Annotated in this window: 34 protein-coding genes and 1 pseudogene; 24 read left to right on the top strand and 11 right to left on the bottom strand. The window is 67.6% G+C overall.

Annotation, left to right across the window (positions count from 1 at the left end; all coding sequences use genetic code 11):
* From FQU96_RS40400 to FQU96_RS40345, 12 genes and pseudogenes are all read left to right on the top strand, one after another.
* Nucleotides 1-5014 (top strand): autotransporter domain-containing protein (locus FQU96_RS40400; RefSeq protein ID WP_146547111.1); only part of this gene is annotated, 5014 nt, incomplete at its 5' end.
* 93 nt (nt 5015-5107) lie between these two features.
* On the top strand, nt 5108-5416 hold the full coding sequence (locus tag FQU96_RS40395) for a hypothetical protein (protein WP_146547110.1): 309 nt from the start codon (nt 5108-5110) through the stop codon (nt 5414-5416).
* Nucleotides 5417-5672: 256 nt separating this feature from the next.
* Entirely contained in the window at nt 5673-6809 is a 1137-nt protein-coding gene (locus FQU96_RS40390; protein ID WP_178131131.1) for an efflux RND transporter periplasmic adaptor subunit, read from the top strand.
* 15 nt (nt 6810-6824) lie between these two features.
* Nucleotides 6825-9974, top strand: a complete 3150-nt coding sequence (locus FQU96_RS40385) for an efflux RND transporter permease subunit (RefSeq protein ID WP_146547108.1) — start codon at nt 6825-6827, stop codon at nt 9972-9974.
* A gap of 98 nt (nt 9975-10072) precedes the next feature.
* Nucleotides 10073-11476, top strand: a complete 1404-nt coding sequence (phoR, locus tag FQU96_RS40380) for a phosphate regulon sensor histidine kinase PhoR (protein WP_146547107.1) — start codon at nt 10073-10075, stop codon at nt 11474-11476.
* 187 nt (nt 11477-11663) lie between these two features.
* Nucleotides 11664-12698, top strand: coding sequence for a substrate-binding domain-containing protein (locus tag FQU96_RS40375; protein WP_146547106.1), 1035 nt, complete (start codon nt 11664-11666; stop codon nt 12696-12698).
* A 124-nt stretch (nt 12699-12822) separates the two neighbouring features.
* Entirely contained in the window at nt 12823-14202 is a 1380-nt protein-coding gene (gene pstC, locus FQU96_RS40370; protein WP_146547105.1) for a phosphate ABC transporter permease subunit PstC, read from the top strand.
* A 19-nt stretch (nt 14203-14221) separates the two neighbouring features.
* Nucleotides 14222-15547, top strand: a complete 1326-nt coding sequence (gene pstA / locus FQU96_RS40365; protein WP_146547104.1) for a phosphate ABC transporter permease PstA — start codon at nt 14222-14224, stop codon at nt 15545-15547.
* 95 nt (nt 15548-15642) lie between these two features.
* A pseudogene (pstB, locus tag FQU96_RS40360) lies at nt 15643-16374 on the top strand (phosphate ABC transporter ATP-binding protein PstB); the annotation flags it as partial.
* A gap of 17 nt (nt 16375-16391) precedes the next feature.
* Nucleotides 16392-17078 (top strand): phosphate signaling complex protein PhoU, encoded by a 687-nt coding sequence (phoU, locus tag FQU96_RS40355; RefSeq protein ID WP_146547102.1) that lies wholly within the window; start codon nt 16392-16394, stop codon nt 17076-17078.
* Nucleotides 17079-17115: 37 nt separating this feature from the next.
* Nucleotides 17116-17817 (top strand): phosphate regulon transcriptional regulator PhoB, encoded by a 702-nt coding sequence (phoB, locus tag FQU96_RS40350; protein ID WP_146547101.1) that lies wholly within the window; start codon nt 17116-17118, stop codon nt 17815-17817.
* A 265-nt stretch (nt 17818-18082) separates the two neighbouring features.
* The gene (locus tag FQU96_RS40345; RefSeq protein WP_146547100.1) at nt 18083-20068 is read left to right on the top strand and encodes a PhoX family phosphatase; all 1986 of its coding nucleotides are present in this window, start codon (nt 18083-18085) and stop codon (nt 20066-20068) included.
* 253 nt (nt 20069-20321) lie between these two features.
* Here FQU96_RS40345 and FQU96_RS40340 read toward each other — a convergent pair whose 3' ends face one another.
* Nucleotides 20322-21149, bottom strand: coding sequence for a nitroreductase family protein (locus FQU96_RS40340; RefSeq protein ID WP_146547099.1), 828 nt, complete (start codon nt 21147-21149; stop codon nt 20322-20324).
* A gap of 71 nt (nt 21150-21220) precedes the next feature.
* Here FQU96_RS40340 and FQU96_RS40335 point away from each other — a divergent pair, with 71 nt between their 5' ends.
* A complete protein-coding gene (locus FQU96_RS40335) occupies nt 21221-23167 on the top strand; it encodes a PhoX family phosphatase (RefSeq protein WP_146547098.1) in 1947 nt (648 codons plus the stop codon).
* Between the two features lie 248 nt (nt 23168-23415).
* Here FQU96_RS40335 and FQU96_RS40330 read toward each other — a convergent pair whose 3' ends face one another.
* The 4 genes from FQU96_RS40330 to FQU96_RS40315 all read right to left on the bottom strand — a co-directional run bounded on the left by FQU96_RS40330 (nt 23416) and on the right by FQU96_RS40315 (nt 28022).
* A complete protein-coding gene (locus FQU96_RS40330; protein WP_146547097.1) occupies nt 23416-24822 on the bottom strand; it encodes an aspartate aminotransferase family protein in 1407 nt (468 codons plus the stop codon).
* Nucleotides 24823-24848: 26 nt separating this feature from the next.
* Entirely contained in the window at nt 24849-26345 is a 1497-nt protein-coding gene (locus FQU96_RS40325; RefSeq protein WP_255468861.1) for an NAD-dependent succinate-semialdehyde dehydrogenase, read from the bottom strand.
* A gap of 136 nt (nt 26346-26481) precedes the next feature.
* Nucleotides 26482-27033, bottom strand: coding sequence for an Lrp/AsnC family transcriptional regulator (locus tag FQU96_RS40320; RefSeq protein WP_146547096.1), 552 nt, complete (start codon nt 27031-27033; stop codon nt 26482-26484).
* Nucleotides 27034-27083: 50 nt separating this feature from the next.
* Nucleotides 27084-28022, bottom strand: a complete 939-nt coding sequence (locus FQU96_RS40315) for a LysR substrate-binding domain-containing protein (protein ID WP_146547095.1) — start codon at nt 28020-28022, stop codon at nt 27084-27086.
* 100 nt (nt 28023-28122) lie between these two features.
* Here FQU96_RS40315 and FQU96_RS40310 point away from each other — a divergent pair, with 100 nt between their 5' ends.
* The 10 genes from FQU96_RS40310 to FQU96_RS40265 all read left to right on the top strand — a co-directional run bounded on the left by FQU96_RS40310 (nt 28123) and on the right by FQU96_RS40265 (nt 37310).
* Nucleotides 28123-29295 carry a Xaa-Pro peptidase family protein gene (locus tag FQU96_RS40310; protein WP_146547094.1) on the top strand — a complete coding sequence of 391 codons (1173 nt, stop codon included), beginning with the start codon at nt 28123-28125 and terminating at the stop codon, nt 29293-29295.
* Nucleotides 29296-29305: 10 nt separating this feature from the next.
* The gene (locus FQU96_RS40305) at nt 29306-30067 is read left to right on the top strand and encodes an aspartate/glutamate racemase family protein (RefSeq protein WP_146547093.1); all 762 of its coding nucleotides are present in this window, start codon (nt 29306-29308) and stop codon (nt 30065-30067) included.
* Entirely contained in the window at nt 30067-30843 is a 777-nt protein-coding gene (locus FQU96_RS40300) for an ABC transporter permease (protein ID WP_146547092.1), read from the top strand. The genes FQU96_RS40305 and FQU96_RS40300 overlap by 1 nt, the downstream gene beginning before the upstream one ends.
* Before the next feature lie 37 nt (nt 30844-30880).
* The gene (locus FQU96_RS40295; RefSeq protein ID WP_146547091.1) at nt 30881-31870 is read left to right on the top strand and encodes an ABC transporter substrate-binding protein; all 990 of its coding nucleotides are present in this window, start codon (nt 30881-30883) and stop codon (nt 31868-31870) included.
* 7 nt (nt 31871-31877) lie between these two features.
* Complete coding sequence (locus FQU96_RS40290; protein WP_146547090.1) at nt 31878-32642, top strand: ABC transporter ATP-binding protein; 765 nt, start codon at nt 31878-31880, stop codon at nt 32640-32642.
* Nucleotides 32639-34228: a gamma-glutamyltransferase family protein gene (locus tag FQU96_RS40285; protein ID WP_146547089.1), complete on the top strand. Its 1590-nt coding sequence runs from the start codon at nt 32639-32641 to the stop codon at nt 34226-34228. The genes FQU96_RS40290 and FQU96_RS40285 overlap by 4 nt, the downstream gene beginning before the upstream one ends.
* Nucleotides 34229-34493: 265 nt before the next feature.
* Nucleotides 34494-35186, top strand: a complete 693-nt coding sequence (locus FQU96_RS40280; RefSeq protein WP_146547088.1) for a bifunctional 2-polyprenyl-6-hydroxyphenol methylase/3-demethylubiquinol 3-O-methyltransferase UbiG — start codon at nt 34494-34496, stop codon at nt 35184-35186.
* Nucleotides 35183-35917, top strand: coding sequence for a phosphonate metabolism transcriptional regulator PhnF (phnF, locus tag FQU96_RS40275; RefSeq protein ID WP_146547087.1), 735 nt, complete (start codon nt 35183-35185; stop codon nt 35915-35917). The genes FQU96_RS40280 and phnF overlap by 4 nt, the downstream gene beginning before the upstream one ends.
* A gap of 183 nt (nt 35918-36100) precedes the next feature.
* Complete coding sequence (locus tag FQU96_RS40270) at nt 36101-37000, top strand: hypothetical protein (protein ID WP_146547086.1); 900 nt, start codon at nt 36101-36103, stop codon at nt 36998-37000.
* 43 nt (nt 37001-37043) lie between these two features.
* Nucleotides 37044-37310, top strand: coding sequence for a PqqD family protein (locus tag FQU96_RS40265; protein ID WP_178131129.1), 267 nt, complete (start codon nt 37044-37046; stop codon nt 37308-37310).
* A gap of 382 nt (nt 37311-37692) precedes the next feature.
* Here the strand turns inward: FQU96_RS40265 and FQU96_RS40260 are convergent, their stop codons facing one another.
* From FQU96_RS40260 to FQU96_RS40235, 6 genes are read right to left on the bottom strand one after another with little or no spacing between them, the layout of a single operon-like run.
* Entirely contained in the window at nt 37693-38784 is a 1092-nt protein-coding gene (locus FQU96_RS40260; RefSeq protein ID WP_146547084.1) for an LLM class flavin-dependent oxidoreductase, read from the bottom strand.
* Nucleotides 38785-38799: 15 nt separating this feature from the next.
* The gene (locus tag FQU96_RS40255) at nt 38800-39963 is read right to left on the bottom strand and encodes an acyl-CoA dehydrogenase family protein (RefSeq protein WP_146547083.1); all 1164 of its coding nucleotides are present in this window, start codon (nt 39961-39963) and stop codon (nt 38800-38802) included.
* 24 nt (nt 39964-39987) lie between these two features.
* Nucleotides 39988-40827, bottom strand: coding sequence for an ATP-binding cassette domain-containing protein (locus tag FQU96_RS40250; RefSeq protein WP_146547082.1), 840 nt, complete (start codon nt 40825-40827; stop codon nt 39988-39990).
* 19 nt (nt 40828-40846) lie between these two features.
* The gene (locus tag FQU96_RS40245) at nt 40847-41626 is read right to left on the bottom strand and encodes an ABC transporter permease subunit (protein ID WP_146547081.1); all 780 of its coding nucleotides are present in this window, start codon (nt 41624-41626) and stop codon (nt 40847-40849) included.
* On the bottom strand, nt 41623-42801 hold the full coding sequence (gene ssuD, locus FQU96_RS40240; protein ID WP_146547080.1) for an FMNH2-dependent alkanesulfonate monooxygenase: 1179 nt from the start codon (nt 42799-42801) through the stop codon (nt 41623-41625). Before ssuD ends, FQU96_RS40245 begins: the two co-directional genes overlap by 4 nt.
* Before the next feature lie 30 nt (nt 42802-42831).
* Nucleotides 42832-43773, bottom strand: a complete 942-nt coding sequence (locus FQU96_RS40235; RefSeq protein ID WP_146547079.1) for a sulfonate ABC transporter substrate-binding protein — start codon at nt 43771-43773, stop codon at nt 42832-42834.
* 329 nt (nt 43774-44102) lie between these two features.
* Between FQU96_RS40235 and FQU96_RS40230 the strand changes: the two genes are divergently transcribed.
* Nucleotides 44103-45041 (top strand): LysR family transcriptional regulator, encoded by a 939-nt coding sequence (locus tag FQU96_RS40230; RefSeq protein WP_178131127.1) that lies wholly within the window; start codon nt 44103-44105, stop codon nt 45039-45041.
* Nucleotides 45042-45209 lie beyond the last annotated feature (168 nt).

Raw genomic sequence — 45209 nt, 5'->3', positions numbered from 1 at the left:
CACAGCGCTGGGCGGCGCCGGTGGCACGACACCGGGCGCCGCCGGCGCCGCCGGCGCCGACGCCGTGAGCGGCTATGCGCCCTCCGGGGGCGGGGGCGGGGGCGGTGCACACGGCTTTGTGGGCCCTGCGCTTCCGAATGCGTCCAGTACCGGTGGCGCCGGCGGTGCTGGTGGTGGCTCCACGGTCGACCTGACGGAAGGTGGCAGCGGCGGCGCCGGTGGCTTCGGTGCTGTCGTCACCAGCAGCGGCGACCTGGGGACGATGACCGTTTCGGCGACGGGCGGGGCCGGCGGTAATGGCGGTTCCGCCGATTTCGTGGGCGGCAATGGAGGTAGCGGCGGCATCGGCTTGCTGCTGACCAGCACGGCCGGCACGACCCTCACCGTCGCCGGGACAATACAAGGGGGCAAGGGTGGCAGCGGTGGCGACGCAACCTTCGACGGCGACGGTAGCAACGGTGGCGCCGGCATTGTCGGCCAGAATCTCATAATCACCCTGAGCGCCACAGCCAGCGTGACAGGTGGCGACGGCGGCAGCTCTCAATACGGCAGCGTTGGCGTCGGCGGCGCCGGCATTGTCGGCCAGAACCTTGCCATCACGCTCGACGGCGGCCGGATCGTCGGAGGCCTGTCCGGCGCGTCGGTGCGGGGTAACGCCATCGCCTTCACCGGCGGCACCAATACCCTGACCATCACGCGCGCCGATTCGACTCTGACCGGCAACATCGATGTCACCGGCAGCCTGACCATCGACCAGCGCAGCGGCTTCGCTCTCGGCGGCGCCATCACCGGGTCCGGATCCGTCACGGTGTCGGGTACCGGCACCCTGGTGCTGACCGGCGACAGCACCTACGCCGGCGTCACGACCATCAGCGCCGGCACCCTGCAGCTGGGCGATGGCGGCGGGTCCGGATCGATCGGCGGCAATGTCGTCAACAACGCGGCCCTGGTCTTCAATCGCTCCGGTACCGCCACCCCGTTCGGCCAGTTCCCGAGGATCATGTTCGACGGCGTCATCTCCGGCACCGGCACGGTGACACAGGCCGGCACGGGTACACTCATCCTGACGGCCGACAATACCTACGGCGGCGGCACAACCATCAGTGCGGGTACGCTGCAACTGGGCAACGCCGGCACTACGGGCGGGATTGTCGGCAACGTCACCAATAACGCCACACTCGCGTTCAACCGTACCGACAGCATCACGTTCAGCGGCGTGATATCGGGCACCGGTGCCGTGCGTCAGATCGGCAGCGGAACGACGATCCTGACCGGCGACAACACCTATGGCGGCGGCACCATCATCAGCACCGGAACCCTACAAGTGGGCAACGGCACCAACACGGGATCGATCACCGGCAACGTCAGCAACAACGCCACGCTGGTCTTCAACCGGTCCGATACCGTTACGTTTGCCGGCGTGATCTCGGGCAACGGCGCGCTGCAGCAGAACGGTGGCGGCGCCACGGTCCTGACTGGCAACAATGTGTATACCGGCGGCACCGTCATCAGCACCGGCACATTGCAGCTCGGGACCGGTGGCACGACAGGGTCCATCCTGGGCAACGTCGCGAACGACGGCACGCTGATCTTCAACCGATCCGACACGCTCACGTTTGGCGGAACCATCTCCGGTACCGGCAGCGTCCGGCAGATCGGTGGTGGCGTGCTGACGTTGACCGGCAGCAATGCGTATGGCGGTGGCACGACGGTCTCAGGCGGAACACTGTCGGTCTCGAGCAACGCCAACCTCGGCGCCGCAGGATCGCGTGTCACCCTCTCCGACGGCGGCACTCTCCGGATCACCGGCACAGGCTACAGCAGCGGGCGCGTATTCGACCTCACCGCATCCGGCGGCGCCATCGACGTCGCCGCGGCCGCCGGTAATTTCGTTGCCATGGGTGCGATCGGCGGCCCGGGCGGGCTGACGAAGAAGGGTGCCGGCACGCTGACGCTGACCGCGGAAGCCACCTACGGCGGCAGCACCATCATCGCGGCCGGCACGTTGCAACTGGGCAACGGCGGTACGACCGGCGCGATCACGGGCAATGTCACCAACAACGCCACGCTGGCGTTCAACCGGTCCGACACTGTCACGTTCGCCGGCATCATCTCGGGCAGCGGGGCACTGCATCAGGTCGGCGGCGGCACCACGATCCTGACTGGCAACAGTGGCGCTTTCGCCGGCAGCACCACCGTGTCGGACGGCACGCTGCGGGTCGACTCCACCCTGGGCGGTTCGGTTTCAGTCCTCACCGGCGGCACCCTGGCCGGTACCGGCAGCATCGCAGGCCCCGTCACCGTCGACGGCACCCTGTCGGTCGGTGCCAGCCCGGGCACCCTCAGCGTCGGCAGCCTGGCGCTCAATGCAGGCGCAACGTCGATCTTCGAGCTGAACGCGCCCGGCGTCGCCGGCGGCAGCGATCCCGTCACTGGCAACGACCTTGTCGTGGTGTCGGGCAACCTTACCCTGGGCGGCGCACTCGACGCGCGCGCTGCGGCGGGCGGCTACTATCGCCTGTTCAACTACGGCGGGACGCTGGCCGGCGCCTTCAGCGGTGTCGGCGTCACCGGCACCAGCGGCTTCACAGTCGCCGGCCATCAGGTCGAGACCGGCATCACGGGCCAGGTCAATCTGGCAGTGCGTGGCGCCGGCCAGACCCTGTTCTTCTGGGATGGCGCCGACAGCAGCGGCAACGGCACGGTCGATGGCCGCGCCGGTACATGGTCGGCCGGCGGCACCAACTGGACCGGCCAGCCCGGCCAAGCAGCCATCAACGGGACATGGGGCGGGTCCGTCGGCATCTTCGCCGGTGCGGCCGGCGGTACCGTCACGGTCGTCGGTACTCAGGCATTCGACACGCTGCAATTCTCGACCGCAGGATATGCCCTGAGCGGCGGCACCCTGGCGATGTCGCCGGCCAGCGGCACCGCTGGAACGATCACCGTCGATTCTGGCGTCGCGGCCTCGATTGCCTCGACTATTGCGGATGGCACGGCCACGGGTTTGCGGAAGGTCGGCAGCGGCACGCTGATCCTGACCGGCAACAACACGTACAGCGGCGGCACCACCATCAGCGGCGGCACGCTGCAACTGGGAGACGGCGGTACGAGCGGCGCGATCACGGGCGACGTCGTCAACGACCGCACTCTTGCCTTCAACAGGTCCGACAGCGTGACCTTCGCCGGCGTGATCTCCGGCAGTGGCGCCGTGCGGCAGATCGGCAACGGCACCACCGTGCTCACGGGCGCCAACACCTATAGCGGCGGCACGACCATTGCTGCCGGCACGCTGGCGGGCTCTGCCGCCAGCTTCGGCAGCGGCACGATCCTCAACAACGGCGCGCTGATCATCGACCAGGCCGCCGACGCGATCCTGGCCAACGCCATCGATGGTACCGGCAGCCTCGCCAAGCGTGGCGCCGGTACACTCAACCTTACCGGCACGAGCACCCTGTCAGGCCTGACCACTGTCGAGGCCGGCCGCCTGGTAGTGAACGGATCGCTGGCCAACTCTGTCGTCACCCTCAGCGGCGGCACGCTGAGCGGCACCGGCACCATCGGTGGCGTGGTGATCCAGAGCGGCGCCATCGTGGCGCCCGGCAATTCCACCGGCACGCTGACCGTCGCCGGCAACGTGGCCTTCGCCGCCGGCTCGACCTACCAGGTCGAGGTCGATGCCGCCGGCGCAACCGACCGCATCCTCGCCACAGGCACCGCCACGCTGGCCGGCGGCACTGTGCAGGTGCTGGCGGCGCCCGGCAGCTACGCGCCCGCCACGCAATACACCATCCTGACCGCCGCGGGCGGCGTGAGCGGCCAGTTCGCTGGCGTCAGCAGCAACCTCGCGTTCCTCACACCGAGCCTCGGTTATGATGCGTCAAACGCCTACCTGACCCTGCAGCGCAACGACATCCGCTTCGCCGGTATCGGCATGACACCCAACCAGGTCGCCGCCGCGGGCGGCGTCGAGACCCTGGGCCTCGGCAATCCACTCTACGGCGCGATCGTCCCCCTCGATGCCGCATCCGCGCGCATGGCCTTCGAGGGGCTGTCCGGCGAAATCCACGCTTCGCTCAAGGCCACCTTGCTGGAAGACAGCCGCTTCATCCGGGAAGCGACGCTGGACCGGCTGCGCCAGGCGTTCGGCGGCGTCAGTCCTTCGGGACGAACCGCAGCCGCCAGCGATACGGTGACGGCATGGATGCGCGGCTTCGGGTCGTGGAGCACGTTCACCAGCGACGGCAATGCCGGCCGCCTCAACCGCTCGGCGAGCGGCGTCATCGTCGGCGCCGATGCGGCCATCGGCGATGTCGTCCGCCTGGGCCTCGCCGCGGGCTACAGCAATTCCCGCGTAACCCTGGGCGCGCGCGCGTCATCGGCCCGCATCGACAGCTACCACCTCGCCCTCTACGGCGGCGCGCAGTTCGGCGGATTCGGCGTGCGTGCCGGTGCGGCCTACGCCTGGCACGACATCGACACGTCCCGCACCATCGCCTTCCCCGGCTTCACCGACCGCGCCCGCGATACCTACAGCGCCCGCACCGCGCAGATCTACGGCGAAGTCGGTTACACCGTCGATGCTGGTCCGGTGGTGCTGGAGCCTTTCGCCAACCTGGCGTACGTCAACCTGCGCACGAACGGAACACGCGAGAGCGGCGGTGCTGCCGCCTTGCGCGGCCGTGGCGGTACCAGCGACGCCACGTTCTCCACTCTGGGTGCGCGCGCCACGGCCGGCTTCGACGTCGGCAACGGCCATCGGCTGACCGTGCACGCCACCGCGGGATGGCGCCATGCCTTCGGCGGCGTGAGACCCAAGGCGGTGCAGGCGGTCGCCGGCGGGCCCGATTTCACCATCTCGGGTGTGCCGCTGGCGCGCAACGCCATCGTGATCGACACCGGAGTCGATATCAGCCTCACGCAGCAGGTCACGTTCGGCGTGCGCTACAATGGCCAACTCGGCGCGGGCGCGCGGGACCACGGCATCCGCGCCAACCTTACGGTGACGTTCTGAGCGAAGCAGGTCGCCGGTCTGTGACTTGAGTTGACGGGGCGGCGCGTCTAGGGTTGCGCGGTGCACAGGTTCCGACAGTTCGTGGCGATCCTCATGGTGATCGCTATCGCATGCGCCGCGGCATTGCCGCCGGCGGTCGCTGTCGTGCCCACCGCACCTATCGGCGACGTCACCGACTCCGCCGTCGACAACGCGGCCTGCGACGACTGCACGGGCGACACGTGCGATCGCAAGGACAGTTGCCTGGGCACCTGTGCCCGCATGCCGGGTCCGATGACGGCGCGACTGGAAGCGCCCGTCACGCAGCCGGCCGCGCCCGCTGCCGACAGTCACGGTTTTGCCGGCCGCAGCGATTTCACGTCACGCGCCATCCGACCGTTGCTGCCGCCGCCGCGCGTCTGAACTGACCGGTCGAATCTAACGCCCTCCCGGATCTGCGTCGCGGCATGCTTGCCCGCGCGCCGGCCCTCCTTTGGCGCGAGCTTTCCATGTCTGTTCTCACGTGCCGGCGCGCGGCCCCTGGTCGCGGCGCCATCCCCGTCATCCTGCATCGCGGGTGCTCGCCATGACGGCGCGCGCGCTTCTTTTGGGCACCGCGGTTGCCGTCCTCGCCGCAAGCGGGGGTGCTGCGGGCACATTCCTGCTGATGAGCGGGCCGATGCCCGCGCCCGCAGCCAGTACGGGCGGCAAGAAGATCCTCTACTACCGCAATCCCATGGGCCTGCCGGACACCTCACCGGTGCCAAAGCAGGACTCCATGGGCATGGACTACATCCCCGTCTATGAGGGCGAGGACCAGCCTGACGACAGCGGCACGGTGAAGATCAGCCCCGAGCGCATCCAGCGCCTGGGCGTACGCACCGAGATCGTCGAACGCCGTCCACTGACGCGGCCGGTCCGCGCCACCGGCACCGTGCAGTTCGACGAACGCCGGCAAGCCATCGTCGCCTTGCTGTTCGAGGGCTGGATCGAAACGCTCGTTGCCAGCGCCACGGGCGATCCCGTGAAACGCGGCGAGCCGCTGGCCACGATCTACAGCCCGGCGCTGCTGCTGGCCGAACAGGACTACGTGCTGGCCCGCCGCTCGACCAGTGCCGTCGCCGGCCTGGAGGTAACGGCACTGCAGCGCCTCAGGGTGATGCGCGTGCCCGAAGCCGAAATCGAGCGGCTGCGCCGCGGTGGCGAGCCGCGCATCACGCTGACGCTGCCGGCACCGATCGACGGCGTGGTCATCGAGAAACCGGCGATCCAGGGCATGCGCATCACGACCGGCGAACCTCTGTTCAAGCTGGTCGATCTCAGCGCCGTGTGGGTGGTCGCCGACGTGCCCGAGACCGAGGTGGCCGACATTCGCGTCGGCCAGATGGCCGCGATCACCACGACGGCCTATGGCGACAGCGGCTTCACCGGGACGGTGAACTACATCTATCCCAGCGTGGCACGCGAGACTCGCACGGTGCGGGTGCGAATCGAGATCGCCAATCCCGAAGAGCGGCTGAAGGCCGACATGCTGGCCAGCGTCGCGATCGCCACCGGCGATTCCGCGCCGCAATTGGCGGTGCCTGAATCGGCCGTGATCGACGATGGCACGCGCCGCGTCGTGCTGATCGACAAGGGCGACGGCCGCTTCGAGCCGCGCACCGTGACCATCGGCAGGAAGGCCGGTGCGTACTATCCCGTTCTTGAGGGTGTCAGCGACGGCGAGCGAGTCGTGGTGTCGGCGACATTCCTGATCGACTCCGAAAGCAACCTGCGCGCGGCGTTGAAGACGTTCACGCCGCCGGAGGCGCAGTAGCGTGGAGATGGCAAGATGATCGCGGCCGTTATTGCGTGGTCGGCACGCAACCTGATGCTGGTGGGGATCGGCACTGCCTTTGCCGTCATTGCCGGCGTGCTGGCGCTGACGCGGGTACCACTGGATGCCATCCCCGATCTCTCCGACACCCAGGTGATCGTCTACACCGAGTACGGCGGTCAGGCGCCGCAGGTGGTCGAGGACCAGGTTACCTATCCGCTCACGACGTCGCTGCTGTCGGTGCCGCGGGCCAAGGCGGTCCGCGGCTTCTCGTTCTTCGGCGTGTCGTTCGTCTACGTCATCTTCCACGACGGCACCGACCCCTACTGGGCGCGCAGCCGCGTGCTGGAATACCTGAACGCCGCCGCACGGCGGCTGCCCTCGGGCGTCACGCCCAGCCTGGGGCCCGATGCGACCGGCGTCGGCTGGGTCTACCAGTACGCCGTGCTGAGCGATCAGCGCAATCTTGCCGAGCTGCGCTCGATCCAGGACTGGAGCTTGCGCTATGCGATCGCCAAGGCCGAGGGCGTGTCGGAGGTCGCGAGTGTCGGCGGCTTCGTGCGCCAGTACAACATCGTGGTCGACCCGCTGCGCCTGAAGGCGTTCGGCATCCCGCTGTCGACGGTGGCGCAGGCAGTGCGCACCAGCAACCGGGATGTCGGCGGCCGCACGGTCGAGATGTCGGAGACCGAGTTCGTGGTGCGCGGCCGCGGCTACCTGCGCGGCATCGACGACCTCGAGCAGATCGTGCTGAAGGCCGACCGCGGCACGCCGGTGCTGCTGCGCGACGTGGCCCGCGTCGTGCTGGGCCCCGACGAACGGCGCGGCGTCACCGAACTGAACGGCGAGGGCGAGGCCGTGGCTGGCATCGTCGTGCAGCGCTTCGGCCAGAACGCGCTCGACGTCATCGCCGCCGCCAAAGCCAAGATCGCCGAACTCGCCGCCGGCCTGCCGCGCGACACCCAGGTGGTGCCGGTCTACGACCGCGCCGACCTGATCCACCGTGCCATCGCGACGCTGAAGACCACGCTGCTGGAGGAGAGCCTGGTCGTGGCGCTGGTGTGCATCGTGTTCCTGATGCACGTACGCAGCGCCCTGGTCGCCGTCATCACGCTGCCGGTCGGCGTGCTGATGGCCTACGCCGCCATGTGGTGGCTGGGCATCAGCTCCACCATCATGAGCCTGGGCGGCATCGCGATCGCCATCGGCGCCATGGTCGACGCCGCCATCGTGATGATCGAGAACGCGCACAAGCACCTGGAGCGCGCCGCAGCGGATGCACCGCGGGCGCGTGTGCTGATCGATGCCGCCGTCGAGGTCGGACCGTCGCTGTTCTTCAGCCTGCTGATCGTCACGGTGTCGTTTGTGCCGATCTTCGCGCTGGAGGACCAGGAAGGCCGCCTGTTCAAACCGCTGGCGTGGACCAAGACTTTCGCCATGGCATCGGCCGCCATCCTGTCGGTGACCCTGGTACCGGCGCTGATGCTGCTGTTCGTGCGCGGCCGCATCTTGCCCGAACGGCGCAATCCGCTGAACCGGGCACTGATCGGGCTGTACCGGCCGATCATCGCGGGCGTGCTCAGGGCCAAGGCCGTGGTGTTGGCGTTGGCTTTCGGCATTCTGGCGCTGTCCTGGTACCCAGCCAGCAAGCTGGGCGGCGAGTTCATGCCCACCCTCGACGAGGGCACACTGTTCTATATGCCGATCGCGCTGCCCGGCCTGTCGATCACCAAGGCGGCCGAACTGCTGCAGACCCAGAACCGCATCATCAAGTCGTTCCCCGAAGTGGAGTCGGTGTTCGGCAAGGCCGGCCGCGCTCTCACCGCCACCGATCCGGCACCGACCGAGATGTTTGAAACCATCATCAACCTCAAGCCCAAGGACCAGTGGCGCCCCGGCATGACCACCGACAGGCTGATCGCCGAGATGGACAAATCACTGCAGTTCCCCGGCGTCGCGAACTCGTGGACCATGCCGATCCGGGCCCGCATCGACATGCTGTCGACCGGCATCCGCACACCGGTCGGCATCAAAGTCCTGGGCAACGACCTGGGCGAACTGGAGACGTTGGCCCGGCAGATCGAGGGCGTCGTGCGTCGTGTGCCAGGCACCTCCAGTGCCGTCGCCGAGCGCGTACTGGGCGGCTACTACCTCAACATCGAGCCCGACCGCGTGATGCTGGCGCGCTACGGGCTCACGATCGATGCCGTGCAGAACACCATCGCCCTGTCGCTGGGCGGCGAGACGGTGACGACCACCGTCGAGGGCCGCGAACGCTACGGCGTGAACGTCCGCTATCCGCGCGACCTGCGCAGCGATCCGGCCGCCATCGCGGCCAATACGCTGATCGCGCTGCCCGACGGTGGCACGGTCACCCTGGGCCAGGTTGCGCAGATCCGGCTGGGGCGCGGCGCGGCCTCGATTCGTACCGAGAACGCCAAGCTCGCGGTCTACATCTTCGTCGATGTGCGCGATCGCGACCTGGCCGGATACGTTGCCGAGGCCCGGAAGGCCGTGCTGAACGCCGTGACCTTCCCCGCGGGCAGCTACATCCAGTGGAGCGGTCAGTTCGAATACCTCGAGCGCGCCGAGGCCCGGCTGAAGATCGTGGTTCCGGTGACCCTGCTGGTGATCTTTCTGCTGCTGTACCTCAATTTCCGGCGCCTGACGGAAACCCTGATCGTGATGTTGTCGCTGCCCTTCGCCCTGACCGGCGGCCTGTGGCTGCTCTATGCACTCGGCTTCAACATGAGCGTTGCCGTGGCCGTCGGCTTCATCGCCTTGGCCGGCGTCGCGGCCGAGACTGGTGTCGTAATGCTGGTGTACCTCGACCACGCGCTGGCCGAGATCCGGCAGGCGCGGACAACCGAGGGACGGATGTTGACGCGCGACGATCTGAACCAGGCGATCATGGTCGGCGCCGTCGAGCGCGTGCGGCCCAAGATGATGACCGTGGTCGCCATCACGGCCGGCCTGCTGCCCATCCTATGGAGCACCGGCGCCGGGTCGGAAGTGATGCAGCGCATCGCCGTGCCCATGATCGGCGGCATGGTGTCGTCGACCCTGCTGACGCTGATCGTGATCCCGGCCGTCTACGCCCTGGCCAAGGGCTGGACGCTCGCCAACGATCGTCGTGCGGAAGGGGCTGCAGCAACCCGGCGTTAATGCACCCCAAGAGGCGGGGGCTGTTGATGGCGTAAAAAAACCCAAACACTCGGGGCGACGATTCCGGCTACTAAGCGTTGACCGCTATAGTGAGCAGCATGGCCGAGACCGCCCCACCGTCGCTACCGTTGCGCCGCCACCTGATCGCCAACGCCATTGCGCTGGCGCCGTCGGGCTTGGCTCTGCTGATCCTGGTGTGGATGGATGCGCTGCCGCTGCTGCACGCGCTGATCGCGTTCGCCGGCATCGCCGTGGCGACCGCGATCGTGGTGCGCCGCTACGTTCTGTCGGTCGGCCGCTTTGCCCGGTTTGTCGAGGCGCTGTCGCGCGGCGATGACGCCGACGTACCGCGCTTCGTGCTGTCGCCGGCGGCCGAGGAGTTGGCCGGCGGCGTCGCCGCGCTGACCCGCCTGTGGCGCCGGCAGCGCACCTCCATCGACTCGCTGTCGGCATCGGCCCAGGCCATCGTTGACGGCCTGCCCGACCCGCTGCTGGGTATCGACGGCAATCGTCGCGTGGTGCGCTTCAACCGCGCCGCCCGCTCCCTGCTGGGTCCGATCGAGACCGGGCGCGACCTTGCGGCCACGCTGCGCCAGCCGTCGCTGCTGGACAGCGTCGATGCGGCGCTGGCCGGCCGGCCGATCGAGGAGCCGGCCGAGATCACGGTCACCGGGCCGCCGGCCCGCATCCTTGCCGCCCATATCACGGCCTTGCCGCGACCGACCGACGACGGCTCGCTGGTGCTGGTGGTGCTGCACGACATGACGGCGCTGCGTCGCGCCGAGCGCATGCGCGCCGACTTCGTCGCCAACGCCAGCCACGAACTGCGCACGCCGCTGGCCAGCCTGGTCGGCTTCGTCGAGACACTGCGCGGTCCGGCGCGCGACGATGCCGAGGCGCGCGAGCGGTTCCTGGCCATCATGGCCGAGCAGACCGGGCGCATGCGCCGGCTGGTCGAGGACCTGCTGTCACTGTCGCGCATCGAGCAGCGCGAACACGAGCCGCCGGTGGGACGAGTCGAGGTCGGCCCGCTGCTGCGCGGCCTGGTCGAGATGCTGGAAATGAAGGCCCGCCCGCGTGACGTCAGCCTGCGGCTGAACTTGGCCGACGGCCTGCCGGCGGTCATCGGCGATCGCGACGAACTGGCCATGGCGTTCCAGAACCTGATCGACAACGCCGTGAAATACACCCGGCCGGGCACCACCGTGACCGTCGACGCCACCCGCCAGGACGGCAGCCTGCGCCTGGTCGTCCGCGACCACGGCGAGGGCATTGCCGCCGAGCACCTGCCGCGCCTGACCGAACGCTTCTACCGCGTCGACACCGCGCGCTCGCGCCAGATGGGCGGTACCGGCCTGGGGCTGGCCATCGTCAAGCATGTACTCAACCGCCACCGTGGCCGCCTGGAGGTCGAGAGCGCCGTCGGCGAGGGCTCGACGTTTACGGTTCTATTACCCGCGAGCGAGTTTTCCACCGCCCCGGCCGAGCTGGTACGGCCCTAAAAACGCCGATTCCTCAACAACTAAAGCACTTGTCCAACATCGGCGTGCAAGAACCGGCCCGCAGACGTCATCGAACTGAAATAAATCAGCAATAAAACCGTGTTGTCCGCTTCATAGGACTCGCGCCGACGGCGGGATGCGGTCCACCGCCAGGTACCTTTGGACTGCAAGAGATACGGGAGCTTCCATGCTCGTCAGAACCCTTACTGCGGGCACGTTCACGGCCCTGGTGGCCGTGATGGCCGCCGGCGTGGCGCAGGCGCGCGACCAGATCCAGATCGCCGGCTCATCGACGGTGCTGCCCTTCGCCAACATCGCTGCCGAGCAGTTCGGCAAGACCTTCTCCGGCAAGTTCAAGACGCCGATCGTCGAGTCGGGTGGCTCGTCGGCCGGCCTGAAGAACTTCTGCGGCGGCATCGGCGAGAAGACCATCGATATCGCCAACTCCTCGCGCAAGATCCGGCCCAACGAGATCGAGGAGTGCAAAAAGAACGGCGTCGCCGAGATCCAGGAAATCCGCATCGGCTACGACGGCATCGTCTTCGCCAGCAGCACCAAGGGCGGCACGTTCGTGCTGGAGCCCAAGCACGTCTACCTCGCCGTCGCCGCCCAGGTGCCGGTGAAGGGCGCGCTGGCGCCCAACCCCTATACCAACTGGAAGCAGATCGACGCCAAGCTGCCGGACCAGCCGATCCAGCTGTTCATCCCCGGCGAGAAGCACGGCACCCGCGAGGTGTTCGAGGAGAAGGTGCTGGAAGCCGGCTGCCACGACTTCCCGGAGATCAAGGCCCTCACCGACGCCAAGGCCAAGGCCAACGCCTGCAAGGCGGTGCGCAAGGACGGCCTGTCGGTCGATATCGATGGCGACTACACCGAGACCCTGGCGCGCATCCAGCGCACGCCCACGGCGATCGGCGTGTTCGGCCTGAGCTTCTACGAGCAGAACAAGGACAAGATCAAGGTGGCGACCGTGTCGGGCATCGAGCCGACGATCGACACCATCGCTTCGGGCAAGTACCCGGTGTCGCGCCCGCTCTACTTCTACGTGAAGAAGGCGCACCTGTCGGTGATCCCCGGGCTGAAGGAGTACGTCGAGTTCTTCCTCAGCGACAAGATCGTCGGTGACGAGGGCATGGCGACCGACAAGGGCTTGATCCCGATGCCGACACCGGAGCGCACCAAAATGCGCGCCGACTTCGGCAAGGGCGCCCTGGTCAACTGATGCCGCGTGGACCGGCGCGGCCATGACGCCGCGCCGGTCTGTCACCCCAAGCGCAGCCAGCGATCCGCCGCTGCTTTTGGGACGACAGATTTAACGACCATCACGGCTGTCTCCGGGGAATTCCATGTCCAGCACCCTCGTGCTCGCCGCCCTTCTGCTGATGATGCTGGCCAGTTTTGCCGTCGGCCGTCAGCGGGCGCTCGCCACGGCGGACGGGCACGCACGCACCTTGCATTCGCGCCCACCCTACTACGGCACCTACGTCGCGATGTGGGCTGCGGTGCCGGCGTTGCTGCTGCTGGCGCTGTGGGTCATCGCCCAGCCGACGGTCATCGACATGGTGGTGCGCAACAGCCTGCCCGACGACGTGCGCACGCTGTCATCGGACAAGCTCAGCCTGGTGCTCACCACCATCGACAATCTCGCCAACGGGCGCGCCGTGGTCGGCGAGCCGCCGGCCTATGCCAAGGAAGCGGCCGCCCGCCTGCTGTCGCTGCGTGCGACCTCGAGCTGGGCGATGACCGTCCTGGTGATCGGCCTGGCTGCGGTCGGCTTCTTCTTCGCCTGGCGCAAGGTCAACCCGGCGCTGCGGGCACGCAACGACGTCGAACGCGCCGCCGTCTGGCTGCTGATCGCCTGCTCGGCGATCGCGATCCTGACCACCGTCGGCATCGTCTTCTCGATGCTGTTCGAGACGCTGCACTTCTTCTCGATGGTGCCGCCGCAGGACTTCTTCTTCGGCACGGTATGGGATCCGCGCTTCACCGCCGTGGGTCGCGACGGCTCGGCCGGCCAGTTCGGCCTGATCCCGCTGCTGTGGGGCACGATCTTCATCTCGCTGATCTCGATGCTCGTGGCGGTGCCGATCGGCCTGCTGTCGGCGATCTACCTGTCGGAATACGCCCACAAGAATGTGCGCGCCTGGGTCAAGCCGCTGCTGGAGATCCTGGCCGGCATCCCGACCGTGGTCTACGGCTTCTTCGCCCTGACCACCCTGGGCCCGCTGTTCCGCGACCTTGGCGCCTCGGTCGGGCTCGACATTTCGGCGACAAGCGCGCTCACCGCCGGCGTCGTGATGGGCGTGATGATCATCCCGTTCGTGTCGTCGCTATCGGACGACATCATCAACGCCGTACCGCAGTCGCTGCGCGACGGCTCCTACGCGCTGGGCGCGACCCAATCGGAGACCATCAAGCGCGTGGTGTTCCCGGCGGCACTGCCCGGCATTGTCGGCAGCGTGCTGCTGGCGGTATCGCGCGCCATCGGCGAAACCATGATCGTGGTCATGGCTGCGGGCATCGCCGCCAAGATGACGCTCAACCCGTTCGACTCGGTGACCACCGTCACGGTGAAGATCGTGAGCCAGCTGACGGGTGACCTGGAATTCAACAGCCCGCAGACCCTGGTGGCCTTCGCACTCGGCCTGACCCTGTTCGTCGTCACCTTGGGCCTGAACATCTACGCGCTCCATATCGTGCGCAAATACCGTGAACAGTACGATTGATGCGCCCGGAACACACACCATGACCGACTCGGCCCTTCCCATGACTGTTGCGGACTCCGCGACCAGCGCCCCACGCAAGCTCGTGCTCGACAAGAAACGCGTGCGCTCCCGCTATGCCGCCGAGCGGCGGTTCCGTGCCTACGGCATCGCGGCGATCGCCTTCGGCCTGTTCTTCCTGGCGTGGCTGTTCGTCACGCTGATCCTGCAAGGCTATGGCGCCTTGCAGCAGAGCAAAATGCGGCTGGACGTGACACTCGATGCCGCGACCGTGGCCCCTGGCGGGCAGGTCGACGACAACGCGCTGCGCACCGCCGACTATACGGCGCTGCTGCGCACCGCCCTGCGCACAACGCTGGGTGTCGGCAGCGATCGCGGCGAGCGGCGCGACGCCTATGCGCTGCTGTCCAACGGCGCCGATACCGAGTTGCGCAACCGGGTGCTGGCCGATCCGTCGCTGATCGGCAAGACGGTGTCGGTGTGGGTCTCGGCCGCCGCCGACGTCGACACCCTGATCAAAGGCCAGATCTCACGCGATCTGCCCGAGAACCAGCGCCGGCTCAACGACCGGCAGATCGCCTGGACCGACAAGCTGGTGGCCGACGGCCGCCTGGAGAAGCGCTTCAACACCGCGCTGTTCGTCAACGGCGCATCGAGCGATCCCGAGCAGGCCGGCATGGGCGTGGCCATCATCGGTTCGCTCTACATGATGCTGGTGGTGCTGCTGACCGCCCTGCCGGTCGGTGTCGCCGCCGCCGTCTATCTCGAGGAGTTCGCGCCGCGCAACCGGTGGACCGACCTGATCGAGGTCAACATCAACAACCTCGCCGCGGTCCCGTCGATCGTGTTCGGCCTGCTGGGGCTGGCGATCTTCCTGAACTTCTTCGGCATGCCGCGCTCGGCGCCGGTGGTCGGCGGCCTGGTGCTGGCGCTGATGACCTTGCCGGTGGTGATCATCGCCACGCGCGCCTCGATCAAGGCGGTACCGCCGTCGATCCGCGAAGCAGCGCTGGGTGTCGGGGCCTCCAAGATGCAGGTGATCACGCACCACGTGGTGCCGCTGGCGCTGCCCGGCATCCTGACCGGCACGATCATCGGCATGGCGCGCGCGCTGGGTGAAACGGCGCCGCTGCTGCTGATCGGCATGGTGGCCTTCGTGGTCGCCACGCCGGCGACGCCGTTCGATCCGGCCACCGCGCTGCCGGTGCAGATCTACATGTGGGCCGGCGCGTCGGAGCGGGCGTTCGTCGAACGCACATCGGCCGCCATTCTGATCCTGCTGGTCTTCCTGATTGTCATGAATGCCGCCGCGGTCGTGCTGCGCCGCCGGTTCGAGCGCCGGTGGTAGGGGGAACTGTGATGAATACGATTGCCATGAAACCGGTCAGCGTGACCAACGACGTCGTGTCGACGAACCGGTCGCCCAAGGTCATCTCGCGCGGCGTCAAAGTCTTCTACGGTGAGAAGGAGGCGCTGCACGGCGTCGACCTCGATATCCATGAGCGTGAGGTGACGGCACTGATCGGCCCGTCGGGCTGCGGCAAGTCGACCTTCCTGCGCTGCATGAACCGCATGAACGACGTCGTCGAGGGTTGCCGCATCGAAGGCAAGATCGAGATCGACGGCGACGACATCTATGATCGCCGCATCGACGTGGTGCAGCTGCGCGCCCGCGTCGGCATGGTGTTCCAGAAGCCCAACCCGTTCCCCAAGTCGATCTACGAGAACGTGGCCTACGGCCCCAAGATCCACGGCATCGCCTCGGGGAAGGAAGAACTGGACGAGATCGTCGAGGGCAGCCTCACCCGCGCCGGCCTGTGGAACGAAGTGAAGGACCGCCTGGACAAGCCGGGCACCGGCCTGTCCGGCGGCCAGCAGCAGCGCCTGTGCATCGCGCGCGCGATCGCCGTCAGCCCCGAGGTGATCCTGATGGACGAGCCTTGTTCGGCGCTCGACCCGATCGCCACGGCCAGAATCGAGGAGCTGATCGACGAGCTGCGCGAGAACTTCACGATCGTGATCGTGACGCACTCCATGCAGCAGGCGGCCCGCGTTTCGCAGCGTACGGCATTCTTCCATCTCGGCGACCTGGTGGAGGTCGGCGACACGTCGCAGATCTTCACCAACCCGAAGGAAGAGCGCACGCAGGCCTACATCACCGGCCGGTTCGGCTGAGTTCTGGGAGAGCAACAATGCCCGCCGAACATCTGGTCAAGCGTTTCGACGACGAGCTGGAGAAGCTCGATGCCTCCATCTCCGAGATGGGCGGCCTGGCCGAATCGCAGCTCGCGATGGCGCTGGCAGCGCTGCGCGAGCGCAATTCGGAGACCGCCGAGAAGGTCATGAAGGCCGACAACCGCGTCGACGAGCTTGACCGCGCGGTGCAGAATCAGGTTATCCGCCTGCTGGCGCTGCGCCAGCCGATGGCCAACGACCTGCGCCTGATCGTGACCTCGATCAAGATCGCGAGCGCGCTGGAGCGCATCGCCGATTATGCCAAGAACGTCGCCAAGCGCTCGCTGCAGATCCAGACGATGACCACGCCGCCACTGGCGCTGAACGGCGTCGACCGGCTGGGGCGCCTGGTGCAGAACCTGCTGAAGGACGTGCTCGACGCATTGTCGTCGAAGGATGACGCCCGGGCGCGGGCGGTATGGACGCGCGATGCCGATGTCGACGACGTCTACCACAGCCTCGTGCGTGAACTCTTGACCTACATGATGGAGGATGCCCGTACCATCTCGGCCTGCACACAATTGATGTTCATGGCCAAGAACATCGAACGCATCGGTGACCACGCCACCAATATCGCCGAACTCCTCCTCTTCCGCTGGACCGGAGAGGAGGTCGTCGAGGAGCGACCCCGTGGGACTTCATGAAATCACGCCCCCCGGCGCCGACCGATCCCCTATCGGCATGAGCGCCAATAAAACGCACATCCTGGTCGTCGAGGACGAAGCGCCTCTGGTCGAGTTGCTGCGCTACAACCTCGAGCGTGCCGGCTACCGCGTGTCGGCCGCCGGCGACGGCGAGGCGGCAATGCGCGCCATCGACGAGGACCGGCCCGACCTGGTCCTGCTCGACTGGATGCTGCCACTAATGTCGGGCATCGAGGTCTGCCGCCAGCTGCGCCGCGCACCGGGCACGGCCAACATCCCGATCATCGTGCTGACCGCGCGCGGCGAGGAGCACGACCGCGTCCGCGGCCTGGATGCCGGCGCCGACGACTATGTCAGCAAGCCGTTCTCGCCGGCCGAGCTGATCGCGCGCATCCGCGCCGTGCTGCGCCGCATCCGTCCGGCGCTGGCCGACGAGGTGCTGAGCTACGCCGATCTCACCATGGACCTGGTGCAGCATCGCGTCACGCGCCAGGGCAAGGCCGTGCATCTGGGACCGACCGAGTTCCGGCTGTTGCGGCACTTCATGGAGCATCCCGGCCGTGTGTTCACCCGCGAGCAGCTGCTGGACTCGGTCTGGGGCCGCGATGTCTACATCGAGGCCCGCACGGTCGACGTCCACATCCGTCGGCTGCGGGTTGCCCTGAACATCGAGGGACAGCCCGACCTGATCCGCACGGTGCGCGCCGCCGGCTACGCGCTGGACGCCCAGGGCGGGTGATATCCCTTCCCCACGTAAGTGGGGAAGGTGGCCGAAGGCCGGATGGGGATCCGACGTGGTCTCCATTACTCAGACCACGTCGGATCCCCTCCGCCCCTTCGGGGCACCTCCCCACTTCGTGGGGAGGACAAACTTTTCCTCATATCCACAGCGCCATCCACGGTCTCCACAGACTGTCACTCCCCTGACATGGGGTGGTCATCGGCAGGCAACCCGGTCCCCGTAGACCGCACCCTGCACGAGAGGAAGTTCGCGAGGCGCCACCATGCCGTCATCCGAGCAGCGGCCATCAGCGCTGTGCTTCGACGATCCGGTCGATGCGGTCGGTCGCAACAACACGCCCAATCCCAGCCTTGATGACATCGTGGCGCGCCGTCTGCGGCGGCGCGATGCGCTGCGCGGCCTCGCCCTGCTGGCAACCGCGGCAGGCACCGGCGCGCTGGCGGGCATCCGGCCGCGGCCGGCGGTTGCCGCGTCGGGCGAGACCACGCTGAGCTTCACCGAAACGTCGAGCGCCGTCTCGCCCACGCATCACGTCGCGCCGGGCTACACGGCCCGTATCCTCATGCGCTGGGGTGACCCGGTGCTGCCGGGCGCCCCGGCCTTCGATCCCGCGAATGTCACCGCCGACGCGCAGGCCAAACAGTTCGGCTACAACAACGACTTCATCGGCTACCTGCCGCTGCCGGCGGGCTCGGCCAATGCCGAGCATGGGCTCTTGTGGGTGAACCACGAGTACACCAACCCGGACTTCATGTGGTCGGGCCTGACCAAGGACACCATCGGCGAGAAGATGACCGCCGACCGCACCAAGGCCGAGATGGCGGCCCATGGCGGCTCGGTGATGGAAGTCCGCAAGGAGAACGGTACGTGGTCCGTGGTGCCCGACAGCCGCTACGCCCGGCGCGTCACCGCCACGACGCCGATGCGCATCGGCGGACCGGCGGCCGGGCATGACCGGCTGAAGACCGCGGCGGATCCCACCGGCACGTCGGTGCTGGGCATGATGAACAACTGCTCCGGCGGCAAGACGCCGTGGGGCACCATCCTGACCGGCGAAGAAAACATCCATATGTATTTCAGCGGCGAGACCAGCGGTCCGGAAGCCGCCAACCACCGCCGCTTCGGTGTCGGCGGCAAGGGCACGGTCTACCCCTGGTGGGCCAGACACGATGCGCGCTTCGACGTCGCCAAGGAGCCGAACGAGGCCAACCGCTTCGGCTGGCTGGTCGAGATCGATCCCTACGACCCGATGTCGATGCCGGTGAAACGAACCGCGCTGGGTCGCTTCAAGCACGAAGCCGGTACGGTCGTGGTCAACAACGATGGCCGCGTGGTGGTCTATTGCGGCGACGACGAAAAGTTCGAGTACGTCTACCGCTTCGTCTCCGACGGCCGCTTCGATGCGACCAACCGCGGCGCCAATCGCGAGCTGCTCGACCACGGCACCTTGTCGGTGGCCCGTTTCGACGCCGACGGCACGGTGCGCTGGCTGAAGCTGCGTCACGGCGAAGGCCCGCTCAACGCCGCCAACGGCTTTGCCTCGCAGGCCGATGTGCAGATCGAGGCCCGCCGCGCCGCCGACCTGATGGGCGCCACCAAGATGGACCGGCCCGAGGACATCGAGGCCAACCCGGTGACCGGCGTCGTCTATGTCGTGCTGACCAACAACAGCGACCGCACGCCCGAGCAGGTCGACGCGGTCAACCCGCGGGCCAAGAACTACTACGGCCAGATCGTGGCGCTGCAGCCGCCCGGCGGCCGCGGCAAGGATGCCGACCACGCCGCCGACACGTTCCGCTGGGAACTGCCGCTGCTGGCCGGCGATCCGAACAAGCCCGAGCACGGCGCCAAGTATCCGCAGGGGATCTCCAACGGCGGCTGGTTCTCGTGCCCCGACAACATCGCCTTCGACCCCCAGGGCCGGCTGTGGATCGCGACCGACCAGGGCACCGACTGGCCGCGCACCGGCATCGCCGACGGCATCTGGGCCTGCGAGACCGAGGGTGCGTCGGCCTATGTCACCAAGTGCTTCTTCGCGGTGCCGATCGGCGCCGAGATGTGCGGTCCGGAATTCACGCCCGACGGCAAGACCTTCTTCGTCTCCGTGCAGCACCCGGCAGTCGACGGCGTGAAGGGCTCGAACTACGACACGCCGGCCACGCGCTGGCCCGACTTCAAGGACGGCGTGCCACCGCGGCCCTCGGTGGTGGTGATCACCAAGGACGACGGCGGCGAGATCGGCTCATGACAGCGGACTGAACGCCTGCGCTTTCCCCGCGCGTCGCCTGGTCCATCCCCTGACGGGCCCGCGACGCCAAACTCGAACCCCTCTTTCCCACGAAGAGGGGTTCTTTTTGCGCCCGGTCCAGCCGGCGTCTGTTACGTTCTGATGACGAATTTTGCAGACACCGGATTATCCCGTTATTTCCGACGTCTAGCAATCGGCAAAGTCGACATCACGCGGTCTCTTATCCACGCGCGATGCACAGTTTTATCCCCGGTCAATCCAGCTTGAAGCCCTGGCCGCGCACGTAGTCGCCGAAGGTGGCGCGCTCGGCGCGGGCGTATTGGCGGGCCTTGTCTTCCGACCATCCGTAGAGGTCGACGCGGCCGAAGCGTGCCTCGTCGCGCTGGCGGCGATAGGGTTGCACGGCGGCGCGGCGCCGGTCGTAGGCATCGATCTTGGCCGCCAGGTCGGTCTCATCGAAGCGATCGTGGTGCACGCGCACCTCCAGCGGCAGGCGCAGGCTCAGTTCGCCCTCGCGCGCGGGCCAGCCGACGGCAAGGCCGGCGATGGGAAACACATGCGCCGGCAGTTCCAGCACATCCGAGACGAGGCGCGACTCGTTGCGGATCTGGCTGATCGGGCAGCAGCCCAGGCCGACGGCCTCGGCGGCGGCGATGAACGTCGCCATCACGATGGCACCGTCGACGGCGGCGTTGAAGAAAGGATCGAGGTGATCGTTGGCGAACGGCTTGCCGCGCCAGTCGTGGATCTGGCGCTGCCGGCGGTTGTTGCCGAGGAAGACCAGGAAGACCGGCGACGCCGCGAGCCAGGGATGATCGGGCATGGTGGCGAAGATCGCGGCACGACGGGTCGGATCGTCGAGAATGAGGATATCGCCCTGCTGCATGTCGCTCTTGGTCGGCGAGGACAGGGCCGCGGCGCACAAGGTGCGCAACAGTGCCGGCTCGACCGGCTTGTCGAGAAAGGCGCGCCGTACGCCGCGGGCCAGCATGCGATGCAGCGTCGACGCACTGTCGGCCGGCACCTCGGCCTCGACTCGCTCCCCGAAACGCCGCTCGATCAGATCACCCAACCCGCTCATGTTCCCTCCATTGGCCCCGCCGGCCCGAACGCCTAGTCTGTCCCCGCAGGGATAGCATGGGAGACCGCCTGATGGACCGGCCGCTGTGCCACGACGATCCGATCGATGATATCGGCCGCAACGACAGTGCGAATCCGACCCTCGGCGATATCGTGACCGCCCGTTTGTCGCGGCGCGCGGCGCTCGGCCTGCTGGCGTCGACGGCCCTGTCGTCCGTGGCCGCGCGCCCGGCGTCGGCGCAGGCGGCATCGAGCCTGGCGTTCCGCGAGGTGACCGGCAAGCCGTCGCCCCACCATGTCGTCGCCGCCGGTTATCGGGCCGATATCCTGATCCGCTGGGGCGATCCTGTTGTCGCCGGGGCGCCGGCGTTCGACGTCAAGAACCTGTCGGCGGCGGCCCAGGACAAGCAGTTCGGCTATAACAACGACTTCCTGGCCTATATGCCGCTGCCCCTGGGCTCGACCAACAGCGAGCATGGCCTGCTGGTGGCCAACCACGAGTACACCAGCACCGCCTTCATGTGGTCGGGCATCACGCGCGAGACCGTGCTGGACCAGATGACGCGCGAGCGCACCGAGGTCGAACTGGCGGCGCACGGCCTGTCGGTGGTGGAAGTGCGCCGTACCGGCGGCACGTGGCGCGTCGTGGCCGACAGCACCCAGAACCGACGCGTGCCGATGACGACGCCGTTTCGCGTGGCCGGTCCGGCGGCCGGCCACGACAGGCTGAAGACCAACGCCGACCCGACCGGTACGCGCGTGCTGGGCACGCTCAACAACTGCGCCGGCGGCAAGACGCCGTGGGGCACGACCCTGCATGGCGAGGAGAACTTCCACAACTACTTCTCCGGCGAGGCGCCGGCCGACCGCGAAGCCGACGCCCGCAAGCGCTACGGCGTCGGCACGTCGCGCGGCGGCTATCGCTGGTGGGGCCGGCATATCGACCGCTTCAACCTGGCCAAGGAGCCCAACGAGGCCAACCGCTTCGGCTGGATCGTCGAGCTCGACCCCTATGACCCGACATCGACACCCGTGAAGCGCACGGCGCTGGGCCGCTTCAAGCACGAGGGCGCCACTGCCATCGTCAACAAGGATGGCAGGGTCGTGCTCTACGCCGGCGATGACGAGCGCAACGAGTATATCTATCGCTTCGTCACATCCGGCCGCTTCGATCCCGCCAATCGCGCCGCCAACATGAACCTGCTCGACGACGGCGTGCTCAGCGTGGCGCGCATCGAGGCCGACGGCAACCTGCACTGGCGGCGGCTGGTGCATGGCGAGGGACCGCTGACCGCAGCCAACGGCTTTGCGTCGCAAGCCGACGTGCTGATCGAGGCGCGGCGCGCCGCCGACCTGATGGGCGCCACCAAGATGGACCGGCCCGAGGATGTCGAGCCCGACCCGGTGACGGGCGTGGTCTATGCGGCGCTCACCAACAACAGCGAACGCAAGGACGGCGACACCAACCCGGCCAACCCGCGCGCCGCCAATGTCCACGGCCATATCCTGGCGATGATTCCGCCGGGCGGCCGCGGCAAGGACGCCGACCATGCCGCCGATGTCTTCACCTGGACCATCCCCATCCTGGCCGGCGATCCATCCAAGCCGGAACAGGGTGCGAAGTACCATCCCGGCGTGTCGAGCGACGGCTGGTTCAGTTCGCCCGACAACGTCGCCTTCGACGCCAAGGGCCGTCTGTGGATCGCCACCGACACCGGCAGCAACTGGGCGAAATACGGCATCCCCGACGGCCTCTTCGCCTGCGACGTCGATGGCCCGGCCGCCTATCTCACCCGGCGCTTCTTCGCCTGCCCGATGGGTGGCGAGATGTGCGGACCGGAGTTCACGCCCGACAACAAGACCCTGTTCGTGGCCGTCCAGCATCCCGGCACCGACGGCACATCCGGCTCCAGCTTCGACACGCCGGCGACCCGCTGGCCGGACTTCAAGGACGACATGCCGCCCAGGCCCAGCGTGGTCGTCATCACCAAGGAGGACGGCGGCGTGATCGGGACATAGGCCCGATCCATCGGGGCGGCAGAAAGGGCAGATACGGCCAGAAAGTCGCTTCCTGCTTGAAATCTCAGGCCTTTTTGCTGGCCGGCCGGCATGGCCAAGTGCCGGCAGATCGTGGCCAATAACGGCCAGTAAATCGGTTCCGCGCGAACGAGCGAAGGACACACGTCCTCTCGTCCGCTTCATATCAAATTCTCCGCACGAGATCAAGAACAAAATGGCAACATTGATCTCCGGGGTGTGATCGGGACCTACGCCCTCTTCTTGGCGCGTGCTGGCCGAATGTCGGCAGCGATCTCGGCAACCGCTTTGCGGGCGGCATCAACGATGACGTCGGCCTCGATCCGCGTGAGGCACAGCGGCGGCGCGAAGCCGAGAATGTCCCCGTGCGGCATAGCGCGCGCGATGACGCCCTGCGCCAGCATCGCCGCCGCCAAGCGCGGCCCGACCTTCAGCGCCGGATCGAAGAAGACCCGATCGCCCTTGTCGGCGACGAACTCGACGGCCGCCAACAGGCCATCGCCACGGACGTCTCCGACCAGAGCGTGATCGGCGAGCGCCTCGGCCAGGCTGTTGCGGAAGTAGGCACCCACGTCGCGCGCGTTGTCGACCAGTCCGAGTTCATCGATCAGCTTGAGGTTCGCCACGCCGGCCGCCGCGCACAGCGGGTGTGAGGAATACGTCCAGCCGTGCCCGATGGCGCCCAGCGCATCGGCGCCACGCTCCAGCACGCGCCACATCTTGTCCGAGACGATGACACCCGAGAGCGGCGCATAGGCCGACGTCAATCCCTTGGCGATGGTGATCAGGTCGGGCTGGATGGCGTAGTGCCCGGAACCGAACATGCTGCCCAGCCGTCCGAAGCCGGTGATCACCTCGTCGGCGATCAGCAGCACGTCGTACTTCCGGAGCACGGCCTGGATCTTGTCCCAGTAGCCCGCCGGCGGCGGCACGATGCCGCCGGTACCCAGCATCGGCTCGCCGATGAACGCCGCCACCGTGTCCGGCCCTTCGCGCTGGATCGTCGCTTCCAGCTGATCGGCGCAGTACTGCGAGAAACCGTCTTCATCCAGGGAGCGGTCGGCGCGGCGGAAGAAATAGGGTGCTTCCGTATGCACCACCGCAGACAGCGGCAGGTCGAAGGCCTTGTGGAACAGCTCGAGCCCGGTGAGGCTGCCCGTCATCAGACCGGAACCGTGATAGCCGCGCCAGCGCGAGATGATCTTCTTCTTCTCGCGACGGCCCAGAACGTTGTTGTGATACCAGACCAGCTTGATGATGGTCTCGTTGGCATCGGAGCCCGACAGGCCGAAGAACACCCGCGACATTCCCGCCGGCGCGCGGTCGATGACCATCTTGGCCAGCCGGATCGACGGCTCGCTGCCATGCCCGGCGTAGGCGTGATAGTAGGCCAGTTCGCGCGCCTGCTCGGCCAGCGCGTCGGCGATCTCGCGGCGTCCATAGCCGACATTCACGCAGTAGAGGCCCGCGAAGGCATCGAGACTGCGCCGCCCGTCGCGATCGACGATGTAGACACCCTCGCCGCCGGTGACGATCCGGTTGGCGGCTTCACCGCGCGCGTGTGCCGCCATGTGGGTCGACGGATGGAAGAAGTGATCGCGATCCCACGCATTGAGCTCGTTGTCGCGTACAGCCATGGCTTCAACTCCTCGGGGTACCCGGTTCATTCGGTATCGATGCACACGTATTTCAGGGTGGTGAACGCCTCCAGGCCGTGGCGCGAGCCTTCGCGCCCCAGCCCGGACTGCTTGATGCCGCCGAACGGCACCGGCGCGCCGGTGATCCGCACGCGGTTGACGGCGATCATGCCGTAATCGAGCCGGCGGCTGACGCGCAGCAGGCGCGGCCCGTCACGGCTGACGACGTAGGCAGCAAGGCCGTAGTCGGTCGCGTTGGCGCGGGCGACCACCTCGTCCTCGTCGTCGAACGGCGCCAGCGCGGCGACCGGACCGAAGGTCTCCTCGCGCATGATCAGCGCCGCATCGGGCACGTCGGCGAGCGCGGTCGGCATATAGAACAGCGGCCCGACCGCCGACCGGCGCCCGCCTGCCAGGCAGCGCGCGCCGCGCGCCAGGGCATCACGGACATGCGCGTCGACCTTGGCGACGGCGCGCGCGTGCATCAGCGGGCCGATCTCGACGTCGGACTCCAGGCCGGTGCCGACCTTCAGCGCCGCCACGCGTCGCGCGAAGGCGTCACAGAACGAACCATAGAGGGGCCGTTCGACATAGATGCGGTTGGCCGCCAGGCAGTCCTGACCCGAGGTCGCGAACTTGGCGGCAATGGCGATATCCACGGCGCGATCGATATCGCTGTCGCCAAAGATAATCAGTGGCGCATGGCCGCCCAGTTCCATGATCAGCTGCTTCATGGTCGGCGCACAGCGCGCCGCCACCAGCCGGCCGATCTCGGTCGATCCGGTGAAGCTGAGCCCCCGCACGCGCGGATCATCGCACAAGCGGTTGACGATGATCTCCGACCTGCCGGGCAGCACGTTGAAGATGCCGTCCGGCATGCCGGCGCGGGCCGCCAGTTCGGCGAGGGCCAGGGCGGACAGCGGCGTATACGCCGAGGGATGCGCCACCACGGTACAGCCGGCTGCCAGTGCCGCGGCGGCCTTGCGCGTCATCATCGCCACCGGGAAGTTCCACGGCGTCACGAGCCCGACCACCCCAAGGGGCTGGCGCTGAACCATCATCTGCGCTGCCGGCAGGTGGCTGGCGACGGATTCGACGCTGACACGCCGTGCTTCCTCGGCGAACCATTCCACGAACGATGCCGCGTACGCGATCTCGCCGCGTGCCTCCGGCAGCGGTTTGCCCTGCTCCAGAGTGACGATCAGCGCGAGGTCCTCGCTGGCGGCGACCATCAGGGCGTGCCAGGCGCGCAGATGCGCGGCCCGCTCCTGCGGCAGCAGGGAGCGCCAGGCGCCCAGCGCGCGCTCGGCGGCGGCGACAGCGGCATCGACGTCGGCCGGGCTGGCGTTCACTACACGGGCAATCGACAAGCCGGTGGCGGGATCCGCAATCTCGATTCCGCTGCCGCGCGCGTCGCCCATCCAGTGGCCATCGACATAAGCCTGGGTCCGCAGCAGATCGGCGTCGCTGAGCCGGTCCAGCGCCGGATGAGAATCGACGACGTGCAATCGGGCGTGGCTCACAGGCTCTCCGGTGACGGGACAAAGATGCCCGAGCTTAAAAAGACCCGCGCCGCAAGAGCGCCGGAAAGCTGTCGTCCCGACCGACAAGGCTGCGGATTAGGGTCTATGCCACCGGTGAAAATTCGGTGGCCACGCGTCACGCCTTGGACGATTGCGCCCGGCCCACGCTGGCCGCAAGCACGTCGACCGGCGGCTGAGGCGCCGTCTTGATTCCTTTGGTGACGATGTACGTGAAGTAGCGGTCAACGCCGAGCTGAGCGTCGAGCAGGCGGTCGACGAGGGCCTGATAACCGTCGACGTTCTGACACACGATCTTCAGGACATAATCAATGCCGCCGCCCAGGGCGTAGCACTCCGTGATCTCCGACACTTTGCGGACATAGGCCTCGAAGGCCGCGAAATCGCCGGCGCGATGCGACCGCAGCGTCAGCGTCATGAAGAAGGTCTGGAACTCGAACAGCGCCTTGAGGTCGATATGAGCGTGATAGGACGCGATGATCTTGCTGCGCTCGAGCCGGCTGATCCGATCGAGACAGGCACTGGGCGACAGGTTGACCCGCGCGGCCAGCGCGCTCTTGCTGATCCGCCCCTCGCGCTGCAGGGTGGCGAGAATGCGGATGTCGATGCGATCCAGCGCCAGCGAGCCGGCTGAAGTCTGCTGCTTCGATGTCTTTCGGATACGACGCATGGGGCTGAATTTTCTGCCTCTGGATGACATCACCGCCAGGTACACGATGCCTACGTGCTGGTCGCCATTCCTTTTACGAAAGGCACGATGCCGGCGGACTTGATGAGCTGCAAGCGCAGCTCCTCCGCGATCAGCTCGGCCAGGCGCGATGGCGGCCGGAATGCCGAGCGCAACAGCGCCACGCGCTGGGGCACGGTCGGCCGGAAGCGAACCAGCACGCAGCGGTGATCGTGCGCGACGCCGCTGGGCCAGGGGTCGATCAGAGCCACACAGCGGCCCGAATTCGCCACTGCCGCATACGCCACGGTGGAACTGTTGGCTTCCATCACGACGTTCATGTCGATGCCGGCGGCTTCGAAGCATTCGCGGACCAGATGACTGGCAGGTGTCGCCGGGTCGAGGCTGATCAGGGGCTGGTCGTCGAGATCGCGCGGCGTGACGAACTCGTACCCGGCAAGCGGGTGGCCGCGCGGGACCACGGCGACGATCTCGCTTTCGCCGATCGTCTCGATATGCAGGTCGCGGTCCGTCACCGGCGCATGCACCAGACCCAGGTCGATGCGGTGATGAATGGTGGCGTCGATCACCTCGGCCCGCGCGCTCGCGACCACCTTGACGTTCAGGCCCGGCACCTTCTCCATCAATCCCATCGCCGTCTGAACGACCAGCGACGCGGCCAGCGTGGGGATGGCGGCAATCGAGAGTTGCCCCGCCTTGCCGGAGCGCAGGTCGTCCACCCGGTCGCGGAATACAGACACGTGGGCGAACAGACGCGACGTCTCGTCATAGAGGCGGGCGGCATCCGCGGTCGGGATGAGGCGCCGTCCCTGCCGGCCGAACAGGGACAGCCCGGCGTCCTGCTCGAACTCCGCCAGCGCCTTACTGACGGCCGGCTGAGTCACACCCAGCCGGTCGGCCGCGACCGTGACGCTGCGGGTCTCGACGACCGTCCGGAAAACCTCGAGCAGGCGAAGATTGAGGCGTTTCATTACCAATCAGTTATGAAAACTGCATTAAAAGTCATTAGACAGAATGCTTCATGCCCCCGCAAGCTTGATCACCGTTCCAAGCGAAGCGAGAAGGCGCGACATGTTGCTGTTCGAGAGGTCGGAATATCTGGCACGCGTTGCCCGGGTGAAGGCGGCAATGACGCAGCGGGGCATCGACATCCTGCTGATCGCCTCGCCCGCGAATCAGTTCTGGCTGACCGGCTACGACGGCTGGTCGTTCTACACGCCGCAGATGGTCGCGGTCAGCCTGCAGCAGGAGGAGCCGATCTGGATCGGCCGCAAAATGGATGCGGTGGGCGCCAAGTTCACCGCGTTCCTGGCCGACAAGAACGTCATCCCCTACCCGGACCACTATGTCGGATCGGCCGACCTGCATCCCATGCAGTTCGTCGCCGAGGAACTGCAGCGGCGCGGCTGGGACCGCGGCCGGGTCGGCGTCGAGACCGACGACTATTACTACACGGCCAAGTGGGACGCGATCCTGCGCAAGAACCTGGCCAATTGCGAATTCGTCGACGCCTTCCTGCTGGTCAACCGTTGCCGGATGGTGAAGTCGGCCCGCGAGCTCGACTACATGCGCCAGGCCGGCCAGATCGCCGCCGCCGCCCAGCAGGCGGCATTCGATGCGGCACGGCCCGGAGTCCGGCAGTGCGACGTCATGGCCGAGGTCTACAAGGTGACGACGGCGGGCCTGCCCGACTTCGGCGGCACCTTCCCGTGCAAGCCGCCGAACGCCATGGTCGGCGAGATGTGCTCGGCGCCGCACCTGTCCTGGACCGACGCGCCACTGGTCGAGAACGATCTGTTCTACATCGAGCTGGGCGGCGTGCGGCATCGCTACCACTCGCCGCTGTCGCGCTGCATCTACCTGGGCAAGCCGAGCGAGCGCATCGACTTCATCGGCAAGGTGATCGCCGAGGGCCTGAACGCAGTGCTCGACAAGGTTCGCCCGGGGGTCGTGTGCGAAGAGCTGGCGGCGGTGTGGAAAGCCGTGATCGCACGCCACGGCATCGAAAAGGACAGCCGCATCGGCTACCCGGTCGGCATCGGCTATCCGCCGACCTGGGGTGAACTCACCGCCAGCATCCGCGCCGGCGACCGCACCGAGCTCGAACCCAACATGACGTTCCACTGCATTCCGGCGATCTGGCTGGAGCAGTACGGCCTGGTGATCTCCGAGACATTCGCGATCACCGACAAGGGTGCCGAATGCTTCGCCACGTTCCCGCGCGCGATCATGACCAAGAGCTGAGAGGCCGACGGTGGCGCCGCGTTTGCTCAAGGGCGGGCACAATCTCTACGGTCATCGGATCGGCATCCTGATGATCGAGGGGCGTTTTCCGCGCCCGCCCGGTGCGATCGGCAACGCGACGACGTTTCCGTTTCCGGTCATGCACCACGTGGTGAAGGGCGCTTCCGGCAGCCGCATGGTGCGCGATATCGGTGCGCTCGATCCCGACAGCGACGCATTTCGCAGCGCCATCGAGCCCTGGCTGTCCGGCGCCCGCCATCTCGAGGATCAGGGCTGTCGCGGCATCACGACCTCGTGCGGCTTCGCCGCGCTGTTGCAGCCTTACCTGCTGGAAGCCGTCACCGTGCCGGTGTTCGCTTCGTCGCTGATGCTGATCCCGTTCATTGCCGCCACGCTGCGGCCGACGCAGCGCGTGGGCGTGATCACCGCCGAGGCCAAGAGCCTGACGGGACGGCATCTGCAAGCCGTCGGCGTCGATCCCGCCCGGATTCACGTCATCGGCATGGACGGCTGCCCCGAGTTTGCCGCCACGGCGTGGCAGGACCGCACCACGCTCGATCTCGCCGCCGCCGAAGCGGAAGCCGTCGGCGTCGCGCGGCGCCTGGTCGAGGCGGCGCCGGATGTCGGCGCCCTGCTCCTCGAATGCTCCCTGTTGCCGCCCTACGCCGCGGCGATCCAGGCCGAGGTTGGCCTGCCGGTGTTCGACTTCACGCACCTGGTGTCGCTGGCCCACCAGGCGTGCGCCCGCACGCCGTTCACGGGACTGCTGTGATGATCGGCCGGACGTTCGCCCTGCTGTATCCGGTCGCGACCCTGGTGGCGCTGGTGGCCATCTGGTACGGGGCCGTCAAGATCTTCCACGTACCGGCCTACCTCCTGCCGCTGCCCGGCGATGTCATCGAGCGCATCCGCGAGGATTTCTGGTTTCTGCTGCACCACAGCTGGATCACGACCGGCATCACGCTGGGCGGTTTTCTGCTGTCGATCCTGATCGGCGTTCCGCTGGCGATCGTTCTGGTCGCGTCCAAGACCCTGGAACGCGCCGTGATGCCGTGGCTGATCCTGAGCCAGACCTTCCCCAAGGTGGCGCTGGCGCCGCTGGTGGTGGTCTGGTTCGGGTTGGGACTGGGACCCAAGCTCGCGGTCACGTTCCTGGTCGCCTTCTTCCCGGTGCTGGTGTCGACGATCGTCGGTCTGCGCAGCATGGAGCGCGAGATGATCGAGCTGGCCAGCGCCGTGCGCGCCAGCACCCTGCAGACCTTCTGGCATTTCCGCCTGCCGCTGGCGCTGCCGAACATCTTCGCCGGCATGAAGGTGTCGGTCGCCTTTTCGGTGGTCGGCGCCGTGATCGCCGAATGGGTCGGCGCCAATGCCGGTCTCGGCTACCTGCTGCTGCAGGCGAACGCAAACCTCGATACGGGCCTGCTGTTTGCCGTGCTGGTGGCGCTGATGATCATCGGCGTCGTCCTGTACTACGCCGTCGAGCTGATCGAGCGCCTGGTCATTCCGTGGCACAGCACGATCCGGCTGCAGAATCCGTCGGCCTGACCGCGTACCGCACGCCATCAACACAAAGGGAGGACACATGCAGCTCTCACGACGCAGCGCCGTTCTCGGCGCCGGCACCCTTGCCCTGGCGACGCCGTTCGTACGACCTGCCCGGGCCGCCACCGCCATCAGCTTCCGGCTGGACTGGGCGATCTACGGCTCGCACGCGCCATTCTTCCTGGCACTCGAAGACAAGCTGTTCGAGAAGGCCGGGCTTGATGTCAGCATCGGCGAGGGACAGGGATCGGCCACCGTCGCCAAGATCGTGGGCCAGGGCAATGATCCCATCGGCTTCATCGATTTCACCAGCACCATCCGGGCCGTCGAGCAGGGTATCCCCTTGATGGCCATCGGCCGGGTGATCTCCAACGTCATGTGCGTCATCAGCCATGCCGACGCGGCGGTGAAATCGCCCAAGGAGCTGGAAGGCAAGGTGGTCGCCTACGCGCCTTCGGAGAGCACCGGGCAGATGATGCCGGCGCTGCTGCAGCGTTCCAGCGTCAACGCCGCCAATGTCAACGTGCTGAACCCGGCCACCGGCGCGAAGAACGCCGTGTTCCTGCGACGACGCGCCGATGCGATCCCGGCCAACGTCAATGTCCAGATCGCCCAGCTCGAGGAGCAAGGCGCCAAGCTGAGCTACTTCCTGTTCAGCGATTTCGGCGTCGAGATGATGAACAACGGCATCGTGGCCAACGCCAACTGGCTGCAACAGAACCACGACGCCGCCAAGGCTTTCGTACGCGTGTCGATCGAGGCGTTCAAGGCAGCCAAGGCCGATCCGGACAAGGCCGTCGACCTGTTGATCAAACGCCTGCCGCACCAGGCACGCAACAAGAGTGTGCTGCGACGCCAGCTCGATCTGACGTTCCCGTCGCTGGAAACGCATGCCACGAAGGGAAAGCCGCTGGGCGTGATGGTCGACGAGGACTGGCGTGGGACGCAGGAGCTGCTGGTGAAGTACGGCGGCCTTGCCAAGTCGGTCGACACCAGCAAGCTCTACACGAACCAGTTCGTCGAGGCGTGAGCGCCTGATGGCTCAACCGATCACGATCCGCGACGTCTCCAAGACATTCGGCAGCGGCCCGTCGAGCGTCCAGGCGTTGCAGCGTATCGATCTCGACGTGGGCGCCGGCGAGTTCGTCGCCATCGTCGGGGCATCGGGTTGCGGCAAGTCGACGATGCTGCGCCTGGTCGGCGGCCTCAGTGCGCCCACCAGCGGGCGCATCGAGATCGGCGGCCAGTGCGTCAGCGAGCCGGGACCGGGCATCGGCATCGTGTTCCAGACGCCGGTGCTGCTGCCGTGGCGCAACGTCGAGCAGAACGTCCAGTTGCCGCTGGTCATCCAGCGATCCGGCAACGACCCGCAGCGGATCCAGGCACTGCTCGACCTGGTCGGCCTGCGCGGCTTCGAGCGCAGCCGGCCGTTCGAACTCTCGGGCGGCATGCAGCAGCGCGTGGCATTGTGCCGGGCTCTGGTGACCGATCCGTCGCTGCTGCTGATGGATGAACCGTTCGGCGCACTGGATGCGCTGACGCGCGAGCAGATGAACCTGGAGCTGCAGCGGATCTGGCTTGAGACCGGCAAGACCGTGCTGCTGATCACGCACAGCATCACCGAGGCGGTGATGCTGGCCGACCGCGTGGTGGTGATGACGCCTCGGCCGGGCCGCATCCGCGAGATCATCGAGGTCGACCTGCCGCGGCCGCGCGACTTCACGGCACTGCGCCAGACCGCCTTTCACGAAGCCTGCGACCGTATCCGGCTGTTGATGAACGCATCGGGATTTGTGGAATGACAGAGGCCATCGGCGACGACGTCGGCAACGCCCACCGACCGATCATCATGGGCGATCGCGGCATGGTCGTCGCCGGCCATCCGCGTGCCGCCGAGGCTGGCGCTGCCGTGCTGCGCAGCGGCGGCAATGCCATGGACGCCGCGGTCGCCGCCGCCGCCACGCTTGCCATTGGGATCCCGTTCATGAACGGCCTGGGCGGCGACGCCATCGCTCTGCATTCGAGCGTGGACGGCACGGTGACGGCGATCAACGGCTCCGGCGCCACGGCGCGTTCTTCTTCGGTCGCCGCCCTGCGCGCACAGGGGCTGACGGCACTACCCCAGCGCGGGCCGCTGCCGGTCTCCGTGCCGGGCGTGGTGGCGGCGTGGGGCGAGGCGCTGGAACGGTTCGGCACGCGTCCGCTGGCGGCAGTGCTGGAACCGGCGATCGCGCTGGCCGAGCAGGGCGTGCCGCTCGACGCCTCCGCCGTGGCCTTCTTCAACGGAGCGGAATACGCAGCGCTGGCCCACGACTTCCCCGCCCTGGCAGTCGCTTTCGGCACGCCCGGCAACCGGACGCTGGGCGAGCGTCTGAAGCAGCCGCGCGCGGCTGAAACCTTGCGGATCCTGGCGCAAAAGGGATGGCGGGCGTTCTACACTGGCGAGTTGGCGCGCGCCTGGCTCACCGAAGCGCAAGGTCAAGGCGTCCTGCTCGACGCTGAAGATCTCGGAACGCATGCGACCCTGTTCACGCCGGCGCTGTCGACAGCCTGGCGCGGACGGCAGGTCCATGTCGCACCGCCCAACTCGCAGGGACTGGCGTTGCTGGCGATGCTGGGACTGAGCGAAGCGCAGCCGGCCGCCGCACCACCGGACAGGTCCGATCCGCTGATCGACCCCAATGCCTATCTGGCGCGCAAGACGGCCGCGTTTGTCATGCGCGATGCCTATTGCGCCGATCCACGCCGCATCGACCTGCCCGCCGATCTGCTGGCGCCGCAGCGTTTGCGGACGCTGGCGCTCGATGACCGGCCGACCCTGAGCCGTGCCGGCGGCGGCGATACGTCGACGCTGGTCGTCATCGACGCCGAGGGCCGCGCCGTCTCGTGGGTCCAGTCGCTGTTCGAGTCCTTCGGTTCGGGCGTTGTCTGTCCGCACCATGGCCTGGTGCTGCACAACCGCGCCATGCTCGAAAGCCTGGATGACGATCCCGTGCACGGCTTGCGCGGCGGCTATCGGCCGTTCCACACGCTGTGTCCGGCCTTGATGACGGGCAGCGCCGGCGTCGAAATGGCCATCGCCACGCCGGGCGATCATGGCCAGCCGCAGTCGCTGTTCCAGGTGATGCGGCGACACGTCGAGCAGGGTCTCGACATCCAGACCGCGATCGAATGGCCGCGCCTGCGCCACGACAGCGGCCGCGAGGTCATGCTCGAGCAGCGATGCCCGGCTGCCTGGGACGACGCTCTCGTGGCGCGCGGTTGGACGGTGCGGCGGGTCGAGCGCTGGTCGCGGCTGATGGGCGGCGTCAACGCCATCGTCCGCCATGACGGGCTGCTCATGGGCGGTGCCGACCCGCGCCGCTCGTCCTACGCCATCGCGGCGTGATCTCGACCGTTGCGGCCTGGGACGCGCCACCGGAGCGAATTGCGTTGCATTAATCATGCTCCTGGGAGCGCGGGCGTCCCCGCCCGCATCAAAGGCGAAAGCAACGAAGTCATCCGACATGACATGAGCGGGCGAGACGCCCGCGCTCCCAGGTTCCGATTGGCCGGCATCCACAGTCATCCAGTCGTCCGGATGAATTCATCGATCCGTCATCGATATCCTCTACAAACGTCGGTCGGCAGAATCCCCAGACCGCGAGGATATCGTGACCCAAGCCGCTCCCGCCTACGGAACCTGGCACGCCGACCCCGACCGGGAGGCGGCCATGGAGGCATCGCACCGCCCGCTATGGCGCCATTTCATCCAGTCGATCCCGGAAACCGACCTGGCGACGCGGGTCATCCTCGACTTCGGCTGCAACCGGGGCGGCTTCCTGCGGCTGCTGCATGCGTTGAAGCCGTTCCGTCGCGGCATCGGTATCGATATCGCGCGCGACTCGATTGCCGCCGCCAGGACGCTGGCGGGAAGCATGCCGCTCGATTTCGAGGTCGCCACCGATCTCGGCCCCTGGCGCGGGCAGGTCGATCTCGCCTTCAGCTACGAGGTGATCTACCTGCTGCCCGACCTCGCCACGCACGCGGCGCAGATGCACCAGGTGTTGCGCGACGGCGGCGTCTACTACGCCGTCACCGGTTGCCATACGCACTGCCCGCTGTGGCCGGCCTGGCGCACCCTGATCGGCGATACCACCAACGCGCCGGTGCAGGACCGCGCGCCGGAGGAATACGCCGACACCTTCGCCCGGGCCGGCTTCGACGTGTCGGTCCGCAAGTTCGGGTTCGACGGCTTCGTGCCGGCCCACAAGGACCGGCGCTACTACCCGCGGCTGACGGACGCGCTCGACTATCCCGCCGAGCACAAACTGCTGTTCCGGCTGGAGAAGCAGGGCGGCGCATGACGACGGCACTGCAACGCAAGGACGGCAGCGCGCTGTGGCATCAGATCGAACAGGCCCTGGCCGATGAAATCGCCGGCGGCCAGCGCACGGTCGGCGAGCGGCTGCCGACCGAGCCCGCGCTGATGGCGCGGTTCGGCGTCAGCCGGGCCACCGTGCGACAGGCCATCGCCAGTCTGGAGGCGCGCGGTCTGGTGCGCGCCGAGCAGGGCCGCGGCACCTTCGTCCACCGCGACGTCGTGCGTTATCCGGTGTCGCGTCATACCCGCTATTCGCGGACCCTGATCGAGCAGGGTTTCGATCCGGGCGGTACCCTGATCGCGCAGGAGATCGTCGCGGCGGATACCGCCGTCGCCGCCGCGTTGCGGCTGCCACGGGGTGCGCCCGTCATCCGCCGCAAGGGCATCGGTACTGCCGATGGCGTGCCGATCGAGGTCGCCAGCACCTTCCTGCCGGCGGACCGTTTTCCGAACTTCGACCGCATTCGCGCCCAGCACGCGACGATCACGGCCACGCTGGCGGCCTACGGGATCGTCGACTACGTCCGGGTTTCGACCAGGGTCGGCGCGCGGCCGCCGACCGCCGAGGAAGCCCGCCTGCTGCGCCAACCGCGGTCTGCGCCCATTCTGGACGTAACCAAACTCGACGCCGATGCGGGCGGAACACCGATCGTCTATGGTCGTGCGGCATGGTCGGCAGAACGGATCGTCTTCGAACTGGGCTGCGAGACCTGAGGATTCATGACCTCTCCCCACCGGGGAGAGGTCGGCGCGTCAGCGCCGGGTGAGGGGGCCGCGGCCCAAGCTGGGTGCGTTCAACTTGAGCGCCTTGTCTTGCTTCAATGCCCCCTCACCCGACGCGCGCTGCGCGCTCGTCGACCTCTCCCCGGTGGGGAGAGGTCATGAAAGGGGGGCCGCATGAGCACGATGTACCGCTTCAACGGGCTGGACGACCGGCCGATCCGCGTCGCCAGCGACGCACCGCTGCTCGACTTCACGGCGCGGTTCTTCGGCCTGTGGCCGTTCGAGGCAGAAGGCACCGCGATCGCCGACCTGGCCGACATCACCATCGAGACCGTCGATGGCGGCTTTCGCTTGCGCCATCCGGTGCTGGACGGTGGCACGCAAGAGGTGCCCGACGCGGCCGAGGCGGCCAATCAGCTGGTCGGCCTGCTGGCCGCCGAGCAGTTGGCCCGCCGCAGCGACCTGATCGGCCTGCACGCCGGCGCCGCCGCCTCACCGCGCGGATTGATCCTGTTCGTTGGCGACTCACTGTGCGGGAAGAGCACGCTGGCACTGCAGCTGGCCCGCCGCGGCGCCCGTTTCTTCGGCGACGACCGCCTGCTGGTCGCACCGGCCGGCACCGATGGCCACGACAGCCCGACCGGCATCGGTCTGGGCCTGACGCCGCGCATGCGCCTGCCGGTGCACGAAGGCGCCGGCGGTGCGCTGGCCGCGTTCGTGGAAGGCAACGCCGTGGTCGAGCACATGGACTGGCAGGGCAACCCGATCATCGCCTACCTCGACCTGGGACTCGATACGTTCGATGCGGCCCCGTTCGGCACCACCCTGCCCATTGCCGCCGTGATCCTGCCCGAGCGCCGTGACGATGACCCCGATGCGCTCGATTTCGGGACGGGGTCGAAGGGCGACGCCGCGCTGGCGTTGGTACGCCAGTCGACCGCGCCGGGCATGGATGCCAGAGGCCATGTCGCGGCGGCGGCACTGATCGCCGGCAGCGTGCCGTGCCTGCACCTGGTCTATGGGTCGAGCGCCGTCGCCGCCGACCTGGTGGTCGAGCGTTTCGACATCAGCTGACGCCGGCTTGACGGGCCGCGCCGCGTCGTCGAGAACGGGGCGCATGATCCGCCTGCGCCGCCGTTCCGACATCGCCGTGACCGCACTCGACGGCGGCACTTTCCTGGTCGATTCGCGCAGCGACGCCATCTTCCATCTCGATGCTCTGAGCGGCGGCGTATGGGCGGCCCTGGCCGAGCCGATGACGCATGACGAGCTGGTGGACCTGCTGGCCGAGGCTTTTCCGGACACGCCATCCGAGACGATCCGGCACGACGTCGATGCGCTGCTGGCCGAGCTCACCGAGCGCGATCTGTTGGAGCCGATGTAGTTTCCTCCCCACGCAGTGAGCTATCGGATTCACATATCTTGAACATCCCTTCCCCCGGAGGGGCAGGGCGATCGCATATGGCTCGTGGGTACTGGCTCATGCGGCAGCAACCCACGCTGGGGGCGCGCCACTCTGTGGCGCGTCATGCTCATGGCCATCCGACGCGATGGAACGATTTCAGCATTTTGCCCTGCGGGGTGAAAGCCTCCCGATGGGGTGGCGCAAGCCATGACGCGCCACAGAGTGGCGCGCCCCCAGCGTCTGGGCTTACCGCCTTGCTCACATGCAATCGCCCTGCCTGGAGGGGGAAGGTACAATGCACGGCGTTTCCGGGCGGTGGGCACGATGTGTGAATACGACAGCCACGCAGTGGAGAGGGAACTCACCCCGCCTTCGCCGGGCGTTCGGCTTCGCGATGCGCGATCAGTTCGCGCGTGAGCGGGATGAGCGCGCGGCCGTAGTCGATCGCGTCTTCCAGCGGGTCGAAACCGCGGATCAGGAACGTCGTCACGCCCAGGTCGTAATATTCCACCAGCGCGCGGGCGACCTGCTCGGCGGTGCCGACCAGGGCCGTGCTGTTGGAGCGGGCACCGGTCTCGCGCGCAATCGCCGTCCACAGGCGCGTGTCCACCCGATCGCCCTGGGCGGCGGCCGCCAGGAGCCGGCGGGCGCCTTCGCTCTGCTTGGGCCCGCCGACACCCAGACCCTGCGCTGCCCGCAGACGGCGCGTCTCGTCCAGGATGCGGTCGGCGCGTGCCCAGGCGGCGTCCTCGGTGTCGGCGAGGATGGGCCGGAACGATACGCTGAAGCGCACACGCCGGCCGTGCCGCGCTGCTTCGGCACGCACGCGCGCGATCGTTTCGCGCACCTGGGCGTGGGTCTCACCCCATAGTGCATAGACGTCGGCGTGCTTGGCCGCCACCTTGAGGGCGGCGTCCGAGGAACCGCCGAAGTAGATCGGCAGATGCGGCTTCTGCACCGGCTTCACTTCCGAGAAGCCGCCGACGAAGCGATAGTTCGTGCCGTCGTGATCGATCGGCGTATCGGTCGTCCAGATCCGGCGCAGGATGTCGACATACTCGTCGGTGCGAGCGTAGCGCGCATCATGGCCGAGGAAATCGCCGTCGCGGCGCTGCTCGGCGTCATCCCCACCCGAGATGATGTGCACCGCCAGCCGCCCGCCGCTGAAGTGATCGAGCGTCGCCAGCTTGCGGGCCGCCAGCGTCGGTTCGACGAAGCCGGGCCGGTGCGCCAGCATGAAGCCGATGCGCTCGGTCACCGACGCCGCGAAGGACGTCACGAGGAATGCATCCGGGCCGGTGGACGCGTGGGCGACCAGGATGCGATCGAAACCCGACGCTTCATGTGCCTGGGCGAAGGCGCGAATGTAGTCGCGATCGATCACGGGCCCCTGCGGCGTATGGGTCTCCGAAGCCTTGCGTGTGGCGATCATGCCGATGAATTCGATGCTCATGACAAACTCCTCTGGTCAGGCCGCACGCACGCCCAGCGCTTCGCGGCCGGCGGCGATCAGGCTCGAATCGTCCTGCGGCGTGTGCACGCGGCTGCACAGCACGTTGCGATGATGGCGCTCCAGCGGGTTGCGCCGGCTGAGCCCGTGATTGCCGGTCAGCGACAGCGCACGCTCGACCACGGCATGGGCATTCTGGGTCACCACGTACTTCACCAGGCCAGCCTCGGCGGCCGAGGCCGGCACCGGGTCCTGGTCGGTGCGCCGCGCGGTGTCGCCGATCAGGCGGCGATTGACCAGCAGCCGCGCATCGATGTCGCCGACGGCTTCCTGGAAGCGCGGCAACGTGGCCAACGATGCGCCGAGGTTGGCCGGCACGCGCTCGTTCAACCAGACCACGAGCCAGTCGCGCGCCGCCCGCGCGATGCCGTCATAGACCGCCGCGATCAACACCGTGTTCCATAGCGCCGATGTCGGATCGGGTGTCCATTCGCCGGGAGGCCGGATGTCGACCGCATGATCGGCGGGCACAACGACATCCGTCAGCACGACATCGTGGCTGCTGGTCGCCCGCATGCCGACGTGATCCCAGGTCTCGATCACCTCGATGCCGGCCGAGTCCGACGGCACCAGCCATGAACCGACCTGGGGCTGGCCATCGATATCGGTACGCGCCCACACCAGCAGCCAGCGCAGCGCCGGAATGCCCGTTGCGTAGATCTTGTGTCCCGACAGCCGCCAGGCGCCGTCGTCCGTGCGCCGCGCGGTCGTGGCGGGCAGGCCACCGCGCGCCGGACTGCCCAGCGCCGGCTCGACACGCAGCGCATTGATCAGGCCGCCGTGCCGCACGGCGTCGTCAAAGACCCGGTGGCGTACGCTGGGCGGCCAGCGCGTCGAGCGCGCGATCGAGGCATGCGATATGTATTGCATCGAAAGCACGAGCGCCGTCGACGGGTCACCTTCGGCCAGCAGGCCGATCACCTTCGCGGCCGCCGCCAGGCCCCGACCGGCGCCGCCATGATCGCGCGGCGTTACCAGCGCCAGGAATCCGGTTTCCCGCAGCTGGTCGATATTCTCGAAGGCAAAGCTTGCGTCGCGGTCGTGCGCGTCGGCACGCGCCGCGAACGCGCGCGACAGCTCAGCCAGCAATGACAAATCGACGGTCGGTGTCAGCACGGTCATGGATGGTATCCGCTGTCGATGCGATCACGCGGCCCGGGCCGCACGTGGCGCAGGGCCGCCTTCGCTGAAGAGGTGATCCAGGATGCGGCCTTCGAGTGCCGCCAAACGCGGATCGCCGTGGCGGCGCGGGCGCGGCACATCGACCTCAAGATCGAGTGCGATGCGGCCAGCGTCGATTACGATGACCCGGTCGGCCAGCGCGACCGCCTCGGTCACGTCGTGGGTGACGAGGATCGCAGTGAAACCCTGGTCGCGCCACACCGTCTCGATGAGGCCCTGCATTTCGATTCGCGTCAGCGCGTCGAGTGCACCCAGCGGCTCGTCGAGTGCCAAGAGCCGCGGGCGGCTGACCAGCGCGCGGGCCAGCGCCACGCGCTGCTTCTGGCCACCCGACAATACCGCCGGCCATTCACGCGCCCGATCATCGAGGCCGACCTCGCGCAGCGCGGCAAGCGCCTGGGTTCGGCGCCGGCGTGCATCGAGCGCCTGGCCAAGGCCGACCTCGACATTGGCCAGAACGCGCGCCCAGGGCAGCAGGCGCGGCTCCTGGAACATGATGCGCGCCTCGGTCCCCGGCCTTGCCTCGCCTTCCAGATGAAGACTGCCGACGCTCGGGGTGTCCAGCCCGACGATCAGGCGCAGTAATGTGCTTTTGCCACAGCCGCTGCGGCCGACGACGGCGACGAACTGCCCCGGCGGAATATGCAGATCGAGATCGCTCAGCACCGTCTTGCTGTCGAAGGACTTGCCCAGCCCACGGGCCGTGACGGCCAGCCCGCCCGCAGGACGATCCGGCAGCTCGACCGGCGCCTCGTCTTCAATGGCGCGGTCAACGAACAGCAGAGCCGGCTCGGCAATGGTCATGAACATGTCGAACCCTTCCTCAGGCGGCCTGGAACGCGGGATGCCACTGCAGCGACAGCCGCTCGAGCAGTCGCGCCACGCTGTCGGCCAGCTTGCCCAGCAGCGCGTAGATCACGATCGACAGCACGACCACGTCGACCTGCAGGAACTCGCGGGCCTGCATCGCCATGTAGCCGATGCCCGATGACGCCGAGATCGTCTCGGCCACGATCAGGGTCAGCCACATGATGCCAAGCCCGTAGCGCAAGCCGACGAACAGCGACGGCAAGGCCGCCGGCAGGATCACGCGCCGGAACAAGGTCCAGCGGTCCATGCCGTAGGCGCGTCCCATCTCGACCAACTGCGGATCGACGCTGCGCACCCCCAGCAGCGTGTTGATGTAGATCGGGAAGAACACGCCCAGCGCGACCAGGAAGAGCTTGGCCTCCTCCTCGATGCCGAACCACAGGATGACCAGCGGGATCAGCGCCAGGTGCGGCACGTTGCGCACCATCTGCAGCGTCGTGTCGGTGATCTTTTCGCTGAGCGACGACAGGCCGTTGGCCAGGCCCAGCGCCAACCCGATGCCGCCGCCAACGATGAACCCGGAGACGGCGCGCAGGAAGCTGACGCCGATGTTGGTGGAGAGTTCGCCCGTTTTCAGGAGGCGCCACGCTGCCGCCAGGACATCGGACGGTGCCGGCAGGATGGTCGCCGGCAGCTGGCCCAACCGCGATGCGGCTTCCCACACCACGACCAGGGCGACCGGCAGGATCCAGCCGGCGGCGTTGCGCGGCAGGCGCAGGGCAGGCGCGCTCATGACGCGGCGTGCAGGCGCGGCGCGGCTGGCGGTGCCGCGACGAATTCGTTGGTCGCTACGCCGCCCAGCGCATGGCGGCGACCTTCGTAACCCAGGGCCGGGAACAACAGTTCGGCCACGCGATAGGCTTCTTCGAGGTGCGGATAGCCGGACCCGATGACCGTATCGACGCCGACGGCCTGGTACTCCCGCAGCCGCGCCGCCACCGTCTCGGGATCGCCCACCAAAGCCGTGCCGGCGCCACCGCGCACCAGGCCGATGCCAGCCCACAGGTTGGGCGCGATCTCCAGCCGATCGCGGCGCCCGTCATGCAGCGCTGCCATCCGCTGCTGTCCGACCGAGTCCATTTCCTCGCGAAAGCGGCGCTGGGCGTTGGCGATTTGCGCGTCGGTCACGCGGCTGATGAGCTGCTCGGCGGCAGTCCACGCCTCGCGCGCCGTCTCTCGTACGATGAAATGCAGCCGGATGCCGAAGCGCAGGGTCCGTCCACGCGCCGCGGCACGCTTGCGCGCCGCCGCGATCTTCTCGCCCACGGCAGACACCGGTTCGCCCCAGGTCAGGTAAAGGTCGACCTGCTCGGCCGCCAGGTCCTGGCCAGCATCCGAGGAGCCGCCGAAATACAGCGGCGGATACGGCTTCTGCACTGGCGGAAAGTCGAGCCGCCCGCCCTTCACCTTGTAGTACCTGCCGTCGACATCGACGGTTTCGCCCGACAGCAAGGCCCGCCAGATCCGCAGGAACTCGCCGGCCTGCGCGTAGCGCTCGTCGTGCGGCAGGAAGACGCCATCACCCGCCAGTTCGGTTGGATTGCCGCCGACCACGACATTGAGCAGCAGGCGGCCGTTGCTGAGGCGATCGAGTGCCGCGGTCTGGCGCGCCGCGAACGACGGCGACACGACGCCCGGCCGCAGCGCGACCAGGAACTTCAGCCGCTCGGTGACCGTCGCCAGGCCGCTTGCGGTGATCCAGGCATCCTCGCAGCTCTGGCCGGTGGGCAGCAGCACGCCGCCGTAGCCAAGCTGATCGACCGCGGTCGCGATCTGACGAAAATAGGCGAAATCGGCCGGGCGCTGGCGACGCTCCGAGCCCAGGTACGATCCGTCGCCGTGAGTCGGAATGAACCAGAAAAAATCAAGCGGCTGGCGCCCCGCCGGTGTGATCGCAACCGATGTCATCGCGGTGTTCCTTCGTGTGTTCTCGACTGCTCAACTTCCCGACGGCCGCCATACGGCGTCGCGCACCACGATCGGCTTGGGGATCAACCCCAATTGGTGAAACGTATCGGCGATCTCCTGCTGCTGGGTGATCACCGCCTCGCTGAGCGGCCGCAACGCAATCGTTGCCCGCTCGACGGCGACCTGCTGCGCCTTGAGTTCGACGCCGGTGATCTCGGCGATGGCAGCAGCAAGCTTGTCGCGGTTCTTGTCGGCCCACTCGGTCACTTTCGCCACTTCCTCGATGACCGCTTTCAGGATGGCGGGATGGCGGCCGGCAAACACACGGTTTGCGAGATAGAACGAGTTGCTCGGCCCGACGTCCTTCGTCGATGCCAGCGTCCGCGCGTTCTGCCGCAGTTCGGCGATGGCGTAGTACGGATCCCAGATCGTCCAGGCATCGATACTGCCGCGGGCGAAGGCCGCCGCCGCATCGGCCGGCGTCAAATAGATCGGCGTGACATCGGCATAGGTGAGACCACCCTTGGCCAGCAGCCGGACAGTGAGGTTGTGCGAGCTCGAGCCCTTGGCGAACGCGATCTTCTTCCCTTTGAGGTCGGCCAGAGTCTTGATGGGCGACGACTGCGGTACGATGAGGGCCGATTCGGATGCCGGGTTCGACGCGATGTAAACCACATTGGCGCCGGCAGCCTGGGCGAAGAGAGGTGGCGTGTCGCCGACCGGCCCGATGTCGATGGCGCCCAGACCGAGGGCCTCCATCAGCGGCGGCCCGTACTGGAACTCGATCCACTTCACGGTATCGATGCCCAGCGTCTTGAGGCGTGCCTCGATCGTCTTCTGCTGCTTGACGACGGAAAAGATGCCGCCTTTCTGATAGCCGATACGGAATTCCCTCAGGTCCTGCGCGGCGGCGGTGCCGGCGAAGGCGACGGCGCCCAGGGCAGCGCCGAGCAGGAATCGTCTGGTTGTCATGGTGGTGGTCCTCTCAGGAGGAAGGCGCACACACGCGCACCGCGAAGCCGGTGGCCTGCGCGATCACATTCGCGGTGTGCTCTAGTGGAGAAACAGCTTGCGGCGACGGTGCTGCCGTCAACTCACCTGATCGAACATCGCATTGCGCGCATCGCTTCCACCACCACGGTCCGTCGCGCGCCGACTTCACTGCCGGCGCCCGCTCTCAGGGAGGACGGACTATGCGGGGACAGTCGGCCGTGAAAAAGCAACTTTTCCTGAACCGTGATGTTAGTTTTCATGAGGCGAGGACGGTCCGACATTCGGACCGGCTCCCGCACGGGGGATCGATGGAGCTCAGGCACATCCGCTATTTTGCGGCCGTTGCCGAAGAAGGCAGCATATCAGCGGCCTCGACCCGCGTGCGGATCGCGCAATCGGCGTTGAGTGCGCGCATCGCCACCCTCGAGCGGGAGCTCGGCACCAAGCTGTTCGCACGCCACGGCCGTGGAACGACGCTGACCCCGGCAGGGCGCCTCTTTCACAAACATGCCCAACGGATCCTGTCCGAGGTCGATGCCGCGCGGCATGCCGTGCGGACGATCATGGGCGCCTCATCCGGAGAGGTGGTTCTCGGCCTGCCGTCGACCATCGCGATGTTGTTGACGGTGCCCATCATCGAGCTGGTGCGCGAGCGACTGCCGGGCGTCGATCTGCGCATCGTCGACGGCATGAACGGCGACATCCTGGCCTGGCTGGCCGAGGGCCGCCTCGACGTCGCCGTCATCTACCTGACGGGCAAGCGGGGCGACGGGCGTACCATCCCGCTGGTTGACGACGATCTCTATCTGATCGGACGGGAAACACCCCTGACGCGCGGCCGCAAGCACATTGCCTTCGCCGATCTGGCGTCGTTGCCGCTGGTGCACACGTCCGTGGCCCACGCCGGCCGGATCCTGCTCGATCGCGTGGCCCGCCGTGCCGGCATCGCGTTGACCTATGCCTCGGAAGTCGATTCGCTGGCCCAGCTCAAGACGCTGGTCCTGCGCGGCCACGGCCACACGGTGCTGCCGATGATCGCGCTCGGCGACGCGCGCAGCGATCCCCGGATCCGCGCGGTTCGGATCGTCGAGCCGTCCCTGCAGCTGCGCTGCAGCCTGGCCTTCACGGCCAGGCGCAAGGCATCGCGCGCGGCGCGTGATGCCGCCGCCCTGGTGCCGGTGGTGGTCGAACGCCTTCTGCGGCAGCGCCGCTGGCACGGCGGACGCCGCGCCGGCGCGGGCACGTAGTACTCGGAATCACGCGTCACTGATACGGCTGTCATCCCGAGCGCAGCGAGGGATCTTCTGCAAGAGACGCACGGGTACGCCTGCATCAAAAGATCCCTCGCTGCGCTCGGGATGATGGTGTGGACGGCCCCCACCCGGCATCGATGTGCCAAACTGGTTGTGGTGATG

This window comes from Reyranella sp. CPCC 100927, from assembly GCF_007859315.1.
Lineage (GTDB): Bacteria > Pseudomonadota > Alphaproteobacteria > Reyranellales > Reyranellaceae > Vineibacter.
This window is presented reverse-complemented; position numbering and strand designations above follow the sequence as displayed.

Coding starts and splice junctions, on each gene's coding strand:
- FQU96_RS40395 (WP_146547110.1), top strand. CDS start 5,108: ATGGTGATCGCTATCGCATGCGCCGCGGCATTGCCGCCGGCGGTCGCT.
- FQU96_RS40390 (WP_178131131.1), top strand. CDS start 5,673: ATGCCCGCGCCCGCAGCCAGTACGGGCGGCAAGAAGATCCTCTACTAC.
- FQU96_RS40385 (WP_146547108.1), top strand. CDS start 6,825: ATGATCGCGGCCGTTATTGCGTGGTCGGCACGCAACCTGATGCTGGTG.
- phoR (WP_146547107.1), top strand. CDS start 10,073: ATGGCCGAGACCGCCCCACCGTCGCTACCGTTGCGCCGCCACCTGATC.
- FQU96_RS40375 (WP_146547106.1), top strand. CDS start 11,664: ATGCTCGTCAGAACCCTTACTGCGGGCACGTTCACGGCCCTGGTGGCC.
- pstC (WP_146547105.1), top strand. CDS start 12,823: ATGTCCAGCACCCTCGTGCTCGCCGCCCTTCTGCTGATGATGCTGGCC.
- pstA (WP_146547104.1), top strand. CDS start 14,222: ATGACCGACTCGGCCCTTCCCATGACTGTTGCGGACTCCGCGACCAGC.
- phoU (WP_146547102.1), top strand. CDS start 16,392: ATGCCCGCCGAACATCTGGTCAAGCGTTTCGACGACGAGCTGGAGAAG.
- phoB (WP_146547101.1), top strand. CDS start 17,116: ATGAGCGCCAATAAAACGCACATCCTGGTCGTCGAGGACGAAGCGCCT.
- FQU96_RS40345 (WP_146547100.1), top strand. CDS start 18,083: ATGCCGTCATCCGAGCAGCGGCCATCAGCGCTGTGCTTCGACGATCCG.
- FQU96_RS40340 (WP_146547099.1), bottom strand. CDS start 21,149: ATGAGCGGGTTGGGTGATCTGATCGAGCGGCGTTTCGGGGAGCGAGTC.
- FQU96_RS40335 (WP_146547098.1), top strand. CDS start 21,221: ATGGACCGGCCGCTGTGCCACGACGATCCGATCGATGATATCGGCCGC.
- FQU96_RS40330 (WP_146547097.1), bottom strand. CDS start 24,822: ATGGCTGTACGCGACAACGAGCTCAATGCGTGGGATCGCGATCACTTC.
- FQU96_RS40320 (WP_146547096.1), bottom strand. CDS start 27,033: ATGCGTCGTATCCGAAAGACATCGAAGCAGCAGACTTCAGCCGGCTCG.
- FQU96_RS40315 (WP_146547095.1), bottom strand. CDS start 28,022: ATGAAACGCCTCAATCTTCGCCTGCTCGAGGTTTTCCGGACGGTCGTC.
- FQU96_RS40310 (WP_146547094.1), top strand. CDS start 28,123: ATGTTGCTGTTCGAGAGGTCGGAATATCTGGCACGCGTTGCCCGGGTG.
- FQU96_RS40300 (WP_146547092.1), top strand. CDS start 30,067: ATGATCGGCCGGACGTTCGCCCTGCTGTATCCGGTCGCGACCCTGGTG.
- FQU96_RS40295 (WP_146547091.1), top strand. CDS start 30,881: ATGCAGCTCTCACGACGCAGCGCCGTTCTCGGCGCCGGCACCCTTGCC.
- FQU96_RS40290 (WP_146547090.1), top strand. CDS start 31,878: ATGGCTCAACCGATCACGATCCGCGACGTCTCCAAGACATTCGGCAGC.
- FQU96_RS40285 (WP_146547089.1), top strand. CDS start 32,639: ATGACAGAGGCCATCGGCGACGACGTCGGCAACGCCCACCGACCGATC.
- phnF (WP_146547087.1), top strand. CDS start 35,183: ATGACGACGGCACTGCAACGCAAGGACGGCAGCGCGCTGTGGCATCAG.
- FQU96_RS40270 (WP_146547086.1), top strand. CDS start 36,101: ATGAGCACGATGTACCGCTTCAACGGGCTGGACGACCGGCCGATCCGC.
- FQU96_RS40265 (WP_178131129.1), top strand. CDS start 37,044: ATGATCCGCCTGCGCCGCCGTTCCGACATCGCCGTGACCGCACTCGAC.
- FQU96_RS40260 (WP_146547084.1), bottom strand. CDS start 38,784: ATGAGCATCGAATTCATCGGCATGATCGCCACACGCAAGGCTTCGGAG.
- FQU96_RS40255 (WP_146547083.1), bottom strand. CDS start 39,963: ATGACCGTGCTGACACCGACCGTCGATTTGTCATTGCTGGCTGAGCTG.
- FQU96_RS40250 (WP_146547082.1), bottom strand. CDS start 40,827: ATGACCATTGCCGAGCCGGCTCTGCTGTTCGTTGACCGCGCCATTGAA.
- FQU96_RS40245 (WP_146547081.1), bottom strand. CDS start 41,626: ATGAGCGCGCCTGCCCTGCGCCTGCCGCGCAACGCCGCCGGCTGGATC.
- ssuD (WP_146547080.1), bottom strand. CDS start 42,801: ATGACATCGGTTGCGATCACACCGGCGGGGCGCCAGCCGCTTGATTTT.
- FQU96_RS40235 (WP_146547079.1), bottom strand. CDS start 43,773: ATGACAACCAGACGATTCCTGCTCGGCGCTGCCCTGGGCGCCGTCGCC.
- FQU96_RS40230 (WP_178131127.1), top strand. CDS start 44,103: ATGGAGCTCAGGCACATCCGCTATTTTGCGGCCGTTGCCGAAGAAGGC.